Origin of the sequence: Leucobacter sp. PH1c (assembly GCF_000633415.1) — a bacterium.
Classification (GTDB): Bacteria; Actinomycetota; Actinomycetes; order Actinomycetales; family Microbacteriaceae; genus Leucobacter.
This window is the reverse complement of sequence record NZ_AYMV01000019.1, coordinates 1-53,264: the sequence shown is the minus strand read 5'-3', so window position 1 is coordinate 53,264 and position 53,264 is coordinate 1. Positions and strand designations below refer to the sequence as shown.

The 53,264-nt window shown below is 69.7% G+C and carries 68 protein-coding genes (1 of these 68 running past the window's edge); 8 read left to right on the top strand and 60 right to left on the bottom strand.

The window, feature by feature from the left end; translation table 11 throughout:
- Positions 1–65: the 5' portion of an ATP-dependent helicase gene (locus tag U874_RS0106670; RefSeq protein WP_025133762.1), read on the bottom strand. 2,530 nt of this gene lie to the left of the window's left edge; 65 of the gene's 2,595 nt are visible here — the first part of the coding sequence; it begins with the start codon at positions 63–65; the stop codon falls past the left edge of the window.
- A gap of 144 nt (positions 66–209) precedes the next feature.
- Here U874_RS0106670 and U874_RS0106665 point away from each other — a divergent pair, with 144 nt between their 5' ends.
- Positions 210–1,217: an asparaginase gene (locus U874_RS0106665; protein WP_029987835.1), complete on the top strand. Its 1,008-nt coding sequence runs from the start codon at positions 210–212 to the stop codon at positions 1,215–1,217.
- Here U874_RS0106665 and U874_RS0106660 read toward each other — a convergent pair.
- Positions 1,214–2,323: a glycerophosphodiester phosphodiesterase family protein gene (locus U874_RS0106660; protein ID WP_025133760.1), complete on the bottom strand. Its 1,110-nt coding sequence runs from the start codon at positions 2,321–2,323 to the stop codon at positions 1,214–1,216. The two genes, U874_RS0106665 and U874_RS0106660, sit on opposite strands and share 4 nt — an antisense overlap.
- A gap of 339 nt (positions 2,324–2,662) precedes the next feature.
- Between U874_RS0106660 and U874_RS0106655 the strand changes: the two genes are divergently transcribed.
- Positions 2,663–3,502: a Bax inhibitor-1/YccA family protein gene (locus U874_RS0106655; protein ID WP_025133759.1), complete on the top strand. Its 840-nt coding sequence runs from the start codon at positions 2,663–2,665 to the stop codon at positions 3,500–3,502.
- 682 nt (positions 3,503–4,184) lie between these two features.
- On the opposite strand, the gene guaA is transcribed toward U874_RS0106655, so the two are convergent.
- The 14 genes from guaA to groES form a co-directional block, all read right to left on the bottom strand.
- Positions 4,185–5,777: a glutamine-hydrolyzing GMP synthase gene (guaA, locus tag U874_RS0106650; protein ID WP_025133758.1), complete on the bottom strand. Its 1,593-nt coding sequence runs from the start codon at positions 5,775–5,777 to the stop codon at positions 4,185–4,187.
- 163 nt (positions 5,778–5,940) lie between these two features.
- Positions 5,941–6,429, bottom strand: a complete 489-nt coding sequence (locus U874_RS0106645) for a DUF3817 domain-containing protein (protein WP_025133757.1) — start codon at positions 6,427–6,429, stop codon at positions 5,941–5,943.
- A 10-nt stretch (positions 6,430–6,439) separates the two neighbouring features.
- On the bottom strand, positions 6,440–7,336 hold the full coding sequence (locus tag U874_RS0106640; protein WP_232755882.1) for an SURF1 family cytochrome oxidase biogenesis protein: 897 nt from the start codon (positions 7,334–7,336) through the stop codon (positions 6,440–6,442).
- A 68-nt stretch (positions 7,337–7,404) separates the two neighbouring features.
- Positions 7,405–8,526 (bottom strand): GuaB3 family IMP dehydrogenase-related protein, encoded by a 1,122-nt coding sequence (locus U874_RS0106635; protein ID WP_025133755.1) that lies wholly within the window; start codon positions 8,524–8,526, stop codon positions 7,405–7,407.
- Between the two features lie 108 nt (positions 8,527–8,634).
- Entirely contained in the window at positions 8,635–10,137 is a 1,503-nt protein-coding gene (gene guaB / locus U874_RS0106630) for an IMP dehydrogenase (protein WP_025133754.1), read from the bottom strand.
- Between the two features lie 164 nt (positions 10,138–10,301).
- The gene (locus tag U874_RS0106625) at positions 10,302–11,357 is read right to left on the bottom strand and encodes an ABC transporter ATP-binding protein (protein WP_025133753.1); all 1,056 of its coding nucleotides are present in this window, start codon (positions 11,355–11,357) and stop codon (positions 10,302–10,304) included.
- Positions 11,357–12,157, bottom strand: a complete 801-nt coding sequence (locus U874_RS0106620; protein WP_025133752.1) for an ABC transporter permease — start codon at positions 12,155–12,157, stop codon at positions 11,357–11,359. Before U874_RS0106620 ends, U874_RS0106625 begins: the two co-directional genes overlap by 1 nt.
- Positions 12,158–12,159: 2 nt before the next feature.
- Positions 12,160–13,029, bottom strand: a complete 870-nt coding sequence (locus tag U874_RS0106615) for an ABC transporter permease (RefSeq protein WP_025133751.1) — start codon at positions 13,027–13,029, stop codon at positions 12,160–12,162.
- Positions 13,026–14,105 (bottom strand): extracellular solute-binding protein, encoded by a 1,080-nt coding sequence (locus U874_RS0106610; RefSeq protein WP_025133750.1) that lies wholly within the window; start codon positions 14,103–14,105, stop codon positions 13,026–13,028. The genes U874_RS0106615 and U874_RS0106610 overlap by 4 nt, the downstream gene beginning before the upstream one ends.
- Before the next feature lie 37 nt (positions 14,106–14,142).
- The gene (locus U874_RS0106605) at positions 14,143–14,613 is read right to left on the bottom strand and encodes a DUF3830 family protein (RefSeq protein ID WP_025133749.1); all 471 of its coding nucleotides are present in this window, start codon (positions 14,611–14,613) and stop codon (positions 14,143–14,145) included.
- 47 nt (positions 14,614–14,660) lie between these two features.
- On the bottom strand, positions 14,661–15,479 hold the full coding sequence (locus U874_RS0106600; protein WP_025133748.1) for a gamma-glutamyl-gamma-aminobutyrate hydrolase family protein: 819 nt from the start codon (positions 15,477–15,479) through the stop codon (positions 14,661–14,663).
- Positions 15,480–15,590: 111 nt separating this feature from the next.
- A complete protein-coding gene (locus U874_RS0106595; RefSeq protein WP_025133747.1) occupies positions 15,591–16,580 on the bottom strand; it encodes an Lrp/AsnC family transcriptional regulator in 990 nt (329 codons plus the stop codon).
- Between the two features lie 166 nt (positions 16,581–16,746).
- A complete protein-coding gene (gene rarD / locus U874_RS0106590) occupies positions 16,747–17,700 on the bottom strand; it encodes an EamA family transporter RarD (RefSeq protein WP_025133746.1) in 954 nt (317 codons plus the stop codon).
- Between the two features lie 83 nt (positions 17,701–17,783).
- Complete coding sequence (gene groES / locus U874_RS0106585; RefSeq protein WP_025133745.1) at positions 17,784–18,080, bottom strand: co-chaperone GroES; 297 nt, start codon at positions 18,078–18,080, stop codon at positions 17,784–17,786.
- A 342-nt stretch (positions 18,081–18,422) separates the two neighbouring features.
- On the opposite strand from groES, the gene U874_RS0106580 reads away from it, so the two are divergent.
- The 3 genes from U874_RS0106580 to U874_RS0106570 all read left to right on the top strand — a co-directional run bounded on the left by U874_RS0106580 (position 18,423) and on the right by U874_RS0106570 (position 20,735).
- On the top strand, positions 18,423–18,956 hold the full coding sequence (locus tag U874_RS0106580) for a DUF4190 domain-containing protein (RefSeq protein ID WP_025133744.1): 534 nt from the start codon (positions 18,423–18,425) through the stop codon (positions 18,954–18,956).
- 9 nt (positions 18,957–18,965) lie between these two features.
- Positions 18,966–19,478, top strand: a complete 513-nt coding sequence (locus tag U874_RS15655) for a DUF4190 domain-containing protein (RefSeq protein WP_025133743.1) — start codon at positions 18,966–18,968, stop codon at positions 19,476–19,478.
- A gap of 84 nt (positions 19,479–19,562) precedes the next feature.
- Complete coding sequence (locus tag U874_RS0106570; RefSeq protein ID WP_051582828.1) at positions 19,563–20,735, top strand: class I SAM-dependent methyltransferase; 1,173 nt, start codon at positions 19,563–19,565, stop codon at positions 20,733–20,735.
- A gap of 233 nt (positions 20,736–20,968) precedes the next feature.
- Here the strand turns inward: U874_RS0106570 and U874_RS15515 are convergent, their stop codons facing one another.
- From U874_RS15515 to glmS, 8 genes are all read right to left on the bottom strand, one after another.
- Positions 20,969–21,520 (bottom strand): hypothetical protein, encoded by a 552-nt coding sequence (locus tag U874_RS15515; protein WP_025133741.1) that lies wholly within the window; start codon positions 21,518–21,520, stop codon positions 20,969–20,971.
- A gap of 123 nt (positions 21,521–21,643) precedes the next feature.
- On the bottom strand, positions 21,644–22,726 hold the full coding sequence (gene tsaD / locus U874_RS0106560; RefSeq protein ID WP_025133740.1) for a tRNA (adenosine(37)-N6)-threonylcarbamoyltransferase complex transferase subunit TsaD: 1,083 nt from the start codon (positions 22,724–22,726) through the stop codon (positions 21,644–21,646).
- The gene (gene rimI / locus U874_RS0106555) at positions 22,726–23,244 is read right to left on the bottom strand and encodes a ribosomal protein S18-alanine N-acetyltransferase (protein ID WP_025133739.1); all 519 of its coding nucleotides are present in this window, start codon (positions 23,242–23,244) and stop codon (positions 22,726–22,728) included. Before rimI ends, tsaD begins: the two co-directional genes overlap by 1 nt.
- Positions 23,241–23,888 (bottom strand): tRNA (adenosine(37)-N6)-threonylcarbamoyltransferase complex dimerization subunit type 1 TsaB, encoded by a 648-nt coding sequence (gene tsaB, locus U874_RS0106550; RefSeq protein WP_232755881.1) that lies wholly within the window; start codon positions 23,886–23,888, stop codon positions 23,241–23,243. Before tsaB ends, rimI begins: the two co-directional genes overlap by 4 nt.
- Positions 23,885–24,334 (bottom strand): tRNA (adenosine(37)-N6)-threonylcarbamoyltransferase complex ATPase subunit type 1 TsaE, encoded by a 450-nt coding sequence (gene tsaE, locus U874_RS0106545; RefSeq protein ID WP_051582826.1) that lies wholly within the window; start codon positions 24,332–24,334, stop codon positions 23,885–23,887. The genes tsaB and tsaE overlap by 4 nt, the downstream gene beginning before the upstream one ends.
- A gap of 53 nt (positions 24,335–24,387) precedes the next feature.
- Complete coding sequence (gene alr / locus U874_RS0106540; RefSeq protein ID WP_025133736.1) at positions 24,388–25,560, bottom strand: alanine racemase; 1,173 nt, start codon at positions 25,558–25,560, stop codon at positions 24,388–24,390.
- Positions 25,557–25,976, bottom strand: a complete 420-nt coding sequence (locus U874_RS0106535) for a holo-ACP synthase (protein WP_025133735.1) — start codon at positions 25,974–25,976, stop codon at positions 25,557–25,559. The genes alr and U874_RS0106535 overlap by 4 nt, the downstream gene beginning before the upstream one ends.
- Positions 25,973–27,823, bottom strand: coding sequence for a glutamine--fructose-6-phosphate transaminase (isomerizing) (glmS, locus tag U874_RS0106530; protein ID WP_025133734.1), 1,851 nt, complete (start codon positions 27,821–27,823; stop codon positions 25,973–25,975). Before glmS ends, U874_RS0106535 begins: the two co-directional genes overlap by 4 nt.
- A gap of 56 nt (positions 27,824–27,879) precedes the next feature.
- Here glmS and coaA point away from each other — a divergent pair, with 56 nt between their 5' ends.
- Complete coding sequence (gene coaA / locus U874_RS0106525; RefSeq protein WP_081809921.1) at positions 27,880–28,905, top strand: type I pantothenate kinase; 1,026 nt, start codon at positions 27,880–27,882, stop codon at positions 28,903–28,905.
- Here coaA and U874_RS14740 read toward each other — a convergent pair.
- From U874_RS14740 to truA, 5 genes are all read right to left on the bottom strand, one after another.
- Positions 28,892–29,362: a DUF3995 domain-containing protein gene (locus tag U874_RS14740; RefSeq protein ID WP_025133732.1), complete on the bottom strand. Its 471-nt coding sequence runs from the start codon at positions 29,360–29,362 to the stop codon at positions 28,892–28,894. The genes coaA and U874_RS14740 overlap by 14 nt on opposite strands.
- A 64-nt stretch (positions 29,363–29,426) precedes the next feature.
- Entirely contained in the window at positions 29,427–30,776 is a 1,350-nt protein-coding gene (gene glmM / locus U874_RS0106515) for a phosphoglucosamine mutase (RefSeq protein ID WP_025133731.1), read from the bottom strand.
- Between the two features lie 17 nt (positions 30,777–30,793).
- Positions 30,794–31,273, bottom strand: coding sequence for a 30S ribosomal protein S9 (rpsI, locus tag U874_RS0106510; protein WP_029987816.1), 480 nt, complete (start codon positions 31,271–31,273; stop codon positions 30,794–30,796).
- A 38-nt stretch (positions 31,274–31,311) separates the two neighbouring features.
- Positions 31,312–31,758 (bottom strand): 50S ribosomal protein L13, encoded by a 447-nt coding sequence (gene rplM / locus U874_RS0106505; protein WP_025133729.1) that lies wholly within the window; start codon positions 31,756–31,758, stop codon positions 31,312–31,314.
- Between the two features lie 139 nt (positions 31,759–31,897).
- The gene (gene truA, locus U874_RS0106500) at positions 31,898–32,791 is read right to left on the bottom strand and encodes a tRNA pseudouridine(38-40) synthase TruA (RefSeq protein ID WP_025133728.1); all 894 of its coding nucleotides are present in this window, start codon (positions 32,789–32,791) and stop codon (positions 31,898–31,900) included.
- A 117-nt stretch (positions 32,792–32,908) separates the two neighbouring features.
- Here truA and U874_RS0106495 point away from each other — a divergent pair, with 117 nt between their 5' ends.
- Entirely contained in the window at positions 32,909–34,894 is a 1,986-nt protein-coding gene (locus U874_RS0106495; protein WP_029987815.1) for an acyltransferase family protein, read from the top strand.
- 171 nt (positions 34,895–35,065) lie between these two features.
- On the opposite strand, the gene rplQ is transcribed toward U874_RS0106495, so the two are convergent.
- From rplQ to rpsM, 4 genes are all read right to left on the bottom strand, one after another.
- Positions 35,066–35,557 carry a 50S ribosomal protein L17 gene (rplQ, locus tag U874_RS0106490; RefSeq protein ID WP_025133726.1) on the bottom strand — a complete coding sequence of 164 codons (492 nt, stop codon included), beginning with the start codon at positions 35,555–35,557 and terminating at the stop codon, positions 35,066–35,068.
- A gap of 49 nt (positions 35,558–35,606) precedes the next feature.
- A complete protein-coding gene (locus U874_RS0106485; protein ID WP_025133725.1) occupies positions 35,607–36,593 on the bottom strand; it encodes a DNA-directed RNA polymerase subunit alpha in 987 nt (328 codons plus the stop codon).
- 153 nt (positions 36,594–36,746) lie between these two features.
- Complete coding sequence (gene rpsK, locus U874_RS0106480; RefSeq protein WP_025133724.1) at positions 36,747–37,145, bottom strand: 30S ribosomal protein S11; 399 nt, start codon at positions 37,143–37,145, stop codon at positions 36,747–36,749.
- Positions 37,146–37,192: 47 nt separating this feature from the next.
- Positions 37,193–37,561, bottom strand: coding sequence for a 30S ribosomal protein S13 (gene rpsM, locus U874_RS0106475; RefSeq protein ID WP_017885302.1), 369 nt, complete (start codon positions 37,559–37,561; stop codon positions 37,193–37,195).
- A 28-nt stretch (positions 37,562–37,589) separates the two neighbouring features.
- Here rpsM and U874_RS15875 point away from each other — a divergent pair, with 28 nt between their 5' ends.
- Complete coding sequence (locus U874_RS15875; protein WP_255342048.1) at positions 37,590–37,721, top strand: hypothetical protein; 132 nt, start codon at positions 37,590–37,592, stop codon at positions 37,719–37,721.
- Here U874_RS15875 and rpmJ read toward each other — a convergent pair.
- The 27 genes from rpmJ to U874_RS0106335 form a co-directional block, all read right to left on the bottom strand.
- A complete protein-coding gene (gene rpmJ, locus U874_RS0106465; RefSeq protein ID WP_017885303.1) occupies positions 37,718–37,834 on the bottom strand; it encodes a 50S ribosomal protein L36 in 117 nt (38 codons plus the stop codon). The two genes, U874_RS15875 and rpmJ, sit on opposite strands and share 4 nt — an antisense overlap.
- Positions 37,835–37,902: 68 nt before the next feature.
- Positions 37,903–38,124 (bottom strand): translation initiation factor IF-1, encoded by a 222-nt coding sequence (gene infA, locus U874_RS0106460; RefSeq protein WP_025133723.1) that lies wholly within the window; start codon positions 38,122–38,124, stop codon positions 37,903–37,905.
- Between the two features lie 223 nt (positions 38,125–38,347).
- Positions 38,348–39,190, bottom strand: coding sequence for a type I methionyl aminopeptidase (gene map, locus U874_RS0106455; RefSeq protein ID WP_029987814.1), 843 nt, complete (start codon positions 39,188–39,190; stop codon positions 38,348–38,350).
- Between the two features lie 3 nt (positions 39,191–39,193).
- Complete coding sequence (locus U874_RS0106450) at positions 39,194–39,790, bottom strand: adenylate kinase (protein WP_025133721.1); 597 nt, start codon at positions 39,788–39,790, stop codon at positions 39,194–39,196.
- Complete coding sequence (secY, locus tag U874_RS0106445) at positions 39,787–41,112, bottom strand: preprotein translocase subunit SecY (protein ID WP_025133720.1); 1,326 nt, start codon at positions 41,110–41,112, stop codon at positions 39,787–39,789. Before secY ends, U874_RS0106450 begins: the two co-directional genes overlap by 4 nt.
- A gap of 217 nt (positions 41,113–41,329) precedes the next feature.
- Complete coding sequence (gene rplO / locus U874_RS0106440; protein ID WP_029987813.1) at positions 41,330–41,791, bottom strand: 50S ribosomal protein L15; 462 nt, start codon at positions 41,789–41,791, stop codon at positions 41,330–41,332.
- Positions 41,788–41,976 carry a 50S ribosomal protein L30 gene (gene rpmD / locus U874_RS0106435; protein WP_025133718.1) on the bottom strand — a complete coding sequence of 63 codons (189 nt, stop codon included), beginning with the start codon at positions 41,974–41,976 and terminating at the stop codon, positions 41,788–41,790. Before rpmD ends, rplO begins: the two co-directional genes overlap by 4 nt.
- A complete protein-coding gene (rpsE, locus tag U874_RS0106430) occupies positions 41,976–42,686 on the bottom strand; it encodes a 30S ribosomal protein S5 (RefSeq protein ID WP_025133717.1) in 711 nt (236 codons plus the stop codon). The genes rpmD and rpsE overlap by 1 nt, the downstream gene beginning before the upstream one ends.
- Entirely contained in the window at positions 42,683–43,057 is a 375-nt protein-coding gene (gene rplR, locus U874_RS0106425; RefSeq protein WP_025133716.1) for a 50S ribosomal protein L18, read from the bottom strand. Before rplR ends, rpsE begins: the two co-directional genes overlap by 4 nt.
- A gap of 2 nt (positions 43,058–43,059) precedes the next feature.
- The gene (gene rplF / locus U874_RS0106420; RefSeq protein WP_025133715.1) at positions 43,060–43,596 is read right to left on the bottom strand and encodes a 50S ribosomal protein L6; all 537 of its coding nucleotides are present in this window, start codon (positions 43,594–43,596) and stop codon (positions 43,060–43,062) included.
- A 6-nt stretch (positions 43,597–43,602) separates the two neighbouring features.
- Complete coding sequence (gene rpsH / locus U874_RS0106415) at positions 43,603–44,001, bottom strand: 30S ribosomal protein S8 (RefSeq protein WP_025133714.1); 399 nt, start codon at positions 43,999–44,001, stop codon at positions 43,603–43,605.
- Positions 44,002–44,114: 113 nt separating this feature from the next.
- Positions 44,115–44,678: a 50S ribosomal protein L5 gene (gene rplE / locus U874_RS0106410; protein WP_025133713.1), complete on the bottom strand. Its 564-nt coding sequence runs from the start codon at positions 44,676–44,678 to the stop codon at positions 44,115–44,117.
- Complete coding sequence (gene rplX / locus U874_RS0106405; protein ID WP_025133712.1) at positions 44,678–45,040, bottom strand: 50S ribosomal protein L24; 363 nt, start codon at positions 45,038–45,040, stop codon at positions 44,678–44,680. The genes rplE and rplX overlap by 1 nt, the downstream gene beginning before the upstream one ends.
- Before the next feature lie 4 nt (positions 45,041–45,044).
- Complete coding sequence (gene rplN / locus U874_RS0106400; protein WP_025133711.1) at positions 45,045–45,413, bottom strand: 50S ribosomal protein L14; 369 nt, start codon at positions 45,411–45,413, stop codon at positions 45,045–45,047.
- Between the two features lie 32 nt (positions 45,414–45,445).
- Entirely contained in the window at positions 45,446–45,718 is a 273-nt protein-coding gene (gene rpsQ / locus U874_RS0106395; RefSeq protein ID WP_025133710.1) for a 30S ribosomal protein S17, read from the bottom strand.
- Positions 45,719–45,720: 2 nt separating this feature from the next.
- A complete protein-coding gene (gene rpmC / locus U874_RS0106390; RefSeq protein WP_025133709.1) occupies positions 45,721–46,032 on the bottom strand; it encodes a 50S ribosomal protein L29 in 312 nt (103 codons plus the stop codon).
- Positions 46,032–46,451 carry a 50S ribosomal protein L16 gene (gene rplP / locus U874_RS0106385; protein WP_025133708.1) on the bottom strand — a complete coding sequence of 140 codons (420 nt, stop codon included), beginning with the start codon at positions 46,449–46,451 and terminating at the stop codon, positions 46,032–46,034. Before rplP ends, rpmC begins: the two co-directional genes overlap by 1 nt.
- A 2-nt stretch (positions 46,452–46,453) precedes the next feature.
- The gene (rpsC, locus tag U874_RS0106380) at positions 46,454–47,212 is read right to left on the bottom strand and encodes a 30S ribosomal protein S3 (RefSeq protein WP_024356779.1); all 759 of its coding nucleotides are present in this window, start codon (positions 47,210–47,212) and stop codon (positions 46,454–46,456) included.
- A complete protein-coding gene (rplV, locus tag U874_RS0106375; protein ID WP_029987809.1) occupies positions 47,213–47,596 on the bottom strand; it encodes a 50S ribosomal protein L22 in 384 nt (127 codons plus the stop codon). It lies immediately after the preceding gene.
- A gap of 26 nt (positions 47,597–47,622) precedes the next feature.
- Positions 47,623–47,904, bottom strand: coding sequence for a 30S ribosomal protein S19 (rpsS, locus tag U874_RS0106370; RefSeq protein WP_025133706.1), 282 nt, complete (start codon positions 47,902–47,904; stop codon positions 47,623–47,625).
- Between the two features lie 22 nt (positions 47,905–47,926).
- Entirely contained in the window at positions 47,927–48,763 is an 837-nt protein-coding gene (gene rplB / locus U874_RS0106365; protein WP_025133705.1) for a 50S ribosomal protein L2, read from the bottom strand.
- Positions 48,764–48,785: 22 nt separating this feature from the next.
- Positions 48,786–49,085 (bottom strand): 50S ribosomal protein L23, encoded by a 300-nt coding sequence (gene rplW / locus U874_RS0106360; RefSeq protein WP_025133704.1) that lies wholly within the window; start codon positions 49,083–49,085, stop codon positions 48,786–48,788.
- Positions 49,082–49,735 carry a 50S ribosomal protein L4 gene (gene rplD, locus U874_RS0106355; RefSeq protein WP_025133703.1) on the bottom strand — a complete coding sequence of 218 codons (654 nt, stop codon included), beginning with the start codon at positions 49,733–49,735 and terminating at the stop codon, positions 49,082–49,084. The genes rplW and rplD overlap by 4 nt, the downstream gene beginning before the upstream one ends.
- Before the next feature lie 3 nt (positions 49,736–49,738).
- Positions 49,739–50,392 carry a 50S ribosomal protein L3 gene (rplC, locus tag U874_RS0106350; protein ID WP_025133702.1) on the bottom strand — a complete coding sequence of 218 codons (654 nt, stop codon included), beginning with the start codon at positions 50,390–50,392 and terminating at the stop codon, positions 49,739–49,741.
- Between the two features lie 14 nt (positions 50,393–50,406).
- Positions 50,407–50,715, bottom strand: coding sequence for a 30S ribosomal protein S10 (rpsJ, locus tag U874_RS0106345; RefSeq protein ID WP_025133701.1), 309 nt, complete (start codon positions 50,713–50,715; stop codon positions 50,407–50,409).
- 789 nt (positions 50,716–51,504) lie between these two features.
- On the bottom strand, positions 51,505–52,659 hold the full coding sequence (locus tag U874_RS0106340) for a UDP-phosphate alpha-N-acetyl-D-fucosaminephosphotransferase (RefSeq protein WP_025133700.1): 1,155 nt from the start codon (positions 52,657–52,659) through the stop codon (positions 51,505–51,507).
- Positions 52,656–53,264: polysaccharide biosynthesis protein (locus tag U874_RS0106335; RefSeq protein WP_025133699.1), on the bottom strand; the 609-nt coding region annotated here is incomplete at its 5' end. The genes U874_RS0106335 and U874_RS0106340, both read right to left, overlap by 4 nt.

Here is a 53,264-nt window from a genome sequence, read left to right as displayed (position 1 = left end):
GCCGAGCCCGCGGTGAACGCGCCGCCCGCGGGGGCGCCGGGATCCAGAAGTTCGAAGTCGCTCATCGTGGCACCAGTCTAGGCGGCACCACTGACACGCGGGATGCGCAGGGGCGGCTCGACGCGCTCCGGCGCCGCCCGCCACGCGGACGGACCGGGACCCCGGCGCGATCCGGCCCGGACTGCCGCCCGATCGGACAGAATGGAGGGATGTCAGCTCTCCCCTCCGGTGCCCCGTCCGTGCTCGTCTTCGCGACGGGCGGCACGATCGGCATGCGCGAGACCGACCACGGCCTCGCGCCCGATCCCGATTTCCCCGAGGTGCTTGAGCAGCTCGTCGCGGGGATCTGCGGCCCGCTCGGAATCACCGCGCGCATCAACCACCTCCTCCCACCGATCGACAGCGCGAACGCCGACGCGGAGACCGCCCCGAAGATCGCGCGCGCGATCCGCGCCAGGGTCCGCACCCACCGGCCCCGCGGCGTCGTGATCACCCACGGCACCGACACGCTCGCCTTCACCGCCGCCCGCCTGGCCTTCGAGCTCGGCGACCTCGGGGTACCCGTCGTCGTGACCGGCAGCCAGCTCGCGCACGGCGCGACGGGAAGCGACGCGCGGGGCAACCTCTCCCTCGCGATCCGCGCCGCGGTGAAGGCCGCGCCAGGCTCCCCCGTCGCCGTCGCGTTCGGCGGCGCGCTCCTCCCCGCCGTGCGCACCACGAAGCACGACAGCCGCGCGCTCGCGGCATTCCGCGCCGAGGCGCCGCTCGCGCCGGCCGCGCACGGGCTCCCGCGCCTCGCCGCGGAGGATCATGCCGGCCTCGCCCGCGTGCTCACGCTCCGCTTCGTGCCGGGCATGACCGTCAGCGACGTCCGCGCGGCCGTGGGCGGCCGCCCCGACGCCGTCGTGCTCGAGTGCTACGGCAGCGGCAACGGCCCCATGGCCCGCCCCGGCATGACCGCGGCGCTGCGGGAGGTCTGCGCCGAGATCCCGATCGTCGCGATCTCGCAGTGCGCCACCGGCGGTGTCGACTTCTCCCGCTACGCCGTGGGTCAGGAGCTCGCAGCGTCCGGGGTGATCGACGGCACCGACCTGACGCTCGAGGCCGCGATCGCGAAGCTCGGCTACCTCCTCGACGGTGGGGTGCGCGGCGCCGAGCTGCGGGTGCTCATGGAACGAAACCTCGTCGGCGAGTGCGCGGGGACCGTCGCGCGCTAGCCCACGGACCCCGCTTCCGGATCGGACCCCGGCTCCGGATCGGACCCCGGCTCCGGATCGGACCCCGGCTCCGGGGCAATCCCCGTGCCCGATCCGTCGCGCAGTGCGACCCCGAGATCCGGGTGGTCCAGGAAGACCCCGTCGACGCCGGAATCGAAGATCAGCCCGAACTCGCTGCGCCAATCCCCCCACTCCGCGGGGCGGAGCGACGTCTGGTGCTTCACGTTCAGGAAGCGGTTCTCAGGCCGCAGCGTCCACGTGAACACCCGCAGGCCGCGCGCGTGCGCCCGGCTCACGAGGTCCGTGGGCCCCGTCGCGCGGCCAAGCCCGTTGATCCGGATCAGATTGCCCTTGGCCACGCTGATCCCGTCGACGCGCTCCGCGAGGAAGTCGAGCCCGGCGTCGCCCCGGTACCAGGCGTAGCTGCGCTCCGGGCGGCCGGGCAGCGGCTCGTCGGGCGGGGTGCCGAAGCGCTCGGTGAGGAAGACGAGCGAGGCGCGCACGCGATCCCGCGCGAGCTGCTCGAGCACGCCCAGCTCGAAGGACTCGATCACGAGCCGTTCGGGGCGCGCGTCCCACCCCGTCGCCGCGAGCTCCGCCAGGAGCAGCGCGCCGAGGTCGTGCCCCTCCCCCGCGAGGAACTTCGCGTGCTTCACTTCGACGACCACGCCGAGCGGCCGACCGCGCGCAGCGCTCTCCTCATCGATGATGCGGAGCACGTCGCGGAGGCGCAGGATCGGCTCCTCGCCGTCGAAGGCGCGGCTGTCCGGCCGCAGCTTCCCGAGCCGCTCACGGCAGCGCAGCGTGGCGAGCTCGGCCCACGTGAAGTCCTCCGCGAACCAGCCGGTGTGCTTCGCCCCGTCGACCACCTTCGTGGTGCGGCGGTCGGCGAACTCGGGGTGATCCGCGACATCGGTCGTGCCCGAGATCTCGTTCTCGTGGCGCACGACGAGCACGCCGTCCCGCGAGACCACGACGTCGGGCTCGACGGCGTCGGCGCCGAGCCCGAAGGCGAGCCGGTAGGCCGAGGCGCTGTGCTCGGGGCGGTAGCCGGGAGCCCCGCGATGGCCAATGATGAGCGGCCCGCCGGGCGCACGCGATGACATGCCTCCAGCGTAGGGCACCCTGCGGTCCCGCGGCGGGCGAGTTCCGGGCGCGCGGCGCGGGCCGCGGGCCGCGGGCCGCGGATCCCGAGCATCCGATCCCGAGCACCGGATCCAGAACCGGGCGCGCGCCGCAGGCCGCGGATCCCGAGCACCGGACCCCGAACCGGGCGCGCGCCGCAGGCCGCGGATCCCGCACGGCTCCTGGCCCGCCGGCGCCGGATCCGACCCGCGCCCGTACCATGTACGCCGTCCACGAACAGGGGCGAAGTCCCAGCCGCGACGCGCCCGCGCTCAGTAGGATTGAGCTACTCGCATACGCCTGGAAAGGAATCCCGACGCATGAGCAACCCGGCTCTCAGCAACAACCCGGCACTGAACGGCAAGACCCTCAGCGCTGATGAGCTGCGCCGCATCTACGATCAGCCCGCTGCGCAGACGCAGCGCCCGGGCATCGACACCCCCGCCGAGGCGGGCATCGGCGGCGAGCAGCCGCCCGTCATCACCCCGTCCGACAAGCCGATGACCTACGAGAACACCATCTCCAAGACGGTGCTCCTCTTCCTCATTGTGCTCGCCTTCGGCGCGGTCGGCTGGTTCATGCCGATCCTCGTGCTGCCCGGCGCGATCGCCGGCCTCGTGCTCGGCCTCGTGAACTCCTTCAAGAAGGAGCCGAGCGTTCCGCTCATCGTGGCCTACGCGGTGGCGCAGGGCCTGTTCCTCGGCGGTATCTCGGGCGTCTTCGAAGCGCAGTGGCCGGGGATCGTCTCGCAGGCCGTGATCGGCACGCTCGCCGTGTTCGGCGTGACCCTGCTGCTCTTCCGCAGCGGCAAGGTGCGCACCAGCCCGAAGATGACGAAGATCGTGCTGATCGCTATGGTCGGCTACCTCGCCTTCTCGGTGGTCAACATGATCCTCATGTGGACCGGCGTGAACAGCGACCCGTGGGGCCTCCGCGGCGTGCAGGTGTTCGGTATGCCCCTTGGCTTCGTGATCGGCCTGCTCGCGATCTTCCTCGCAGCGTACTCGCTCGTCATGGACTTCGAGCTGATCCAGAACGGCGTGCGCAACCGCGTGCCCGAGAAGTGGGCGTGGTCGGCGGCCTTCGGCCTGATGGTCACGCTGATCTGGCTCTACGTCGAGATCCTGCGCCTGCTCGCGATCCTGCGCGGCAACGACTAGTCGTCTCGGTGCGCCCGCCTCGGCGGCGCCTCTTGACTCCCCCAGCGGGGGCCCAGCTTCGGCTGGGCCCCCGCTGGGCGTTTCTGGGGTTGGTTCGGGGTGCGGGTGGTTCGGGGTGCGGGTTTTGGCGCCGGTCCCGCTGGCCCCGCCGGCCCCGCTTGCCCCGGTTCCGGTCCCGCGAGCCCCGCTTGCCCGGTCAAGATCCGGACCAGTTTGATCCAGTTAGACGGGGCCATACTCCACCAAACTCGAACCAAGTTCGAGTTTGCACCGGAACACCCGCCCAGCACAGCCCGTACCGCTCAGCCAGGCACAGCCCGTACCGCTCAGCCAGGCACAGCCCGACCCCAGAACCGCAAGATCCGGACCAGTTTGATCCACTTAGACGGGGCTATACTCCACCAAACTCGAACCAAGTTCGAGATTGCACCGGAACACCCGCCCAGCACAGCCCGTACCGCTCAGCCAGGCACAGCCCGACCCCAGAACCGCAAGATCCGGACCAGTTTGATCCGCTAAAGCAGCGCTATACCGGATCAATCTCAAACTTTGTGCGAGAAAACCCCGGATCACCCACGCACCCCACCCGCACACACCACCCCACACACCACAGCGCCGGGCCGCACCCGAAGGTGCGGCCCGGCGCTGTGCGGTCAGCCGAAGGGCGCGGGCGCCCGGAGGCCTACTCCCACTCGATGGTCCCCGGCGGCTTCGACGTGACGTCGAGCACCACGCGGTTCACCTCGGGCACCTGGTTCGTGATCTTGTTCGAGATGCGCGCGAGCACGTCGTACGGGACGCGAGTCCAGTCGGCGGTCATCGCGTCCTCCGAGGAGACGGGGCGCAGCACGATGGGGTGGCCGTAGGTGCGGCCGTCGCCCTGCACGCCCACCGAGCGCACGTCGGCGAGCAGCACCACGGGGCACTGCCAGATCTCCTGGTCGAGGCCCGCCGCCGTGAGCTCGGCGCGAGCGATCGCGTCGGCCTCGCGGAGCGTGTCGAGGCGCTCGCGGGTGACCTCGCCCACGATGCGGATGCCCAGGCCGGGGCCGGGGAACGGCTGGCGGCCGACGATCTCCTCGGGGATGCCGAGCTCGCGGCCGATCGCGCGGACCTCGTCCTTGAACAGGGCGCGGAGCGGCTCGATGAGCTCGAAGTCGAGATCCTCGGGGAGGCCGCCCACGTTGTGGTGCGACTTGATGTTCGCGGTGCCCGCGCCGCCGCCCGACTCGACGACGTCGGGGTACAGCGTGCCCTGCACGAGGAACTTGATCGGCTCGCCCTCGGCCTTGGCCTCGGCGACCAGGTCGAGCTGCACCTTCTCGAACGCGCGGATGAACTCGCGGCCGATGATCTTGCGCTTCTCCTCGGGATCGGTGACCCCGGCGAGGTGGCCGAGGAAGATGTCCTCGGCGTCGACGGTGATGAGGCGCACACCGGTCGAGGCGACGTAGTCGCGCTCGACCTGCTCGCGCTCGCCCTTGCGGAGCAGCCCGTGGTCGACGAAGACCGCGGTGAGCTGGTCGCCGATGGCCTTGTGCACGAGCGCCGTGGAGACGGCGGAGTCGACGCCGCCGGAGAGGGCCGAGATCACGCGGGCGTTGCCGACCTGGGCGCGGATGCGCTCGATCTGCTCGGCGATCACGTTGCCGGCGTTCCAGTCGGCGGGGATGCCCGCGACGTGGTGCAGGAAGTTCTCGAGGATGCGCTGGCCGTGGTCGGAGTGCTTCACCTCGGGGTGCCACTGCACGCCGTACATCTTGCGCTCGGCCGAGCCGAAGGCGGCGACGGGCGTCACGGCGGTCTGGGCGAGCACGTCGAAGCCGGCGGGGGCGGCCTGCACGGCGTCGCCGTGGCTCATCCACACGTTCTGCGTCTCGGGCTGGCCGCCGAGGATCGCGCCGCCGTCGCCGACGACGGTCGCCTCGGTGGCGCCGTACTCGCGGTCGCCGGTGTTGCCGACCGTGCCGCCGAGGGCCCGCGCCATGACCTGGAAGCCGTAGCAGATGCCGAGCACGGGGATCCCGAGATCGAAGATCGCGTCGTCGAAGGCGGGTGCGCCCTCCTCGTAGACAGAGGAGGGGCCGCCGGAGAGCACGATACCGAGGGGCTGCTTGGCCGCCACCTCAGCCGCGGTCACGGTGTGGGGAACGAGCTCGGAGTAGACCCCGGCCTCGCGCACGCGGCGGGCGATCAGCTGCGCGTACTGCGCACCGAAATCGACCACGAGGACGGGGCGGTGCCCGGTGTCCGTCTGTTCTTCCTGATTCGCCATATTCGGGTGCTTGGGCCTTTCAGCTGTGGGGAGGGAGATAAGGGAAGATTCTACCGCCTGAGCGGGGAGTGCGGGGCCAGCCGGGGATCGGGGCCCGGCGCGCTCGGCTCCGCGGCGGTGAGCGCGCCGGTGAGCGCGCCGGTGAGCGCGGCGGAGCGCGCGGTTAGGCCGAGGCCGATCCTGCCGTGCTGTCGGCCGCGGCGCCCGCCGATGCGGGAGCGCCGTCGACGCTCGCGAGGAAGCCGTTCACCTGGCGCACGATGCGCGCCTCGAGGAAGAACGACATGAACGGGATGACGCCGCCCAGCGCGATGAGCAGGAACTTCCCGAAGTGCCAGCGCATCGGGCTCCACAGCATGAAGTCGGAGACGAGGTAGACCACGTAGAACCAGCCGTGCGCGATCAGGATCGCCTTGAACAGGTCGAAACCCTGCGGCACGAAGTCGCTGTCGACGCCCTCGGGGGCGAGCGGCACGAACTCGGCGAACGCGTCCGGCGTGAAGAGGAAGAGCTGCACCTGGAAGGCGTACTTCATCACCATGACCGCGACGAGCAGCAGCAGCATGACGCCCGTGATCACCGAGGTGACCTTGTAGAAGCTCAGCGCCTTACGGATCCGCGGGTAGTCGGCGGGCTTGGGCTGCAGTTGCATGGTGTCCATTCTATTCGTGGCGGGATTCGGCGAGGTCTCGCTCGGGATCGGGCCCGGCGTCGGTCTCCGCCCCGGCTTCAGCGCGGAGCGCCTTGAGCTCGTGCTCCTTCTCCCAGGCGTCGCGGGTGAGGCGGAACCAGAAGAACACGGCGAAGCCGGCGAACACGACCCACTCGATCGCGTAGAACACGTTGAGCCAGTTCACCTGCTCGGGCGGCAGGGGCGGCACCGAGTCGACGGCGTCGAGGTCGGCCGCAGCGAGGAGCGCGGGCACCGGACCGTCGGGGTGGAGCACGAGGTAGCCGGAGTACACGGGAGCGTCGACGTCGGCCCAGACGTTCGCGAAGTGCGCCGGGATCATGGTCGTCATCGCCTGCGGGTCGTCACCCGGCTTCGGCACCTGCGGGCCCTCGGGGGGCATGTAGCGCCCCTCGGCCTCGAACGCCGCGGAGAAGCCCGCCGCGGATTCGAGCGCGGGGATCGCGGCCTCCGCAGCCTCGGCGCTCGGCGCCCAGCCGATCGCGACGGCGAGATGGGCGCGCTCCGGCTCCTCGGTGACGAGGTGACCGACCACCCATGCCCCCTCGGCGCCGTCGTTGTGGCGGGGTGCGACGACGCGCGAGTCACCGGGGACGAACGCGCCGGCGACCTCGACGACGACGCCGGCGGCCTCCTCCGTGACGCCCTTCGCGAGGTCGCTCACTTCCGAGAGCGCGCGCGGCGTCTCGGTGTCGACGAGCGCGGGATCATCACTGCGCACCGCCATGCTCATCTGCCACTGGCCGAGCCAGGCGAAGCCGCCGGCCACGGCGAGCGCGAGCAGGAGCGCCAGGATCCAGAGCGGCCGGCGCATCACCTGCCCGAGGGTGGGCTCCCCCAGGTACTCGGGCTTCGACGGGGTCGGCACGGGGATCCTCTCGTTTCTCGTTGCGTGGTGGAGTGGCCGCGCGCGGGATCACCGCGCGCGGTCCGGGCTTAGCGCTCGGCGTAGACGAGCCCGACCCGCTGGAACTCCTTCAGCTCCGAGTAGCCGGTCGTCGCCATCGCGCGGCGCAGCGCGCCAACGAGGTTGGAGCTGCCGTCGGCGACGTTCGCCGGGCCGTTCAGGATCTCGGTGAGCGGGGCGACCTGCTCGACCGCGACGCGGCGACCGCGCGGCAGGTCCTCGTGGTGCGCCTCCTGGCCCCAGTGCCAGCCGCGGCCGGGGGCGTCGGTCGCCTTCGCGAGCGCACCGCCGAGCATGACGGCGTCGGCGCCGCAGGCCACGGCCTTGATCATGTCGCCCGAGGTGCCGAGGCCGCCGTCGGCGATCACGTGCACGTAGCGTCCGCCCGACTCGTCGAGGTAGTCCATGCGCGCACCCGCGACATCCGCGATCGCGGAGGCCATGGGGGCGCGGATCCCGAGGGTCACGCGGGTCGTCGAGGATGCGCCGCCGCCGAAGCCGACGAGCACGCCCGCCGCGCCGGTGCGCATGAGGTGGAGCGCCGTCTGGTACGTCGCGGCGCCGCCGACGATCACGGGGACGTCGAGCTCGTAGATGAACTGCTTGAGGTTGAGCGGCTCGCGGCCCTCGCGCGCGACGTGCTCGGCGGAGACCGTGTTGCCGCGGATCACGAAGAGGTCGACGCCGGCCTTCACGACCGTGTCGGTGAACTCGGCGGTGCGGTGCGGCGAGAGCGCGCCGGCCACCGTGACGCCGGCCTCGCGGATCTGGCCGAGGCGGTCGCGGATCAGCTCGGGGAGGATGGGCGCGGAGTAGAGCTCGCGCATGCGGTGCACGGCCTCCGCGCTGTCCGTGATGGTCGCGAGCTCGGCGAGGAGCGGCTCGGGGTTCTCGTGCCGGGTCCAGAGGCCCTCGAGGTTCAGCACGCCGAGGCCGCCGAGCTTGCCGAGCGCGATCGCCGACTCGGGGGACATGACCGAGTCCATCGGGGCGCCGAGCACCGGGATGTCGAACTGGAAGGCGTCGATCGACCATGCGGTCGAGACGAGCTCGGGGTCGCGGGTGCGTCGCGTGGGCACCACCCCGATCTCATCGAAGGTGTACACGCGACGTGCGCGCTTGCCGCGGCCGATCTCGATCTCGTTGCTCACCCGCCCAGTCTATCGAACCCTGGCTGGGGGTGTCCCCGCACGGGAAACGCCGCGGGGCGCCGCCGACCGAAGTCCGCGGCGCCCCGGGGCGACCCGATGGTGGGAGTCCTAGCGCTTGTAGTTCGGCGCCTCGACGACCATCTGCACATCGTGCGGGTGCGACTCCTTGAGGCCCGCCGCGGTGATGCGCACGAAGTTGCCGCGCTCCTTGAGCTCGGGGACCGAGCGCGCGCCGACGTAGAACATCGACTGGCGGAGGCCGCCGATCATCTGGTGCGCGACCGCGCCGACGGGGCCGCGGTACGGGACCTGCCCCTCGATGCCCTCGGGGATGAGCTTCTCGTCGCTCGGCACGTCGGCCTGGAAGTAGCGATCCTTCGAGTAGGAGGTGCGCTCGCCGCGCGTCTGGAGCGCGCCGAGCGAGCCCATGCCGCGGTAGTTCTTGAACTGCTTGCCGCCCACGAACACGAGATCGCCGGGGCTCTCATCGGTGCCGGCGAGGAGCGAGCCCATCATGACGGACGATGCGCCGGCGACGAGCGCCTTCGCGATGTCGCCCGAGTACTGGAGGCCGCCGTCGGCGATCACCGGGACGCCTGCGGGCGTCGCGGCCTTCGCCGCCTCGTACACGGCCGTGACCTGGGGCACGCCGACACCGGCGATGACACGGGTGGTGCAGATCGAGCCGGGGCCGACGCCCACCTTCACGGCGTCCGCGCCCGCGTCGACGATCGCCTTCGCGCCCGCGTAGGTCGCCACGTTGCCGCCGATCACGTCGACGCCGGCGAAGGCCGGGTCGCCCTTGATCTTCGCGATGATGTCGAGCACGCCGCGGCTGTCGCCGTTCGCGGTGTCGACGACGAGCACGTCAACGCCCGCGTCGACAAGCTGGCCCGCGCGCTTCCAGGCATCGCCGAAGAAGCCGACCGCGGCTCCGACGCGGAGGCGACCTGCGTCGTCCTTCGTCGCGAGCGGGTACTGCTCCTCCTTGTCGAAGTCCTTCACGGTGATGAGGCCCGTGAGGCGCCCCTCGCCGTCGACGAGCGGGAGCTTCTCGATCTTGTGGGTGCGGAAGATCGCTGCAGCGTCCTCGCGGGAGATCCCGACGGGGCCGGTGATGAGCGGCATCCGGGTCATCGCGTCGGAGACGCGCACGGTGGCGCGATCCTTCGGGTCGATGAAGCGCATGTCGCGGTTCGTGATGATCCCGAGCAGCACGCCGCTCGAGTCGACGACGGGGAGCCCCGAGACGCGGTATTCGCCGCACAGGGCGTCGACCTCGGCCACGGTCGCGTCGACGGTCGTGGTCACGGGGTTCGTGATCATGCCGGCTTCGCTCCGCTTGACGCGGTCGACCATCTCGGCCTGGTCCTGGATCGACAGGTTGCGGTGGAGGATCCCGAGCCCGCCGTTGCGCGCCATCGCCACCGCCATGCGGGTCTCGGTGACGGTGTCCATCGCTGCGGAGATCAGGGGGATCTGCAGCTTGATCCGGCGCGTGAGCTGGGTCGAGGTGTCCGCCTCGCTGGGGATGACATCGGTGTGCGCAGGAAGCAGCAGCACGTCATCGTAGGTCAGGCCGGTGAAAGCGAAGGGATCGCGCTGTTCCATGGAACCTCTTTACTGGTATTGATGCGGACGTCCTCAGCAGGCCCGTTGGGTGGTGGGTCGCTTGTTCCATCGTAAACGACCCGGGCCCGGGCGATATTCCCGGGCCCGGGTCGCGGGCCGAGCGGCGGGCTCGACGATCGATCGCCGGGCGCCCGCCGGGCGGTTCAGACCTTTGCGGGGTCGAGCACGAAGGAGTCGGCCACGCGCCAGCTGAGGCGCGCGGGGCCGGCCGGCACGACGGCGCCGCGCTTGTCCGCGATGAGGCGGAGCCGCTGCTCGCCGTAGTCGACGACGTACTGCACTTCGGAACCACGGAACACGGGGGCCACGACGTCGACGGGGAGCACGGCGTCGTCGTCGGCGCCCGCGGCGAGCCGCAGGTCCTCCTGGCGGAGCCCCACGACGGCCTCGGATCCCGGGGCGAGCGCGTGCGCGGGAACGGGGATCTCGTGCCCGCCGGCGAGCTTGACGGTTCCCGCGTCAGTCACCGTGCCGCGGAGCAGGTTCGCGGCGCCGAGGAAGTCGGCAGCGAAGACCGTGCTCGGCGCGCCGTAGATCTCCTCCGGGCGGCCCTGCTGCTGCACGCGCCCGACGTTCATCAGCACGACGAGATCCGAGAGGCTCATGGCCTCATCCTGATCGTGCGTCACGAAGACGGTCGTGAGCCCGAGCTCGCGGTGCAGTTCGAGCAGCTCGATCTGCATGTCCTCGCGGAGGCGCGCGTCAAGGTTCGAGAGCGGCTCGTCGAGGAGCAGCACTCGCGGCTGCGACACGATCGCGCGGGCCAGGGCGACGCGCTGCTGCTGACCGCCCGAGAGCTGGCGGGGCTTGCGCGCAGCGAGGTGGCTCATCTGCACGCGCTCGAGCGCGTGGGCGGCGCGCTCCAGCTGCTCGGCCTTCGACCCCTCCCCCGCCATGCGCAGCGGGAAGCGCACGTTCTCGAGCACCGACATGTGCGGGAAGAGCGCGTACGACTGGAACATCATGCCGAGGCGGCGCTTCTCGGGCGGCAGCGCCGTGACGTTCTCCGCGCCGATGTGGATCGAGCCGCGCGTCACGGTCTCGAGCCCCGCGATGCAGCGCAACAGCGTGGACTTGCCGCACCCGGAGGGCCCGAGGAGCGACATGAACGTGCCGGAGGCGACGTCCAGTGAGATTTCCGACAGGGCGACGGAGGAGCCGAACTCCTTCCGCAGCCCGGAGATGACGAGATCAGCCATTAGGCCATTACCTTTCCAAGTCCGAGGGTGCGCTCGAAACCGATGAGCACGAGGACGGTGACGAGCACCATCAGGGTGGAGACCGCGGCGACGGAGGGGTCCGGGCTGAACTCGAGCCGGCCGTAGATCGCGAGCGGGAGGGTCTCGACGGAGGGGCTGCGCAGGAACAGCGCGACCACGGCGTCGTCGAAGGAGATGTTGAACGCGAAGAACGCCCCGGCGAAGATGCCGGACTTGCACATCGGCAGCAGCACGAGCAGGTAGCGCTGCCACCAGTTCGCGCCCATCGTGCGCGCGGCCTCCTCGGTGAAGCGGTCCTGCTGGAGCAGCACGCCCGACACGGTGCGCACGACGTACGGGATCGCGAGCACGATGTGGCCGATGATGATGCCGCCGAGCGAGGCGCCGCCCGCGTAGACCGAGAGGAACGCGAGGAGCGCGATGCCGAGGATGATGCTCGGCACAATGATCGGCGCCATCAGGAAGCTCAGGATCGCCTGCGAGCCGGGGATCTGGAATCGGGTCAGCGCGATCGATGCCGCGGTGCCGACGACGACGGCGACCGCCGTGACGAGCAGGCCGATCCAGAGGCTCGTGAGGAAGGGCTGGAGATACGTGTCGGTCGTGAGCACCATCTCGTACCACTGCAGACTGAAGCCCTTGGGCGGGAAGCTCAGGAAGCGCTCCGAGTTCACGGAGGAGATCGCCACGACGATGATCGGCAGGAGCATGTACGCGCCGATGGCGATGGCGAGGAGGACCGCGACCGCGCGGATCCAGCCGGGGACGGCTTTGACCATGGTTATTTCCTCGATCCGATGCGGGAGGTCGCAAAGATGAGCATCACGACCGCAAGGAAGAGCAGGGTCGACTGGGCCGCCGCGAAGGGCCAGTCGAGGTTCACCGTCGCGTCGTTGTAGATCGTGCCGGCGAGCACCGGCAGACGCGAGCCGCCGACGAGGCGGGGGGTGATGAACGAGCTCACGGAGAGCGCGAACACGAGCGTTGCGCCCGCGACGAGCCCCGGGAGGGAGAGCGGGAAGACGACCGTGCGGAGGGTGCGGAGGAATCCGGCGCCCATCGTGCGTGCGGCTTCCTCGAGCTTCGGATCGATCGACTGCATCACACCGTAGAGCGTGAGCACCGCGAACGGCAGGAGCACCTGCACCATCGAGATCACGATTCCCGCCTCGGTGCCGAGCAGGCCCTGCCCGTACGCGACGGGGTCGATGCTCTTCGCGAACTGTCCGAGCCAGCTGTTCGGCGCGAGCAGCACGACCCAGCCGAAGGTGCGCACCACGACGCTCGTCATGAGCGGGAGGATGATCACGGCCATGAGGATGCTCGAGACGCGACCGGAGACACGAGTCATGAGGTAGGACAGCGGGAGCGCGAGCACGAGGGTGATCGCGGTCTGGATGAGCGAGAGCCGGAGGGAGCGTCCCATCGCCGACAGGTAGTAGTCGCTCTGGAAGACCTCGGCGTAGTTCCCGAGGGAGAATCCCGCGACGCCCTGCACGCTCGTCACGGAGGAGAGGAGCATCTGCAGCACCGGCAGGAAGAAGCCGATGAGCATGAGCACGATCGCGGGAGCGAGCAGGAGCAGCGGCTCCAGCCACGGACGCTGGCGTCCGCGGCTGGAGCGCGATGCGAGATGGAGCGGCTGGGTCATGAGGCGACGAGCGCGTTCCAGGCCTTGACCCACTCGGCGCGCTTGGCGTCGATCTCGGTCGGGTCGAAGCGCACGAGGCCGGTGAGGTCCTCACCCGCGATGACCTCCTCGGAGAACTCCGAGGGGATCTCGACCGTCATGTTGGTCGGCGAGTAGCGGAGCGCCTCGGCCCAGGCGAGCTGCACCTCGGGGCGCAGCTGGTAGTTCACGAACGCGGTCGCGAGCTCCTCGTTGCCGGTGCCGGCGACGACGTTGGCCGTGATGTAGGAGGCGGGGCTGTTCTCGGGCACCGTGAAGCCCACGTTGAGGCCGGCCTTCGTGAGCGTGTACGCGTAGTCCTGCGCGTACGGCGCGAGCCAGATGTCGCGCTGCGTGAACGCCTGCTGGATCTCGGGGCTCGTCGCGGTGACGACGGCGTCGTTGTTCTCGAGCAGGCCGCCCACGGCGTCGAGGCCGGGCTGCACGTCGTCGGTGCTGCCGCCGAGCTTCGCGTTGAGCGCGAGGAACGTCAGCAGGCCGTACGAGTTCGAGAAGTCCGTGAGCGCGACGTGGCCCGCGAACTCGGGGTCCAGCACGGCGTCCCAGGAGCTGGGCGCCGTCGTGACCTGATCCTTCAGGTAGATGAGGCCCATCGGGGCGATCTGGATGACCGGGCCCTCGCCCGCACCGCGCGCAACGCCGTCGAGCGCGGTGGGGACGAGATCCTCGGCCCCCTCGATGTCCGACTCGGCGATCGGCGCGAGCAGCCCGTCAGCCGCCGCGACGACCTCCTGACCGCCGGAGAAGGTCACGACGTCCAGCTGCGGCTTGCCCTTCTGCGCCGTGAGCTGCGCGAGCGCGTCCGCGCTGTACGCCGTCACGACCGAGACCTTGGCACCGGTCTCCTCCTCGAACGGCGTGATCACCGCTTCCTGGAGCGTGGCCTCGTAGTCACCTCCGAAGGAGTTGACGACGATGGTCTGGCCAGCGAAGGGCTGATCCTTCGAACCGCTCTCGGGGGCCGACCCCGAGGAGCAGCCCGTGAGGGCCAGGGCGACGGCACCGGCCATCGCGATAAGCGACACTGCTTTTTTCATGACTGACTTCTTTCGAACGGAGGGGTGGGGTGGTGCGTTAGTTCACGCGAGCGATCGTGATGGTCTTGGCGCCGTCGATGCGGGTGTTCGCGCACGCGGCGGCGAACTCGTCGAGACCCTCGGTGATCGAGGCGAAGATGTTGCAGGGCGTCCAGCCCAGCGGGCCGAAGATGCGGCCGCCGTCGCCGTAGAACACGCCGATCTCCCAGAGATCCTCGGACATGTTCTTCATCTGGTTGGGCGCCTGATAGTACCAGAGCAGGTCGCCCGCGGCGGGGAAGCAGGTCTGGTTCTCGACGGGGATCGACTCGGGATCGAAGTTCTGCGCCGACTCGGGCAGACCGGTCATGATCTCGGGGCCAGCGAACGCGGCGTGCACGGCGAGCACCTCGACGGGCTGCTCGAGCGCGTCCCAGATGGTCTGGGCAGTGACCGGGGCGTTGTCGAGGTTCAGCTCGGCGATGGCCTTCGCGCCGCTGGGGAAGGTGAGGGAGATCTGCTTCGTCATTCTGTTCTTTCTCGTGGGTGGTGGGAGGGAAGTCTCGGGACCGGGGCTCAGCGGCGCGCGTCGGCGCCGCGGCCCGCGAACGCCGCGGCCGAGGCGACGAAACCGGAGAAGAGGCGCGCCTCGTCGGCGACCTCGTCGGGGGCGGTCAGCTTCTCGGGGTGCCACTGCACGCCGAGGAACGGCCACGCGGGATCCTGCGCTTCCGCCGCCTCGGCGACGCCGTCCGCGGCGTGCGCGGTGACGGCGAGCCCCGGGGCCACGGCGTCGATCGCCTGGTGGTGGATCGTGTTCACGCTGCGCCGCGCGGCGCCGTAGACCGCGGCGAGGGCGCTGCCCTCGGCGAAGCTGACCTCGTGCCGGTCGCCGAGGAAGGCCTCGGGGGTGTCCTGCGCCGGGTGCGCCGCGCTGCGCGGCAGATCCTCGATGAGCGTGCCGCCGAGGACCACGTTCGTGAGCTGCAGGCCCCGGCAGATGCCGAGGACGGGAAGCCCGCGCTCGCGCGCCCCGAGCAGCAGCGCGCGCTCGAAGGCGTCGCGCTCCGGGTCGGTGTCGCCCGCCTCGGCGTCGCTCGGGCCGAGGCCGCGGAGCGCCCGGGTGAGGTCCTGTCCGCCCGAGAGCAGCAGACCGTCGACCCGGTCGAGGAGCGCGGCGACGTGCGCGTCGGCCACGGGGGCGAGGAGCAGCGGGACGCCGCCGCCCTCGGCCACGCGCGCCGCGTACTCGACGCCGAGCGTGAAGAGATCGGTGCGCTCGCCGAGGTAGGTGGGGAGCGTGCGGCGCCACACGGTGATGCCGATGATCGGGGCGCGCTCTGCGGTGAGGGCGGCCGGATCCCGGAACAGCGGGGCGTGCGAAGAAGTGGGCATTGTTGACCAATCGTTGACTGAGAGCATCCCATCACGACTGGCCGAGAATTGCAAATTATGAAATTACGATGTCGAACTTTTCGCTTTGTCGGAAATTGATTGGCGGACTATTTAATTTGTCAGGCTCAGCGGTCCGCGCCGCACGGGCGCAAGTACGAGCGAGAGATCGCCGATCCCGGCCCCCTCCACCTCGCTGAGCACGTCCGAGAGGAACTCGAGCAGCTCCCCCTCGCCGCGCGCTAGCACATCGACCATGATCTGGTGCTCCCCCGACACCGCCGAGCAGAACCGCACCTCCCCCGCCGCGGCGAGGCGACGCCCCAGCTCGTCGACCCGGCCGGGCGGCACCCGGAGCCAGACCATCGCCTCGACGCGCAGCCCGAAGACCCCGGGGCGCACCTCCGCGCGCACGCGCAGCGTGCCCGTCGCGATGAGCTGCTCGACGCGCCGGCGCACCACGCCCGTCTTCGCGCCGAGCCGCTCGGCGAGCCGCGTCGCCGGCATCCGCCCGTCCTCCGCGAGGAGCGCGATGAGCCGCTCGTCCTGCTCCGTCAGATCGGCCACCGGCTCGGCGTCCTCCTGCAGCGCCGCGAGCGTCTCCGCCTCCGCCTGCGCGCGCACCTCCGGCGGGATCGTGTTCGTCATCATCCAGTCGTAGCCCGAGCGGTACGGCCGGAGCACCGTCATCGCCTCAGACTCGAGCACGCCGGGGATCGCGGGGAGCTCGTCGAGGAGCACATCGGCGACACGCTCGGGCTCGGCGAGGATGAGGAGCGCAACGACCTGCCGCCCGCCCTCGAGCACCGAGACCGAGGACGCGTCGGCACGGCGGGCGATCGCGGCGGCGACGGCGCGGGCCTCCCCCGCCGCCGTGCGCAGGCGCACGACGACCGAGCGCGCCTGGTATACCGTCGTGGCGTCGAGGTAGGTCGACACCTTGATGACGCCGAGGTCGATGAGCCGCTGGCCGCGGCGGGCGACCGTGCGCTCCGGCAGTTCGAGCAGCCGCGCGACCGAGCCCCACGACGCGCGGCCCGAGATCTGCAGCACCGCGGCGATCTGACGGTCGGTCTCGTCCCAGGAATCTGGCAGCGGCGTCATCGGGCTCCTCAGCGCGTCGGCGGGGCCGGCTCCGCCCCGTTCGCCACCCACGTTAGCGGACGCGCGCAGCCCGGCCGCCGCTCTGCACCCTCGGTCGGGCGCGCCGCGGGGCCGGGCCCGGCTCGCACGCGGGGACCGGGCAGGCTCGCCCGCGGGTCCGGGCAGGCTAGCCCCCGGGGCCGGGCTCGCTCGCCGCGTCCCCGTCCGGTCCGCTGTGCCGGGAGCGCCGCGCGCCGCGCAGCGTTTCGACCGACAGCACGAGGAGCGCGGCCCAGACCACCGCGAAGCCGATCCACCGCGCCACGGGGATGTGCTCGCCGAGCACGAGCCACCCCAGGGCGAACATGATGCTGGGCGCGAGGTACTGCGTGAAGCCGAGCGCCGTGAGCGAGATGCGCCGGGCACTCGCCGCGAAGAGGAGGAGCGGGATGGCGGTCGCGATCCCCGCGCAGGCGAGCAGCGCGAGTTCCGCGGGCTCGGCGGTGAATGCGTCGAGCCCGCGCGTCGCACCGAGCACGCCGAGGATGCCGAGTGCGACCGGCGTGAGCACGAGCGTCTCGACGAACAGCCCGGGCAGCGCCGAGACCCGGCCGCCCACATCTTTCTTCACGAAACCGTAGTAGCCGAACGACAGGGCCAGCACGAGCGCCACCCAGGGGAACGTGCCGTAGCCGAACGCGATGATGCCGAACGCGACCACGGTCGCGCCGAGCGCGAGCCACTGCACGAGGCCCAGCCGCTCCCCCAGCAGGAGCACAGCGAGCAGGATCGTCACGACCGGGTTGATGAAGTACCCGAGCGAGGCGTCGAGCACGTGACCCGAGGTCGAGGCGACCACGTAGGTCTGCCAGTTGATGTAGATCACGACGCCGGCGAGCGCGAGGCGCCCGAGCAGCCTGCGGTCGCGGAGCACACGAGCCACCTCGTCCCACTGGCGCATCGCGGTGATGAGGATCGCGCAGAACACGAGCGTGAGCACGATCCGCCACGCGACGATCTCGAAGGGGTTGATGCCCGCGAGCAGCACGAAGTACAGCGGCAGGATCCCCCACAGCGTGTAGGCGGCGAGCGCGGCGAGCAGACCGCGGCGGGATTCACTGCGGGAGGGGACTACGGGCACGGGGTTCCTGTCGGCGTCGAGGCAAAAAAGAACTCCGGGGCCGACGCGCACAGCGTCGGCCCCGGAGCGCAGAGCGGGATCGCTTAGCGCGTGACGACCGCGAGGATGTCGCGTGCCGAGAGCACGAGGTAGTCGTCGCCCGAGACCTTGACCTCGGTGCCGCCGAACTTCGAGTAGATGACGACATCGCCCACGGCGACGTCGAGGGGGATGCGGGTGCCGTTGTCGGACACGCGGCCGGGGCCGACTGCGACGACCTCGCCCTCCTGGGGCTTCTCCTTGGCGCTGTCGGGGATCACGAGACCGGAGGCGGTGGTCTGCTCAGCCTCGACCTGCTTGATAACGATGCGATCCTCGAGCGGCTTGATGGCAACCGACACAGTTGACCTCTTTCCAGTGTGCGAAACGTTCTCGCGCCCGCCCAATGCGAGCGCGTCCTGCTATCAGAGTCTAGGCCGCTCGTTGGCACTCGTGCAAGGGGAGTGCCAATAGAGCGGATCGCTCGAAGCGAACGCGCGGCCGTGTGCGGCGCGTCTCTGCCCCGCCGCCCGCCCGGCCCTCGGCGTGCAGCCGTCCGATCCGCGCCGTCCGGCCGCGTGATCCGCGGATTCACGGCCCGAATCCATGTGCGCCCGGGGACTGCGGCGGTAGACTGGGTCCAGAGCACGGCGGGGGTCTGGACCCGGATCCCGCGCCTTGAACCGCGTCGCGAGGAGCACAGCATGTCCACCCCCAGCACCCCTGAGTCCGGCACCCCCGCAGCGCAGCCCACGGCCGCTCAGCCCACCGCAGCGCAGCCGACCGTCCCGCTCACCCACGTGGCGCAGCCCGCAGCTCCCGGCCACTCGGCCGCGCCCGGCCAGCCCGCCGCTCCTGCGCAGCCGGCCGCGCCGTACGGCCAGCAGTCGCCGGCGTACGGCCAGCAGGCCCCCGCGTACGCGCAGCAGCAGAGCTACCGGGCCGCCGCTCCCGTCCCCGCGGCGCCGCGCGGCACCACGCTCGCGCAGACGAACACGTACGCCGTGCTCGCGATCCTCCTCGCGTTCATCGCCCCGATCGCCGGCGTGGTGTTCGGCCACCTGGGCCTAAGCCAGATCAAGCGCACGGGTGACGCGGGCCGCGGCCTCGCCGTGACCGGCCTCGTGATCGGCTACGCCGCGATCGCGTTCCTCATCGTCTTCTTCGTGATGTACATCGGCTTCATCGCGCTCGCGATCGGCGCAATGAGCGACAGCTACTACGGGTACGGCTACTAAGAGGTCCCCATGAGCCAGCACGATCCCTCCGGCATTCCCGGGCAGGTGCCCCCGCCGGCGGCGCCGCAGCAGCCGGCACCCCAGTACTCGGCGCCGCAGTACGCGGCACCACAGTACGCCGCGCCCCAGTACGCCGCTCCGCAGTACTCGGCGCCCCAGTACTCGGAGCAGCAGCCCGGCACCGAGGCGCCGCAGCAGCCGGCCTACCCGGGCGCCGCGCAGCCCTACGCCGCGGCCGGTCAGCCGTATGCCGTGCCCACGTACGTCCCCGTGGCGACCACGGCCCCGCCGACGAACACCCTGTCGATCCTCGCGCTCGTCTCCGCGTTCGTCGCGCCGTTCGTGGTCCCGGTCGTGCTCGGTCACCTCGGCCTCTCGCAGATCCGCCGCACCGGCGAGGGCGGCCGCGGGCTCGCGGTCACCGCGCTCGTGCTCGGCTACATCCAGGTCGCGTTCTGGGCGATCCTGATCGCGTTCATCGTGTGGATCGGGGTCGTCGCAGCCGCCGGATCGAGCATGTAGCCGGTGCCTTCCGACAGTTCCTCTCCCCCGCCCGCAGCGCCCCGCACTCCCCCGGGCTGGGACGTCCTCTTCACGACGCCCGGCATCGACGCGCTCGGCCGCGCCGTCGGCGCGCTGTCGAGCGGCGTTGATGCCGCGCGCCTGAACGCGCAACTCCGCAAGGAGGGGCTGGCCGCCGATCACACCGCGGCCGTGCTGACGCAGGCGCAGCTCCGGATCAAGGCGCAGGCGAAGCTCGGCGAGATGGCCCGCTCGCTCCTGTTCACCCCTGCGGGGCTCGAGCAGGCCACGCGGCGCATCGTCGCACTGCGCCACGCGGCGCGCTTCCGGGACGCGGGCTGCACACGCGTCGCCGACCTCGGCTGCGGCATCGGCACCGAGTCGATGGCGCTGCTGAGCGCGGGCATCACGCCGCTCGCCGTGGAGCTCGATCCGTTCACCGCGCGCATCGCCGAGCACAATCTCGGCGTCGCCGCGGCGCACCATCGCCTGGCCCCGCCGCACGTGCGGGTGGGGGATGCCGAGCAGCTCGGCCCCGCCGACGCCGACGGGGTCTTCCTCGATCCCGCGCGCCGCACCGCGGGCCACTCGGACACCCGCCGCGTGGCCTCCCCCGACGACTACTCGCCGTCGCTCAACTTCGCGTTCGACCTCGCCGAGCGCCTGCCCACCGGGATCAAGCTGGGCCCCGGGCTCGACCGCGAGCTGATCCCCGACGGCGCGGAGGCGCAGTGGGTGTCCGTCGATGGGCAGCTCGTCGAGACGGGTCTGTGGTTCGGGCCGCTCGCCCGGCCGAAGGCGCTGCGCTCCGCCCTCGTGATCCGCGGGGAGCGCGTGTCCGAGCTCGCCGCCCCCGCCGATTCCCTCGACGTCGACGTTCGCCCACTCGGCGCTTACCTGTACGAACCGGACGGCGCCGTGATCCGGGCCCGGCTGATCGGGCTCCTCGCCCGCCAGCTCGGCGCCGGCATGCTGAGCCCCGGGATCGCCTACCTCACGTCTGACCGACTGGCCCCGACCCCGTTCGCGCAGGCGTTCCGCATCATCGCGGAACTGCCCGTCCGGGAGAAGGAGCTGCGCCGGGCGCTCGCCGAGCGCGGGATCGGCACGCTCGAGATCAAGAAGCGCGGCGCCGACGTCGATCCCGCGGCGCTCCGCACCCGCCTGAAGCTCCGCGGGCCGAACCGGGGAACGCTGTTCCTCACGCGCGCCGCGGGCGCGCACGTGGCACTTCTCGCCGAGCGCACGGAGACCTAGGGGCGCGCCGCGAGACGGTGCCCGCGGGTGAGCGCTCACTCCCGCGCAGAACTCTCGGAGAAATCAGAAATCTCGGAGCCTTTCACGGGAAAGGCTCCGAGATTTCTGATTTCTCCGAGGAAGCGTGCACGCGCGCGCCCGAGGAAGCGTGAGCGCACACTTCCGAGGAAGCGTGCACGCGCACCCCCGAGGAAGCGCGCGCACTCCCCCGAGGAGGTCGCTGCGGGCGAGCGCTAGTTCTGGCTCTGCTCCTCGAGCTGCTGCAGCTGCTGCTCCAGCTCCTGCTGGAACTGCGGGTCATCCGCGAGCTGCGCGAAGCCGGCGAGCAGGATGATCCACACGACGACGCCGACCACGATCGCGAGCGCGCCCGTGATGATGCCCGTGACCGCCATGGGCTTCGACTGGCGCTTCACGAGTGCGACGATGCTCAGCACGATGCCGACGACGCCGAGCAGCGGGCCGAAGCCGGGGAGGAAGAACAGCACGACCGAGAGCACGAGGCCCACGATGCCGAGCACGAGACCCGCGATCGCGAGGCCCTTCGACGGCGCGGGGGCGCCGTAGCCGCCCTGGGGCGCGCCCTGCGGGTAGCCCTGGGGAGCCTGCGGCGCCTGCGGCGCCTGCGTGTACGGGGGCACCGGAGCGGCAGCGGGCTGGGCCGGCGGCACGGGTGCGGCGGCGGGCGGCACCGGAGCTGCGGCGGGCGCCTCGGGCGCCTGCGGCGGGGCCTGGGGCGGCACGGGCGGCTGCTGGGGGTCGTTGCCGGGCAGGTTCTCAGACATGATGCTCCTTCAGTCGGTTGGCCGGGCGGCGGGCCGCCGGAATCCGTGTTCTCAGCCTAGACTCAGGATTCGCAAAAACAACGCCCCCGCACGAAAAACCGGCAGATTCTGCACAAATTGCGCCTACTGCACCTGAATCTGCTGCACCGGGAGCGTCGAGTCCGCCCCGAAATCGAGCGAGGAGGGCGCGTGACCCGCGGCGACGAGCTGCGCGCCGAGCGAGGCGATCATCGCGCCGTTGTCGGTGCAGAGCGAGAGCGGCGGCACGCGGAGCTCGATCCCGGCCCGCGCCGTGCGCTCAGCGGCGAGCTCACGGATCCGTGCGTTCGCCACCACGCCGCCGCCGAGGAGCAGGCGCGGCACGCCCAGGTCGTCGCATGCGGCGACGGCCTTCGTGAGCAGCACATCGGCGACGGCCTCGCGGAAGCTCGCCGCAACGTCCGCGACGGGGAGCGGCTCCCCCGTGGCCGCGTGCTTCTCCACCCAGCGCGCCACCGAGGTCTTGAGCCCGGAGAACGAGAAGTCGTAGCGGTGCTTCGCGAGGTCCTTCGGGTGGGTGAGCCCGCGGGGGAAACGGATCGCGGCGGGATCGCCCTCCGCCGCGACGCGGTCGATCTGCGGCCCGCCGGGGTAGGGCAGGCCGAGCAGCCGGGCTACCTTGTCGAAGGCCTCCCCCGCCGCGTCGTCGATCGTCTCGCCGAGCAGTTCGACATCGCCCACCAGATCGCGCACGAGGAGCAGCGAGGTGTGGCCGCCAGAGACGAGGAGCGCCACCGTGGGCAGCTCGAACTCCCCCACGGCGCCGACGACCGGGCGGAGCCCGTCGCCCTGCAGCAGGTCGGCGCCGACGTGGCCGACGAGGTGGTTCACCGCGTAGAGCGGCTTTCCGAGCGAGACCGCGAGGGCCTTCGCCGCGGCGACGCCGACCATGAGCGCTCCTGCGAGGCCCGGGCCGCTCGTCACGGCGATCGCGTCGAGCTCGTCGAGGCGCACGTCCGCCGTCGCGAGCGCCCGCTCGATTGTGGGCGTCATCGCTTCGAGGTGCGCGCGCGCCGCCACCTCGGGAACGACGCCGCCGAAGCGCGCGTGCTCGTCCATGGAGGAGGCGATCTCGTTCGCGAGCAGCGTGCGGCCGCGGACGATGCCCACGCCCGTCTCGTCGCAGCTCGTCTCGATGCCGAGGACGAGGGGTTCGCGGGAGCTCATCAGGTGTCCTTTAGTTCGTGCCGCATGACGATCGCGTCGACGCCGTCCGGCTGGTAGTAGCGGGGCCGCACGCCGATCTCGGCGAAGCCCAGGGAGTCGTAGAGGCCGCGGGCCACCGGATTGTCGGCGCGCACCTCGAGGAACACCTCGCGCGCACCGGCCTGGGCGGCCGTGGCGAGCAGCTGCCGCATGAGGCGCCGCCCCTGGCCGCGCCCCCGAAGTTCGGGGACGACGGCGATCGTCTGGATGTCCGCTTCGGTGCCGACCGTGAGCACGCCGGCGTAGCCGAGGACGGCCCCCGTCTCGGGATCCGCGAGCACGACGTAGCTGCGCAGCTCGCCCGTCAGTTCCTCGCGGAGCATCGAGCGGCTCCACGCGTCGCTCGCGAAGAGGCGCGTCTCAAGCGCGTGGAGCGCGTCGAGGTCGGCCGCGCTCGCGGCGCGGAGCTCGGGCTCGGCAGCTCCCGCAGGCAGCTCGGGATCGGCAGCTCCCGCCGGCAGCTCGGGATCGGCACTCACGTGCTCACCCGCTTCGGGGCGCCGGGCTGCGCGACGTCGGGCGCCCGCAGGTAGCGCGCGCGCTCGTCGGTGAAGGGCAGACCGGCCGCGAGGCGACGCGCGGCGACGCGGATGAGACCGGCGCCCGGGATCCGCTCGGGCCACACGTCGTTCGGCGCGGGCACGGCGTCGGCGCGGGCGACGAGGCCGGGGCCAGCGCTCCGCACGGGCACGCCCGCCCAGTCGAGCCCGGAGTACTCGGTGACGAACAGTTCGCGCCGCTTGGCGTCCTGAACGACGCGCACGCCCGCCGTCGCGCCGCGCTCGAGCTCGGTGAGCGCGACCGCCTCGTGCCCCTCGACGGGGAGCAGTGCGGCCCCGCGCCCGAGCGCGAACGCCTGGGCGGCGGCGATCCCCACGCGCAGGCCGGTGAACGGCCCGGGCCCGACGCCGGCGACGACGCCCGTGACGCGCTCGGGGGCCACCCCGCTCGTCTCGAACACCTCGCGCAGCAGCGCGCCGATCGCCTCGGCGTGGCCGCGTGGGTTCTCGCTCTCGGCGCTCCACACCCGGCCGTCCGCTCCGAGCGCGACGGTCGTGCCGATCGCGGTGTCGATGGCGAGCAGCACGTGCGCGCCCAGCTCGGGAACCTCGGTCGTGATCACAGCGTCTCCTCGGCCCAGCGCGGGCCCGTCCAGGTGATGGTCACAGTGCGCGCCTCGATGGGGGCCTCGGACCAGTCGGTCTCGGTGTCGTCGTCCTCGCCGACGGGGCGTTCGATGACGGCCTCCACCCAGGACTCGCGCGTGTCCACGAGGCCGGCGCCCCACTCGGCCACGACGACGGAGCCGTCGAAGTCGAGATCCAGATCGTCGAGCTCGTCGGCGTCCGCGAGCCGGTAGGCGTCGACGTGCACGAGCGGGGCACCCCCGACGAGCGAGGGGTGGGTGCGGGCGAGCACGAAAGTCGGGCTCTGCACGGGGCCGCGCACGCCGAGGCCCTCGCCGATCCCGCGCGTGAGCGTGGTCTTCCCCGCACCGAGCGGGCCGGTGAGGATCAGCAGGTCGCCGGCGCGCAGCAGCGCGCCGAGCCGGACCCCGAGCTCGTGCATCGACTCCGGGTCGGCGACGTGGTGCACCGTGACCTGCGCGGCCGGGCGCGCGCTCACGCGGCACCGCCCGGGCTGTCGAGATCCGGGCTGTCGAGATCCGGGCCGTCGACGGCCTCGCGGATGACGCGGGGGCCGATGCTCGCGATGATCTCGTAGTTGATCGTGCGCATGAGGCCGGACCAGATCTCCACGGGCGGGTAGCCGCGCTCGGGATCACCGAAGAGCACCACGGGGTCGCCGAGGCTCAGGCGGCCCGCGAGCGGCCCGACGTCGATGATGAACTGGTCCATGCCGATGCGGCCGACGATGGGGCGCGGCTCGCCCGCGACGGTGACCCACGCCCCCGAGCCGTTCAGCGCGCGGGGCATCCCGTCGGCGTAGCCCATCGGGACGAGCGCCAGCGTCGTCGCCGCCTCGCAGATGTGGTTGAAGCCGTACGAGACGCCGGTTCCCGCGGGGACGCCGCGCAGCGCGACGATCTCCGAGCGGAGCGTCATGGCCGGCACGAGGCCGAGCTGGGCGGAGGTCTTGTCGGCGAAGGGGCTGAGCCCGTAGGCGGCCACGCCCACGCGGACCGCGTTGTAGTGGAGGTGCGGCGAGGAGAGCGTCGCCGCGCTCGCGGCGAGGTGCATGAGCTCGGGCTCGACGCCGGCCGCGCGCAGCAGCGCGATCGCCTCGTCGAAGCGCGCGGCCTGCGCGCGGTCCTCGGCATCGCCCGCGTTCGCGAGGTGGCTGAATACGCCGCGGACGCGGAGGAGCCCCGCGGCCTCGAGCTCGGCCGCCCGGGCGAAGAGCCCGGCCCACTCGTCGGGAGCCGCGCCGTTCCGGCTCAGGCCGGTGTCGAGCTTCAGCTGCGCCGTGGCCCGAACGCCGCGCTCAGCGGCGGCCGCGGCGAGCCGCTCGAGCTGCTCCCCCGTGCTGACGCCGATCTCAATCCCCGCGTCGATCGCGGCCCCGAAGTCCGCGCGCACGCCGTGCAGCCAGCAGAGGATGGGGCCGTCGACGCCCGCCTCGCGGAGCGCGAGCGCTTCTTCGAGGTCCGCGGTTCCGATGAGGGCCGCTCCTCCGGCGAGCGCGGCGTTCGCCGCGATCGCGGCGCCGTGGCCATAGCCGCCCGCCTTCACGACGACGATGACGGCGCCGCCCGTGAGCTCCCGGATCCGTCCCACGTTGTGTCGGATCGCCGGGAGCGAGATCTCCGCGACGCGCATCGATCCGGATCTCATCTCTCCCTCATTCCCTCGGTGTGAGCCGGCGGGGCGGTGGCGCCCGGTGCCGGCGACGTGCTGCCCGCGCGCTCGACGATCACGAACGCGGTCGCGATGCCCGCGTCGTGGGTGAGCGAGAGGTGGCTGCGGTCCGCGCCCCGCGCGGCGAGCGCCGCGGTGAGGCCGGGGGTGGCCGCGAAGCCCGGGGCCCGGTCTTCGCCGCGCTGCACCTCGAGGTCCTGCCAGCTCACGCCGTCGGATCCCCCGAGCGCCTTGATCAGTGCTTCCTTGGCCGCGAAGCGCGCGGCGAGCGACGGGGTCGACAGCGCGCGCTCCGCCTCGGTGAAGAGGCGGGCGCGCAGCGCCGGGGTGCGCTCGAGCTGTCGCTCGAAGCGCGCGATGTCGACGGTGTCGACCCCGATGCCGATGATCACTCGACCGTGACCGACTTCGCCAGGTTGCGGGGCTGATCCACGTCGAGCCCCTTCGCGGTCGAGAGCTCGAGCGCGAACCACTGGAGCGGAACGACCTGCAGGATCGGGTCGAAGAGCGCGTCGGAGAGCGGGATCCGCACCACGTCGTCCGCGAAGGGCAGCACGGCGGTGTCACCGGTCTCCACGATCGCGATGACGCGGGCGCCGCGCGCGCGGATCTCCTGGATGTTGGAGACGACCTTCGCGTGCATGAGCGGGGAGGTGCGCGGGCTCGGCACGAGCACGAACACGGGCTGCCCGTGGTCGATGAGCGCGATCGGTCCGTGCTTCAGCTCGCCCGCGGCGAAGCCCTCGGCGTGGATGTACGCGATCTCCTTGAGCTTCAGCGCGCCCTCGAGCGCCGCGGGGTAGCCCACGTGGCGGCCGAGGAACAGCACCGAGCGGGTGTCGGCCATCCAGTGCGCGAGCTGCGCGATCTGCTCGTGCGTCGCGACGGCCTCGGCCATCTTCTCCGGGAGCGTCTCGAACTGCGCGACGGCGGAGGCCTCGGCCTCGGCCGAGAGCGTGCCGCGCACCTTCCCGAGGTGCAGGCCGATCAGGTAGAGCGCCGTGATCTGCGCGACGAACGCCTTCGTCGAGGCGACCGCCACCTCGGGGCCGGCGTGCGTGTACACGGCGGCGTCCGATTCCCGCGGGATCGTGGCCGACTGCGTGTTGCACACGGACACCGTGGTCACGCCGCGCTCGATCGCATACTTGACCGCCATGAGCGTGTCCATGGTCTCGCCCGACTGGCTCACCGAGATGACCATCGTGCGGTCGCTGAGCACGGGGTCCCGGTAGCGGAACTCGTGGCTGAGCTGCACCTCGACGGGCACGCGCGCCCACTGCTCGATCGCGTACGCGCCGATCATGCCGGCGTACGAGGCCGTGCCGCAGGCGATGATGATGATCCGGTCGACGTTCTGCAGACGCTCTGCGCCGAGCTCGGTGAGCTCGGGAACCTCGACGTGGCCGTCGACGATGCGGCCGCGGATCGTGTTCGCGATCGCCTCGGGCTGCTCGTTGATCTCCTTCGCCATGAAGGAGGACCAGCCGCCCTTGTCCGCGGCCTCGGCGTCCCACTGGACCTCGTACTCCTCGAACTCCACCTCGGTTCCGGCGAAGTCGGTGATGCGCACGCCCTCGGGGGTGATCACGGCGATGTTGTCCTCGTCGACCGCGACGGCGCGGCGGGTAGAGGAGACGAAGGCCGCGACGTCCGAGCCGAGGAAGTTCTCACCGTCGCCAAGCCCCACCACGAGCGGCGAGTGGTGGCGGGCCGCCACGATCTTGCCGGGCTCGTCGCGGTGCGTCGCGAGCAGGGTGAAGGTACCGTGCAGGCGGCCGACCACGGTGCGGAACGCCGCCTCCAGGTCGCCCTGCGCGGCGACCTCGCGGCCGAGGAGGCCCGCCACCACTTCAGTGTCGGTCTCGCTCAGCAGCTCGATGCCGTCGGCGAGGAGCTCCTCGCGGAGCTCGGCGAAGTTCTCGACGATGCCGTTGTGGATCACCGCGAGCTTGCCGCCGTCCCCGAGGTGGGGGTGGGCGTTCTCATCCGTCGGGCCGCCGTGCGTCGCCCAGCGGGTGTGTCCGATGCCCGTGTTCGAGGCCGACACGGGGCTGTCCGCGAGCAGTTCCTCGAGCCGCGCGAGCTTGCCCGAGCGCTTCCGGACGGTCAGATCCCCATCGTCGTCGACGACAGCGATCCCCGCCGAGTCGTAGCCGCGGTACTCCAGGCGCCGCAGTCCGTTGATAAGCACGTCGACCGTATCATTTGGGCCGACATATCCGACGATTCCACACATGCGCACCAGTTTAATGGCACGATGGGTGGATAATGGCCGAGTTCCACGCACCCCAGATGCCTCCCACGCGCCCGATCCCCGTCATCGCCGACGCGGGAGGCGGTCAGAGCCACCCGCAGGAGCCGAGTACGGAGACGCAGGCGCTGGTGCGGCCGGAGTTCACCTCCCCCTTCATCGAGATCGGCCGCGACGAGTGGGCCCGCCTCGCCGGGGAGACCCCGATGCCGCTCACCGAGGCGGAAGTCGAGGCGTTCCGCGGCCTCGGTGAGCCGCTCGACATGGCCGAGGTCTCCGAGGTGTACCGCCCGCTCAGCCGCCTCATCAACCAGTACGCGATCGCGGCGCGCGAAATGCATCAGCGCACCCGCGGCTTTCTGCAGCGCAACGGCGAGCGGCCCAGCCCCTTCGTGATCGGGATCGCCGGCTCGGTCGCCGTCGGCAAGTCGACCGTGGCGCGCATCCTCCGTGATCTCCTCGCGCGCTGGCCGGAGACCCCGAACGTAGAGCTCGTCACGACCGACGGCTTCCTGTACCCGAACGCGGAGCTCGAGCGGCGCGGGATCGCCCACCGCAAGGGCTTCCCCGAGTCGTACGACCGACGGGCCCTGCTGCGTTTCGTCTCGCAGGTGAAGGCGGGCGTCGCCGAGGTGCGCGTGCCGCACTACAGCCACCTGCTCTACGACATCGTGCCCGACGAGCACACGATCGTGCGGCAGCCCGACATCCTCATCGTCGAGGGCCTGAACGTGCTGCAGCCCGCGTCGATGGAGCACCCGCTCGCCGTGAGCGACCTGTTCGACTTCTCCGTGTACGTCGACGCGCGCACCTCCGACATCCACCAGTGGTACCGGAATCGCTTCCTGCGCCTCCGCGAAGCGGCCTTCTCGAACCCCGATTCGCACTTCCGCCGCTTCGCGGGCATCGACGACGAGGTCGCCTCGGCGCTCGCCGACGAGTACTGGAACAACATCAACGAGCCGAACCTCATCGAGAACATTCGGCCGACGCGCGCCCGGGCCACCCTCATGCTCCGGAAAGAGGCGAACCACCGGGTGCAGAAGGTGCTGCTCAGGAAGCTGTAGCCCGCGGCTCCGCGTTCCGGTCGCCGCGCCGCGAGGCCCGCGCGCCGAAGAGTGCGGCGGCGCCGAGCGTCGCGCAGAGCGGCCGGTACCAGCGGCAGTCGAGTTCCCGGAACCGCTCCCCCGCGGCGGGCAGCCCGAGCGCCGCGAGCGCGACGTCCCCGCCGAGCGCGGCGCGGCCGAGGAGCGCCGCCCCGATGAGGCGACGGCCGCGCACGACCGCGCGGGACTCGCCGAACGCGCCCGCCGCAGTCACCGCGGCGATCGCGGCGACTCCCGCCACGACGGCGGTCGCGCGCCGATCCGGCATTGCGTTCCGGTTGCCAACCACGGCCTCCGCGAGCTCCGCTCGGGAGCCTGCGGGCCAGGTCGATCCGGCCGCCCACGCCGTGTGCACGGCCGCGACGGCCCCGATCCCGATCCCGGCGACCGCGCGGGCGACACCCTGAAAAGCACTCATGCCCCCACCGTACTCCTCGCGGAGACGGTGGGGGCATGAGCTGCGGGAGCGAGGCCCGGGCGGCCTAGACGGCGAGCCGCTCCTTGACGATCGCTGCGAGGTCGTCGGCGAGCTTCTGCGCCTGGTCCTCGTGCGCGGCCTCGACCATCACGCGGACCACGGGCTCGGTACCCGAGGGGCGCAGCAGCACGCGGCCCTGGCCGCCGAGCACGAGCTCGGCCTGGTGCACGGCCTGCTGCAGCACGGAGTCGCCCGCAACGCCCGCGCGGTCGACGCCGCGCACGTTGACGAGCACCTGCGGGTACACGGTCATGCAGCTCGCCAGCTCGGCGAGGGTCTTGCCCGTGCGCTTCAGCTCTGCGGCGATGTGGAGCCCTGTGAGGATCCCGTCGCCCGTCGTCGCGTGCTCGCTCATGATCACGTGGCCGGACTGCTCGCCGCCGAGGGAGTAGCCGTGCGCATTGATCGCCTCGAGCACGTAGCGGTCGCCCACGCCGGTCTCGACGACGTCGATCCCGTTGTCGGCCATCGCGAGCTTGAGCCCGAGGTTCGACATCACGGTGGCCACGAGCGTGTTCTGCTCGAGCTTGCCGCGCGCCGACATCGAGAGCGCGAGGATCGCCATGATGCGATCCCCATCGACGACGTTGCCGTCGGCGTCCACCGCGAGGCAGCGATCCGCGTCGCCGTCGTGGGCGATGCCCAGGTCGGCGCCGTGCTCGCGCACCGCGGCGATGAGCGGCTCGAGGTGGGTCGAGCCGACGCCGTCGTTGATGTTGAAGCCGTCGGGATCGTTGCCGATCACGGTGACCTGCGCGCCCGCGTCCGAGAACACGTCGGGCGAGATGCCCGCGGCAGCGCCGTGCGCGCAGTCGAGCACGACGTGCAGGCCCTCGAGGCTCTGCCCCTCGAGCGTGCCGAGCAGGTGGACGAGGTAGCGGTCCTCGGCGTCCGCGAAGCGGCGGATCCGGCCCACCTCGCGGCCCGTGACCGCGATGCTCGGGCGGTCAAGCGCCGCCTCGATCTCGTCCTCGATGTCGTCGGCGAGCTTGCGCCCGCCCTCGGCGAAGAACTTGATGCCGTTGTCGGCGGCCGGGTTGTGCGAGGCCGAGACCATCACACCGAAGTCGGCGCCGGTATCCGCAACGAGATACGCGGCGGCCGGGGTCGGGATGACGCCCGCGTCGAGCACGTCAACGCCGGCGGAGGCGAGCCCCGCCGCGACGGCGGCGGAGATGAACTCTCCCGAGACCCGGGGATCGCGGGCAATGACCGCGATAGCACGACGGCTCTCGCCCCGGGCAGAACGCCCGAGAACGAGAGCCGCAGCGTCCGCGAGGTTCAGGGCCAGCTCGGCGGTCACATCGACCCCGGCCAGACCCCGAACCCCGTCGGTGCCAAAAAGGCGTCCCATCGGAAAAGAATCCCGACTTAGCGCTTCGAGTACTGGGGCGCCTTGCGGGCCTTCTTGAGACCAGCCTTCTTGCGCTCCTTGATCCGCGCGTCGCGGCTGAGGAAGCCGGCCTTCTTCAGCGTCGGACGGTTGTGCTCGGCGTCGATCTCGTTGAGCGCACGAGCGATCGCGAGGCGCAGCGCACCGGCCTGGCCCGAGGGGCCGCCGCCGACGATGCGGGCGATCACGTCGTACGAGCCACCGAGCTCGAGGACGGTGAAGGGATCCGTGATGAGCTGCTGGTGCAGCTTGTTCGGGAAGTACTCGGCGAGCTCACGACCGTTGACGGTCATGGTGCCCGAGCCGGGGATGAGGCGCACGCGGGCGATGGCCTGCTTGCGGCGGCCGACGGCTGCGCCGGGGACGGTGAGCGCGGGGCGGGGGGTCGCGGCGGTAGCCTGCGAAGCCGGCGTCTCGGTGGTGTAGCTCTCGGGGGCCACGGTCTGCTCTTCAGTCACTGTGAAGTCTCTCTTCTGAATTCTCGTTGGCGCCGCGGTTACTGCGCGACCTGGCCGAAGGTGTACGGGGTGGGCTGCTGCGCAGCGTGGGGGTGCTCGGCACCCTTGTAGACCTTCAGCTTGCGGAACTGGTCAGCGCCGAGGGAGTTCTTCGGGAGCATGCCGCGGATCGCCTTCTCGACAGCGCGCTCGGGGTTCTTCTCGAGGAGCTCGGTGTAGCTCATCGAGCGGAGGCCGCCCGGGTAGCCCGAGTGGCGGTACGCCTTCTTCTTCGCGGCCTTGTTCGCGGTCAGGACGACCTTGTCGGCGTTGATGACGATGACGTAGTCGCCCATGTCCATGTGGGGAGCGAACGTGGTCTTGTGCTTGCCGCGGAGCAGGGCTGCCGCGTGCGAGGCCAGGCGGCCGAGCACCACATCGGTGGCGTCGATGACGAGCCAGTCGTGCTTCTGCTCAGCGGCCTTCGGCGAATACGTGCGAGTCACTATCGTGCTGCTTTCTGTCGAATTGGAGGTGTTTCGTGAATCCCGCTCCGTTGCCCGGTCCCCGTGGGGTGCTCGAGCGATGGAGGGCTCAACAAATCGGGTGCTTGCGCACCAAGGATCAACTTTAGCACACCGGCGGTCAGTCCTCCGCGGCGAGCGGATCCCGGCGTGCGCGAGTCTGCTCGGCGCGGGCCGCCAGCGCGTCATCGGCGGGGTACGCGATCTCCTCCAGCGAGAGCCCGTGCGCGGGCATCACCGTGAAGCGGCTGCTCCGTTCCCGGGCGTCGCGGAGGGCGATGAGCTCCCCCTCCGTGATGCGGCCGCTGCCCACGGCAACGACGGCGCCGACGAGGGCGCGCACCATCGAGTGGCAGAACGCGTCGGCCTCGATCCGCGCCGCCAGCGCGCCATCCTCCGTGCGGCGCCACTCGAAGCACAGCAGATCGCGCACCGCGGTGGCCCCCTCCCGGGCTTTGCAGAAGGTCGTGAAGTCGTTCAGCCCGAGCAGCTCGTCGGCCGCGTGCTGCATCCGGTCGAGTTCGAGCGGAGACGCCACGTCCGCCGTGAAGCGCGCCGTGAGCGGATCGCGCCGGGCATCGGCGCCGCGGAGGCGGTACTCGTACCGGCGGCGCAGTGCGCCGAATCGCGCATCGAACGCGGCGGGGGCCACCCGAACGCTGTGCACGGCGATGTCCGGGGCGCTGCGCTTCAGCACGCCGTTGAGCTTCCGCGCGCGCAGCCGGGCCGCCTCGGGGCCGTCCGCTGCCGCATCGCCGCGTCCGCCCCACTTCTCGAGCTGCGCCGCCGTGACGTCGAGGTGGGCCACCTGCCCGCGGGCGTGCACGCCCGCGTCCGTGCGCCCGCCCACGGTGAGCCGCGGCTCCCCCGCGCGCAGCAGCACCGCGAGCGCTGCCTCGAGCTCGCCCTGCACCGTGCGCAGCCCCGGCTGCGCGGCCCACCCCGAGAAATCCGTGCCGTCGTAGGCAAGGTCGAGGCGGAGGCGGGTGCTCGGCTGAGCGGCGTCGGTTTTCACGCCATCGATCCTGCCAGATCCCGCTCCCCGCGAGCGCCTCCCCGCCGCGCCGCGTACACTGGACGGCATCCCGCGCGCCGCGACCGACGCCCCGCGCGCACGAAGGCTTTCCCCACGATGACACCAGTGCTCACTCGCTCCCCCGCTCAGCCCGGCCGGTTCGGCGGACTTGACGGACTCCGCGCGATCGCGGTGGGGCTCGTGCTCGTGTACCACCTCTTCCCCAGCGCGCTGCCCGGCGGCTTCCTCGGCGTCGACATCTTCTTCGCGATCAGCGGCTTCCTCATCACCTCGCTGCTCCTGCGTGAGGCGCAGCTGCGCGGCACGATCCGGCTCGGCTCGTTCTGGCGCCGAAGGGCGCGACGGCTCCTGCCTGCGCTCGGCTTGGTGCTCCTCGTCTGCTCGGCGCTCGCGCTGCTCGTCGGTGGGGATCTCCTCGTCGGCCTCGGCCGCCAGATCGCGGGCACAGCCTTCTTCGTGAGCAACTGGGTGTTCATCGCGAACGGCGCCGACTACTTCGCCCGCGACACCCCCGAGCTGTTCCGCAACACCTGGTCGCTGTCGATCGAGGAGCAGTTCTATATCCTGCTCCCGCTCCTCGTGCTGCTCCTCCTCCGCTTCCGCGGGCGCAGCAGCCGCGCCGTCTTCCTCGGTCTGCTCGGCGCCGTGTCGGCTGTCCTCATGGCCGTGCTCTCGCAACAGGGCGTCGAGCCCACGCGCATCTATTTCGGTTCGGACACGCACACCTTCGGCCTGTTCTGGGGCGCCGCCCTCGCCGCGCTCGTGCACCCGCAGCGCGGCTCCGCTCCCCCGGCAGCGCCCGGGGCGCTCCGGCAGGTGCTGCTCGGCGCCGTCGCGCTCGCGGGGCTCGGCACGATCGCGGCGCTCGCCGTGACGCTGCCGGAGGGCAGTCGGCAGAGCTTCGAGGGCGGCTTCCAGCTCGCGATCGTCGCGGCGCTCGCACTCGTGTGGGCCGTCACCCGGCCGGGCGCCTGGATCGGCCGCGCGCTTGACGTCGCGCCGATGCGCTGGATCGGCGAGCGCTCCTACGGCATCTACCTCTGGCACTGGCCGCTGCTCCTCATCGTGACGGGGGCGCTCGGCTCGGCCGCGCCCGCTGCGCTGGTCGCCGCAGTGACCCTCGCGGGCACGCTCGTCGCGTCGGCGCTCTCGTACCGCTTCGTCGAGCAGCCGGTGCGGCGCTTCGGGCTGCGCCGCTCCCTGCGGCTCGCGCTGCGCCCGATCGGGGCCACGCCCCGGCGCAAGGCCGTCACGATCGCGCTCGGCGCCGTTCTCGCGCTCACGGTGCCCGCCACGGGCATCGCGATCGCGACGGCTCCCGAGCAGAGCACCGCCGCCGCGGCGATCGCGCGCGGTCAGGCCGCCCTCGACGCTGAGCGCACGGGTGACACGGGTGACGCGGGTGACACGGGCGACGCGGGTGACGCCGATGCGGGAGCAGGCGCGACGCAGGCGCCGGACCCGACGAAGGAGCCCGGCGCGAATCCGGAGGACCGCGAGACGCCCGAATCCAGCGGGAAGTCCGGGGATCGCGAGAAGCCCGCCCGGCTGCCCGCGGGCCCACTCCTGCCCCGGGGCAGCGACATCAGCGCCGTCGGCGACTCAGTGATGCTCGCGAGCCTTCCGGAGCTCGAGACGGCGTTCCCCGGAATCGAGGTCGATGCGGCCGTGTCTCGCGGCATGGGCGTCGGCATCGGCATCGCCGAGGAGTGGGCCGCGAGCGGCCGGCTGCGCCCCGTGCTCGTCGTCGGGCTCGGCACGAACGGCCCCGTCTCCGCGGAGGAGCTCGACGAGCTCTACGGCGCCGCGGGCGACCGCCCCATCGTGCTCGTGAACGCGCACGCCGATCGGGACTGGATTCCCGGCGTCAACGCGGAGCTCGACCGCTTCGCCGGCGCCCACCGCGGCGTCGTGGTGGCCGACTGGACAGGCGCCGTCACGGGCGTGCCGGACGCGCTCGCGGGCGACGACATCCACCCGAATCCGAGCGGCGGCGAGATCTACGCCGCCTCGGTGCAGCGCGCCCTGGAGCGCCTCCAGGACCCCGCGGAGGCGCGCGGCTTCGCGCTCCCCCGCCGGTAGGCTCCGCAGCTCACGGAGGTCCTCACAGAGCGCCCCACGCGCGCGAGCGGCATCCGGGGCACCCCACGTACCCCCGCCCCGCACACCGCGCGTGAGTGGCACCTCCGCACACAGCACAGCGCCCCGCCGATCCTGGGATCGGCGGGGCGCTGTCGCTCGGTGAGGCGAGTGTTACTCGGCCTTCTCCTCGGCTGCCTCGGGGGCCTCTGCGGCCTCCTCGACGACCTCGGCGGTCTCCTCGGCCGGAGCCTCGACGACCTTCTCCGCCTTCGGCTCGGCCTTGGCGGCCTTCACCTTGGGCTGCACCGGCTCGAGCACGAGCTCGATGATCGCCATGGGAGCGTTGTCACCCTTGCGGTAGCCGGTCTTGATGATGCGGGTGTAGCCACCCTCGCGGTTCTCGACGAGCGGCGCGATCTCGGTGAAGAGCTCGTGCACGACCGACTTGTCGAGGATCTGGCGCATGACGCGACGACGCGCGTGCAGGTCACCGCGCTTCGCGAAGGTCACGAGACGCTCGGCCACGGGCTGAAGGCGCTTGGCCTTCGTCTCCGTGGTCTGGATGCGCTTGTGCTCGAAGAGCTGCGCAGCCATCTGGTTGAGCATCAGACGCTCGTGAGCGGGGCCGCCTCCGAGGCGGGGGCCCTTGTTGGGCTTCGGCATTGTTTACTCCAGTAAGTTTACGATCGGGTCGATGTCGACGGATCGTGAATTAGTTGTTGTCGTCTTCGTAGCTGTAGAACTGCGCACCGTCGAAGCCGGGCACGGCATCCTTCAGCGACAGTCCCATCTCGGTGAGCTTGTCGCGCACCTCGAAGACGGACTTCTGGCCGAAGTTACGGATGTTCATCAGCTGCGCCTCGGAGAGCGCAACGAGCTCGCTCACCGTGTTGATGCCCTCGCGCTTGAGGCAGTTGTAGCTGCGCACCGACAGGTCGAGGTCCTCGATCGGGATCGAGAGCTCGCCCTCCGTGACCACCTCGACCGGCGCGGGGCCGATCTCGACGCCCTCGGCGGCGGTGTTGAGCTCGCGCGCAAGCCCGAAGAGCTCGACCAGGGTCGAGCCGGCCGACGCGATCGCGTCGCGGGGGCTGATGGCGGGCTTCGTCTCAACGTCGACGACGAGACGATCGAAGTCGGTGCGCTCACCGGCACGCGTGGCCTCCACGCGGTAGGTGACCTTGAGCACCGGCGAGTAGATCGAATCCACGGGGATCCGGCCAACCTCGGCGTCTTCGTTGCGGTTCTGAGCGGCCGAGACGTAGCCGCGGCCACGCTCGATCGTCAGCTCGAGCTCGAACTGCGCCGAATCGCTGAGCGTCGCGATGACGAGCTCAGGGTTGTGCACCTCGACACCGGCGGGTGCGGAGATGTCGGCAGCGGTCACCTCGCCCGCGCCGGTCTTGCGCAGGTAGGCGGTGATGGGCTCATCGTGCTCGCTGGAGACGACAAGATCCTTGATGTTGAGGATGATCTCGGTGACGTCCTCGGTCACGCCCGCAATGGTCGTGAACTCGTGGGCAACGCCCTCGAAGCGGACGCTCGTGACTGCCGCGCCGGGGATCGACGACAGCAGCGTGCGACGCAGCGAGTTGCCGAGCGTGTAGCCGAAGCCGGGCTCGAGCGGTTCGATGGCGAAGCGCGAACGGTACTCGGAGATCGACTCCTCGGTCAGAGTGGGTCGCTGTGCAATGAGCAAGGTGTGTGGTCCTTTCGCTGGAGTCCGCTATATGACTCATGCGGTATCGGGAATGAGGGGTGTCCTCTGTGCACCCGAGACTCGGAGTGCGAGCCTCGGCGCCTCCCCGGCGCAGACGATCGCTCGTCTGCGCCGGGGACTAGCGCAAGCTCCTTAGACGCGACGGCGCTTCGGGGGGCGGCAGCCGTTGTGCGTCTGCGGGGTGACGTCGTTGATCGACCCCACCTCGAGGCCGGCGGCCTGCAGCGAGCGGATCGCGGTCTCGCGACCGGAGCCCGGGCCCTTGACGAAGACGTCAACCTTCTTCATGCCGTGCTCCTGCGCCTTGCGCGCGGCCGACTCGGCAGCGAGCTGTGCGGCGAAGGGCGTCGACTTGCGCGAGCCCTTGAAGCCCACGCCGCCGGAGGAAGCCCAGCTGATCACGGCACCGGTGGTGTCGGTGATCGAAACAATCGTGTTGTTGAACGTCGACTTGATGTGGGCCTGGCCCACGACCACGTTCTTCTTGTCCTTGCGACGCGGCTTGCGAGCCGCCGTCTTTGGTGCAGCCATTGAGTGTTCTCCTGAAAAGCTCTATGTGATGGTCGAGAGGACCGGCGTTACTTCTTCTTGCCGGCGACGGTGCGCTTCGGGCCCTTGCGGGTACGAGCGTTCGTCTTGGTGCGCTGACCATGCACGGGCAGGCCCTTGCGGTGGCGGAGGCCCTGGTAGCTCCCGATCTCGACCTTGCGGCGGATATCGGCGGCGACCTCACGGCGGAGGTCACCCTCAACCTTGAAGTTGCCCTCAATGTAGTCGCGGAGCGCGACGAGCTGGTCGTCGGTGAGGTCCTTGACGCGGATGTTGCCATCGATGCCGGTGTCGGCGAGCGTCTTCAGCGCGCTGGTGCGGCCGACGCCGTAGATGTAGGTGAGTGCAATCTCAACGCGCTTGTCGCGTGGGATATCGACTCCTGCGAGACGTGCCATGTGTGGCTCTCCTTGCGGTAGTGGAGGTATGTCGCGCATCGGGGGTTCGGGCCTCCACCCCGAGGTGTCCCCCGAGCACGGTGTGCTCGGGCTCTTCGATGCGCTGGATCAGATATTGAGTTGTGTGCTCTGCGAGAACGCCGAGCGACGGGGCGATTAGCCCTGGCGCTGCTTGTGGCGGGGGTTGCTCTTGCAGATCACCATGACGCGGCCGTGGCGGCGGATGACCTTGCAGTGATCGCAGATCGGCTTGACGCTGGGCTTAACCTTCATGATGTTTCCTTCGCGGAGTTCGCTGTCCTCGTACAGCCGGGGTGCCGGCTGCCGTTACTTTCCAGCCCCTACTTGTAGCGGTAGACGATGCGGCCGCGGGTCAGATCGTAGGGCGTCAGCTCCACAATCACGCGGTCCCCGGGGAGAATGCGGATGTAGTGCTGGCGCATCTTGCCCGAGATGTGGGCGAGAACCTTGTGTCCGTTGGTCAGCTCGACGCGGAACATCGCGTTCGGCAGAGCCTCGACAACCTGTCCCTCGATCTCGATGACGCCGTCTTTTTTCGCCATAGCCTCACTATCGCTTGCGTAGGATGTACTGGTCTTGCGAATGCCTCGCTCCCGCTTTCGCGAACACGAAAACAGGCGCAAAGCACCAAATGTCAAGAGTACTCGCCGTTCGGGCGTTTGTAAAGCCGCGGAAACACTTCCGCCCCGTCGGGCGCGCGGGGCGCTGAACGGGGCGGAACTCTGACGGGGCGGCGGGCGACGATCGAGTCGCGCGCGAGCCGGGTCAGGGAATCGGAACGGGCGTGATGCCGAGGGGCGCGAGTCCGCTCGCGCCGCCGTCCGGCGCGGTCAGCACCCAGATGCCATCGGCGTGGACCGCGACCGAGTGCTCCCACTGGGCGCTCATCGATCCGTCCGCCATCGTGACGGTCCAGTCGTCGTCCTCGATGTCGGTGTCGATCCCGCCCGCGGAGATGATGGGCTCGATCGCCACGACGAGGCCGGGCTTCACCTCGGGGCCGCGGGGGCGCACCGGCACGTTGAAGACCGGCGGGTCCTCGTGCATGCTGCGGCCGATACCGTGGCCGATGTAGTCCTCGAGGACGCCGAAGTCGCTGTTCGCGCGCACGTAGGAGGAGACGGCCTCGCCGACCTCGTTCAGGTGCTTCGCGGTCGCGAGTCGTGCGATGCCGCGCCACATGGCCTGCTCGGTCACGTCGCTCAGCTTCTCGTTCGCGGCGGTGAGCTCGGGCCTTGCGTGATCCGGCAGCGTGACCGTGATCGCCGTGTCCGAGTGCCAGCCGCCGATGACGGCGCCGACGTCGAGCGAGGCAATGTCTCCGGGTGCGAGCGGCCGGTCCCCCGGGATCGCGTGGACGACCTGCTCGTTCACGTTCGCGCAGATCGTGTGGCGGTAGCCGGGCTCGAGCATGAAGTTCGGCGCTCCCCCGAGCGAGCGGATCGCGTCCTCGGCGATCGCGTCGAGCTCGAGCGTGGTGATGCCGGGGCGGACCGCCTCGCGCATCGCCGCGATGGCGGCGGCGGCGGCGAGACCCGGCTCGACCATCAGCCGGAGCTGCGCCGGCGACTTGTAGATCGAGCGGCGCAGCAGTCCTCGTCGAGCCACGGCCTAGCGACCCGCCTTCGCGGCGAGCTGAGCGTCGAGTCCCGAGGCGATCCGCTCAGCGACCTCTTCGACGGAGCCGAGGCCGTCGACCGAGACGAGGATGCCGCGCTCGGAGAAGAGCTCGACGAGCGGAGCGGTCTGCTCTGCGTAGACATCCTGGCGGTGGCGAATGACGTCCTCGGTGTCGTCGGCGCGACCCTCGAGCTCGGCGCGCTTCAGGAGGCGTGCGACGACGGCGTCCGTGTCGACCTCGAGCAGCACGACCGCGTCGAGCGCGTCGCCCTCGAGCATGCCGTCGAGCGCGTGCACCTGCTCGACGTTGCGGGGGTACCCGTCGAGGAGGAAGCCGCCGGCCGCGTCGGCCTGCGCGAGGCGATCAGCGACGATCTCGTTCGTCAGCGAGTCGGGGACGAGCTCGCCGCGCTCGATGATGGCCTGCACCTGCTGGCCGAGCGGGGTGCCGCCCTTGATGTTCGCGCGGAAGATGTCGCCGGTCGAGATGGCCGGAACGCCGAAGCGCTCGGCGATCTGCGTGGCCTGCGTGCCCTTGCCGGCCCCGGGCGGGCCGATGATGAGCAGTCGAGTTGTGGTGTCCGTCACTTGAGGAGCCCTTCGTAGTGGCGCTGCTGCAGCTGTGCGTCAATCTGCTTCACCGTCTCGAGGCCGACGCCCACGATGATGAGGATCGAGGAGCCGCCGAACGGGAAGTTCTGGTTCGCGCCGAAGAACGACAGCGCAATCAGCGGGATGAGCGCGATGAGACCGAGGTAGAGCGAGCCAGCGCTCGTGATCCGGGTCAGCACGTAGTTGAGGTACTCGGCCGTCGGGCGGCCGGCGCGGATCCCCGGCACGAAGCCGCCGTACTGCTTCATGTTGTCGGCGACCTCCTCCGGGTTGAAGGTGATCTGCACGTAGAAGAAGGTGAAGCCGATCGTCAGCAGGAAGAAGACGAGCATGTACAGCGGCTGATCGCCGAGCACGAGGTTGTTCTGGACCCAGACGACCCAGGGCTTCGGATCCTCGCCGATCTGCGGCTGGTTGAACTGCGTGAGCAGCGCCGGGAGGTAGAGGATCGCCGAGGCGAAGATGACCGGGATCACGCCCGCCATGTTCACCTTGATCGGAATGTAGGTGCTCGAGCCGCCGTAGGTGCGGCGGCCGACCACGCGCTTCGCGTACTGCACCGGGATCCGGCGCTGCGACTGCTCGACGAACACGACCGCGGCGACCACGAGCAGGCCGACGAGGAGCACCAGGAAGAAGACCTCCCAGCCCTTCGACTCCTTGATGATCCACATGCCGCTGGGGAACGTTGCCGAGATCGAGGTGAAGATGAGGAGCGACATGCCGTTGCCGATGCCGCGCTCGGTGATGAGCTCGCCGAACCACATGATGAGGCCGGTACCGGCAGTCATCGTGATGATCATGATGAGGATCGCCCACCACTCCTGCGAGACCAGGTTCTGGCAGGCCTGGTTCGCCGAGGCGCCGAAGAGCTGCCCCGAGCGCGCGACTGTGATCAGGGTGGTCGACTGGAGGATCGCGAGCGCGATCGTGAGGTACCGCGTGTACTGCGTGAGCTTCGCCTGGCCCGCCTGGCCCTCCTTGTGGAGCGCCTCGAAGTGCGGGATGACCACGCGGAGCAGCTGCGTGATGATCGACGCCGTGATGTACGGCATGATCCCGAGCGCGAAGATCGAGAGCTGCAGCAGCGCCCCGCCGCTGAACAGGTTGATCATGTCGTAGAGGCCCGACGTGCCCTGGGCCTGGTTCGCTACCAGACAGGCCTGCACGTTGTTGAAGTCAACGAACGGTGCGGGGATGAAGGATCCGAGGCGGAAGAGCGACACGATCGCGAGCGTAAAGACGATCTTTCGCCGCAGATCGGGAGTCCGAAAGATCCGTCCGATAGCGCTGAACAAAAGCTGCCTCCTGGGGGCGTCGTACGGGGCCGTCGCCTGACGACGAGAACCAATTGCTCCAGCCTACACGCTGTGCGGGGCCACTCACCAATATCCGGGCCAATCTCGGACGCTCCGGATACAGAAAACGAGGGCGGGTGGACCGGCATTTCTGCCGATCGCACCCGCCCCCGATGTTCGAGCTCAGCTCGAGGAAGTCAGGTTCCCTCCGGGATCCTTACTTGACCTCTCCGCCGGCCGCGACGATCTTCTGCTCAGCGGAGCTGGAGACCTTGTCGACCGAGACGGTGAGCTTGACCTGGAGGTCGCCGTCGCCCAGCACCTTGACGGGCTGGTTCTTGCGGACGGCGCCCTTGGCCACGAGATCCTCGACCGTCACGTCGCCACCCTGGGGGTAGAGCTCTGCGAGCTTCGCGACGTTGACGACCTGGTACTCGGTGCGGAACGGGTTCTTGAACCCGCGCAGCTTCGGGGTGCGCATGTGCAGCGGCATCTGCCCACCCTCGAAGCCGGCCTTGACCTGGTAGCGCGCCTTGGTGCCCTTGGTGCCGCGGCCTGCGGTCTTACCCTTCGAGCCCTCACCGCGACCCACGCGGGTCTTGGCCTTCTTCGAACCGGGTGCGGGGCGGAGGTGGTGCGCCTTCAGCACCTGCTCGCGCTCCTCGTTGTTCTCGCTCATGCGTCGATCTCCTCAACCTCTACCAGGTGAGCAACCGCGCGAACGTAACCGCGGTTCGCCTGCGTGTCCTCGCGAACGACCGTCTGACCGATCTTCTTGAGGCCGAGGCTCCGCAGCGTCTCACGCTGGTTCTGCTTCTCGCTGATAACGGACTTCGTCTGCGTAATCTTCAGGCTCTTCGCCATTACGCACCTGCCTTTGCCTTCGCGGCAGCGTCGGCCGCAGCCTTCGCCTCGGCGCGCACGATGCGAGCCGGGGCGACGCGGTCGAAGTCGAGGCCACGGCGAGCTGCGACGGAGCGGGGCTCCTCGAGCAGCTGCAGCGCCTCGACGGTCGCGTGCACGATGTTCAGGGTGTTCGACGAGCCGAGCGACTTGCTCAGCACGTCGTGGATGCCGGCGCACTCAAGCACGGCGCGGACGGGGCCACCGGCGATAACACCGGTACCTGCCGCTGCGGGGCGGAGGAGCACCACACCGGCTGCTGCCTCACCCTGCACGGGGTGCGGGATGGTGCTGCCGACGCGGGGCACGCGGAAGAAGTTCTTCTTGGCCTCCTCGACACCCTTGGAGATGGCGAGGGGCACCTCCTTCGCCTTGCCGTAGCCGACGCCAACGGTGCCGTTGCCATCGCCCACCACGACGAGCGCGGTGAAGCTGAAGCGACGGCCGCCCTTGACGACCTTGGAGACGCGGTTGATGGTGACGACGCGCTCGAGGAACTGGCTCTCGTTGCGGTCGCGGCCGCCGCGCTCGCCACGGGTGCCGCGGTCGCGGCTCCCCCGACGCTGCTCGCGGGGCTCGTTGCGGTGATCCGCGCCCTGGGCCTCGGTGGCCGAGGACTCAGCGGTCTGGGTCTCTGCGGACACTTCCTGCTCCTTCGTTTCCTTGCTCACAGGGTCAGCCCCCCTTCGCGTGCGCCGTCGGCGATCGCTGCGACGCGGCCGGCGTACTTGCTGCCGCCACGGTCGAAGACAACTGCCTCAACGCCAGCGCTCTTCGCGCGCTCGGCGACGAGCTCGCCGACCTTGCGGGCCTTGGCCGTCTTGTCGCCGTCGAGGGCGCGGAGATCGGCTTCCATGGTCGACGCCGACGCGAGGGTGATGCCCTTCGAGTCGTCGACCACCTGGACGAAGACGTGACGCGACGAGCGGGTCACGACGAGACGGGGACGGAGCTCCGTGCCGACGATCTTCTTGCGCAGGCGGGTGTGGCGGCGCACGCGCGCAGCCGAACGACCCTTTGCACGGGTGATGTTAGCGGCCATGGTTACTTACCAGCCTTTCCAGCCTTGCGGCGAACGTTCTCGCCCGCGTAGCGGATGCCCTTGCCCTTGTAGGGCTCCGGCTTCTTCAGCTTGCGGATGTTCGCAGCGGCCTCGCCGACCGCCTGCTTGGAGATCCCGCTCACGGTGATCTTGGTGTTGCCCTCAACAGCGAGCGTGATGCCCTCAGGAGCGTCCACGAGCACCGGGTGCGAGAAGCCGAGCGCCAGCTCGAGGCCGGTGCCCTTCTGCTGCACGCGGTAGCCGGTGCCGACGACCTCGAGCTGCTTGGAGTAGCCCTCGGTCACACCAATGATGTTGTTGTTGATGAGCGTGCGGGTCAGGCCGTGCAGCGCTCGGGAGTCGCGCTCGTCGTCGGGACGAGTGACCACAACCTGGCCCTCCTCGACAGCAACGCGGATCGGCTCGGCGACGACGAGCGCGAGCTCGCCCTTCGAACCCTTGACCGTGACCTTCTGGCCATCGATCTTGACGTCTACACCACCGGGAACGGTGATGGGAAGCTTACCAATACGTGACATGACGGCTTACCACACGTAAGCGAGGACTTCCCCGCCAACGCCCTTCTGGTCAGCCTCGCGGTCGGTCAGCAGACCGGAGGACGTGGACAGGATCGCGATGCCGAGGCCGCCGAGCACGCTCGGGATCTCGGTCGAGCGTGCGTAGACCCGGAGGCCGGGCTTGGACACGCGCTTGATGCCCTCGATCGAGCGCTCGCGGTTCGGGCCGTACTTCAGGGACATGGTGAGGGTCGTGCCGACGCGTGCGTCCTCGACCTTCCAGTCCTTGATGTAGCCCTCGCGCTTGAGGATCTCCGCGATCCGCACCTTCAGCTTGGAGCCGGGGAGCGAAACGTCGTCATGATGCGCAGAGTTGGCGTTGCGCAGCCGGGTCAGCATATCTGCGACCGGATCAGTCATCGTCATGAGTGACTCTTCTTTCTCGCCTGGTATCACGCACCGTTACACGGAGCGTGACCTGGGTGACATGCGGATGGGGTGCCCGGGGAATCCCCGGGCACCCGCACCGCTTGGACTATTTAGTTGTCGGTCTTGAACGGGAAGCCGAGTGCGCGAAGCAGCGCACGGCCCTCGTCGTCAGACTTGGCGGTGGTCACGACAGTGATGTCGAAGCCACGCACGCGGTCAATCTTATCCTGATCGATCTCGTGGAACACACTCTGCTCGGTGAGACCGAAGGTGTAGTTGCCGTTCCCATCGAACTGCTTGGGCGACAGACCGCGGAAATCGCGGATACGCGGCAGTGCGAGGTTGACGAGACGGTCGAGGAACTCCCACGCGCGGTCACCGCGGAGGGTGACGTGCGCGCCGATGGCCTGGCCCTCGCGCAGCTTGAACTGCGCGATGGACTTGCGGGCCTTCGTGACCATGGGCTTCTGGCCGGTGATCTTGACGAGGTCGGCGATAGCGCCCTCGATCACCTTGCTGTCGCGAGCAGCCTCGCCAACACCCGTGTTCACGACGACCTTGACGACGCCGGGAACCTGCATGATGTTCGCGTAGTTGAACTCCTCGCGGAGCTGCTCGACGATCTCGCCGCGGTACTTAACCTTCAGACGGGGCTGAATCTTCGTCTCCGACATTAGATGTCCTTCCCAGACGACTTGGCGTAGCGCACGCGGACGGTCTTCGTCACGCCGTCCTTCTCGACCTGCTCGACACGGAAGCCCACGCGGGTCGGCTTCTTGGTCTCGGGGTCGACGATCGCAACGTTGGAGATGTGGATCGGGGCCTCAACGGTCTCGATGCCACCCTCGCGGGTGCCGCGCTCGGACTGGCCGACGCGGACGTGCTTCGTAACGAAGTTCACGCCCTCGACGATGATGCGGTCGGTCTCGGTGAAGACCTCGACGACCTTACCCTGCTTGCCCTTGTAGCCGCCGCGCTCCTGCGACGGGCCCGAGATGACCTCGACGAGGTCACCCTTCTTGATCTTCTGGCCCATAGGACTAGATCACCTCCGGTGCGAGCGAGACGATCTTCATGAAGCGCTTGTCGCGCAGCTCACGACCGACCGGCCCGAAGATACGGGTGCCGCGGGGCTCCCCGTCTGCCTTGAGAATGACGGCAGCGTTCTCGTCGAAGCTGATGTACGAGCCATCAACACGACGAGTCGACTTGCGCGTGCGAACGATGACGGCCTTGACGACCTCACCCTTCTTCACGTTGCCGCCGGGGATTGCGTCCTTGACGGTCGCGACGATCGTGTCACCGAGACCGGCGTAGCGACGCCGCGAGCCCCCGAGGACGCGAATCGTGAGCAACTCCTTGGCGCCGGTGTTATCGGCAACCTTGAGTCGGGATTCCTGCTGAATCACTTGTTACTCCTTCACTCAGTAAGCCGGAGGGCTTACTTCGCCTTCTCGAGGATCTCGACCAGACGCCAGCGCTTCGAAGCGCTCAGCGGGCGGGTCTCGTGGATGAGCACGAGATCGCCGATGCCGGCGGTGTTCTGCTCGTCGTGGGCCTTCACCTTCGACGAACGGCGCATGACCTTGCCGTAGAGCGGGTGCTTCACGCGGTCCTCGACCTCGACGACGATGGTCTTGTCCATCTTGTCGCTGACGACGTAGCCACGGCGAGCCTTACGGTAGCCGCGCTGTTCCTTCTCGACCTCAGCCATTCTTAGGCCTCCTTCGTCTCAGCGGCGGCGTCCGCCTGCTCGGTCTTCTTGCTGCTCTTCTTCGCCTTGGCGGGAGCAGTGTCGGCGGCCGGGGTCACCCGAATGCCGAGCTCACGCTCGCGGAGCACCGTGTAGATGCGCGCGATATCGCGCTTCACCTGGCGCACACGACCGTGGCTTTCCAGCTGGCCGGTTGCCGACTGGAATCGCAGGTTGAAGAGCTCACCCTTTGCCTTCTTGAGCTCCTCGGCCAGACGCTCGTTCTCGAACGAGTCGAGCTCCGTGATGGCCAGTTCCTTGGTACCGATCGCCATTACGCGTCGCCCTCCTCGCGCTTGATAATACGGGCCTTGAGCGGCAGCTTGTGGATGGCGCGGGTCAGCGCCTCACGTGCGAGCTGCTCATCGACGCCGGCGACCTCGAAGAGGACGCGGCCCGGCTTGACGTTGGCCACCCACCACTCGGGCGAACCCTTACCGGAACCCATGCGGGTTTCCGCAGGCTTCTTGGTGAGGGGACGGTCGGGGTAGATGTTGATCCACACCTTGCCACCGCGCTTGATGTGACGCGTCATGGCGATACGAGCGGACTCGATCTGACGGTTGGTCACGTAGGCGGGGGTCAGTGCCTGGATACCGAACTCACCGAAGGCGATCGTGTTGCCGCCCTTGGACTGGCCGCTGCGGCTGGGGTGGTGCTGCTTGCGGTACTTGACTCGACGAGGAATCAGCATGCTTACTTCTCCGCTCCTGCTGCAGCGGGTGCAGCCTCGGCCTGCGCGCCACGGGGCGCACGGCGGCGGTCGCCACGGTCGCGAGACGGCTTCTGGGCCGCCTGCTCGCGAGCGAGTTCCTTGTTGGTGAGGTCACCCTTGTAGATCCAGACCTTCACGCCGATACGGCCGAAGGTGGTCTTCGCCTCGTAGAAGCCGTAGTCGATGTTCGCGCGGAGCGTGTGCAGCGGCACGCGACCCTCGCGGTAGAACTCCGAACGGCTCATCTCGGCGCCGCCGAGGCGGCCGGAGACCTGGATACGGATGCCCTTGGCACCGGCGCGCTGAGCGCCCTGCAGGCCCTTGCGCATCGCGCGGCGGAATGCCACGCGCGCAGCGAGCTGCTCGGCGATGCCCTGAGCGACGAGCTGAGCGTCAGCCTCGGGGTTCTTGACCTCGAGGATGTTCAGCTGGATCTGCTTGCCCGTGAGCTTCTCGAGGTCGGCGCGGATACGCTCAGCCTCGGCGCCGCGGCGACCGATGACGATGCCGGGGCGCGCCGAGTGGATGTCCACGCGGACGCGATCGCGGGTGCGCTCGATCTCGACACGGCTGACGCCGGCGCGGTCGAGCTGCTTGGTCAGGTGCTGGCGGATCTTGATGTCCTCGGCCAGGTAGTCAGCGTAGCGCTGACCCTTCTTGGTCGAGTCCGAGAACCAGCGCGAGACGTGGTCAGTGGTGATCCCGAGGCGGAAGCCGTAGGGATGAATCTTCTGGCCCATTTACTTGGCTCCCTTCTTCGCGGCCTGGAGCTCATCAGCCGTCTGCAGAACGACGGTGATGTGGCTGGTCCGCTTGTTGATCCGGAACGCACGGCCCTGCGCGCGGGGGCGGAAACGCTTGAGCGTCGTGCCCTCGTCGACGTAGGCGCGAGCGATGACCAGCTCGTCCTCGTTGAGACGCAGGTTCTCCGCGTCGGCCTTCACCCGGGCGTTCGCGATCGCCGAAGCGACCAGCTTGAACACGGGCTCGGCTGCGGCCTGGGGCGCGAACTTCAGGATGGCAAGCGCCTCCTGAGCGTTCTTCCCGCGAACCAGGTCAACAACGCGACGGGCCTTCTGGGGGGTGATGCGGATCTGACGCACGCGTGCGGTCGATTCCACCATTTCTCTCTCCTCCTTCACGTCACCGCTTAGCGGCGACGGCCCTTCTTGTCGTCCTTCACGTGACCGCGGAAGGTCCGAGTGGGCGCGAACTCGCCCAGCTTGTGACCGACCATGGTCTCCGTCACGAACACGGGGATGTGCTTCCGACCGTCGTGCACCGCGATGGTGTGACCCAGCATTGCGGGGATGATCATCGAGCGGCGCGACCAGGTCTTGATCACGTTCTTGGTGCCAGCTTCGTTCTGGACAACCACCTTGTTCAGCAGGTGGTTATCGACGAAGGGGCCCTTCTTGAGACTACGAGGCATCTTCTATTCTCCTACCCGCCGACTAACGCTTCTTGCCAGCATTGCGGCGACGCACGATGAGCTTGTCGCTTTCCTTGTTCGGACGGCGCGTACGGCCTTCCTTCTGGCCCCAGGGGCTAACCGGGTGACGGCCACCCGAGGTGCGGCCTTCGCCACCACCGTGCGGGTGATCGACCGGGTTCATGACGACACCGCGGACGGTCGGGCGAACGCCCTTCCACCGCATACGGCCGGCCTTACCCCAGTTGATGTTCGACTGCTCGGCGTTGCCCACCTCGCCGACGGTCGCGCGGCAGCGCGCGTCGACGTTGCGGATCTCACCCGAGGGGAGACGCAGCTGAGCGTAGGGGCCGTCCTTCGCAACGAGGCGAACCGAGGCACCAGCCGAGCGCGCCATCTTGGCACCCCCGCCGGGCTTCAACTCGATCGCGTGGATGACGGTACCCGTCGGGATGTTCTTCAGCGGCAGGTTGTTGCCGGGCTTGATATCGGCGGCCGGACCCGACTCGACGATGTCGCCCTGCTTCAGCTTGTTCGGCGCGATGATGTAGCGCTTCGTGCCGTCCTCGAAGTGCAGGAGCGCGATGCGCGCCGTGCGGTTGGGGTCGTACTCGATGTGCGCGACCTTGGCGTTCACGCCGTCCTTGTCATTGCGACGGAAGTCGATGACGCGGTACTGGCGCTTGTGGCCACCACCGATGTGACGGGTGGTGATCCGGCCCTGGTTGTTGCGGCCGCCGGTCTTGGGGAGCGGACGAAGCAGCGACTTCTCGGGCGTGGAGCGGGTGATCTCAGCGAAATCAGCAACGCTCGAACCGCGACGACCCGGGGTCGTCGGCTTGTACTTGCGAATAGCCATAGTGTGTTCCTTTTCGCCCCTTCTACAGCGCAGCCGTGAAGATGTCGATGGAGCCCGACTTCAGCGTGACGATAGCGCGCTTGGTGTCCTTGCGCTTACCGGCGCCGAAGCGGGTGCGGCGGGTCTTGCCCTTGCGGTTCAGCGTGCGGACCTTCTCGACCTTCACGCCGAAGACCTGCTCGATCGCGAGCTTGATCTCGGTCTTGTTCGCCGTCGGCTGCACCTCGAAGGTGTACTGGCCGTTCGTGTCGATGAGGCCGTAGCTCTTCTCCGAAACGATCGGGCGAATGATGACGTCGTGTGCAGACTTGTTCAGGCTCACTTCGTGTCCTCCTGAGCGGCACGGCCGGCGACGAACTGGTCGAAGGCAGCCTTGGTGAAGACGAGGTCATCGCTGACGACGACGTCGTAAGCGTTGAGCTGGTCCTGGAACAGCACGTGAACGAACGGCAGGTTGCGCACGCTCAGCGTGGTGAGCTCGTCCGCGCGGTCAACGACCACGAGCACGCGCTTGCCCGGCGCGACCTGAGCGAGGAACTCGCGGGCCGTCTTGGTGCTGGGCTTGTCACCGATGCCGAAGCCATCGACAACGTGCAGGCGGTTCGCGCGAGCGCGATCCGAGAGCACGCCGCGGAGTGCAGCAGCAATCATCTTCTTGGGGGTGCGCTGCGAGTAATCGCGGGGCACGGGCCCGTGGACGATGCCACCGCCGCGGTGCTGGGGCATGCGGACCGAACCCTGACGGGCGCGGCCGGTACCCTTCTGCTTGAACGGCTTGACACCCGAACCGGAGCGCTCGCCGCGGTTCTTGGTCTTGTGCGTACCCTGACGCGCAGCTGCGAGCTGAGCGGTGACCACCTGGTGGATCAGCGGGACGTTGGTCTCGGCGGCGAAGATAGCCTCGGGCAGGTCAACCGACCCGGCCTTCTTGCCCTTCGCGTCGAGCACCTCGAGCTTGGTAGCGGTAGCCATGAACTACGCCCCCTTCACTGCGTTGCGAACGAAAACGAGACGACCGCGCGCACCGGGAACCGCACCCTTGACCAGGATGAGACCCTTCTCGGCGTCGATCGCCTGAACGGTGAGGTTCTGCACGGTCACACGATCGCCACCCATACGGCCAGCCATCTTCTGACCACGGAACACGCGACCGGGGGTCGCGGCGCCGCCGATCGAGCCGGGCTTACGGTGGTTGCGGTGCGCACCGTGCGATGCCGAGACACCCTTGAAGTTGTGACGCTTCATGGTGCCGGCGAAGCCCTTGCCCTTCGAGGTGCCAACGACGTCGATCTTCTGACCGGCCTCGAAGGTGCCATCGACGGTGAGCTCCTGGCCCAGCGTGTACTCAGCGGCGTCGGCCGTGCGGACCTCGGTCACGTGACGGCGCGGCGTGACGCCGGCCTTCTCGAAGTGACCAGCGGTCGGCTTGTTGACCTTGCGGGGATCGATTGCGCCCGCGGCGATCTGCACGGCGTTGTAGCCGTCGACCTCGGGGGTGCGGATCTGCGTGATGACGTTGGGAGCAACCTCGATCACGGTGACCGGAACGACCTTGCCGTCCTCGTCCCAGACCTGCGTCATCCCGAGCTTGGTGCCCAGGAGACCCTTCACATTGCGTTCTACTGCCATGATTCGATCCCCCCTTAGAGCTTGATCTCGATGTTGACGTCGGCCGGAAGATCGAGACGCATGAGCGAATCGACGGCCTTGGGGGTGGGATCGACGATGTCGATCAGACGCTTGTGCGTGCGCTTCTCGAAGTGCTCGCGGCTGTCCTTGTACTTGTGGGGCGAACGGATCACTGCGATCACGTTCTTCTCCGTGGGGAGCGGCACGGGGCCGATCACGGTGGCACCCGCGCGGGTAACCGTGTCGACAATCTTGCGTGCGGAGTTGTCGATGACCTCGTGGTCATACGACTTCAGTCGAATGCGGATCTTCTGTCCCGCCATGACATCTCTACTTTCTACTTGCGTCGTACTACGCACCCCGGAGGGTGTGTGGCATTGGACGTCTTGCGTACCAGCGCCCTGGCAGCGGCACCTCGCGAGAGGCGCATGTGCTGGGTCTCTGTTCACCTGTCAAAACCACCTGCTTGCGCAAGCGGCCCCGCACACACAAAGACGGCCGGACGAAGTCTGGCCGCCGATCGGCGTGCGGGTCGTGTTCGCTACCCGCGGCCTAACCCCGGCGGACCGGGAGTTATGCACTGCCTGGCAGTGATCCGCACCGAAGCGCGGAGTACTGAACCTGTCTATTCTGACACAGCGAATACCGGTCGTGCAACCCGGGCGTGTCGCGCTGCGTGTCGCGCGGGTGCGGGGTGCGTGCGGGGGTTCGGGCCCGCCGCAATTTGTTCGATTCTGATCCGGTATCCGGGGGCTATTCCGGAGCAAACTCGATCGAATCTGGGTGGGGTGTGGTGGGGCGCGGGTGGTTCGGGGTGCGGAGGGGTGAGTTCCGGATCAAACTCGCACTTTGTTGGAGTTTGGTCCGGTATGCAGCGGCGATACCGGATCAAACTCGGCCCGATCTTGCCGGGCGAGTGGGTCCGTGCGGTCTGGGCCGCCGCCGCGCGGATCCACGGAGTCGATCCGGATCACACTCGCACTTTGTTTGAGTTCCGTGCAGTATCCAGTGGCGATACCGGGGCAAACTCGAACAATTTTCCCCCGGGCCCCGGAGCCCCCGAGCACCGAACCCCACTCCCCCAGGCCCGCCGCCCGAACCGTGTCGGCCGACTACGCCGAGCGCGCGGGCAGCAGTCTCGGCAGCGCCAGGTAGAGCACCAGGACGGCGAAGCCGCCCGCCAAGAGCATGAGCGTGCCCCAGAGCGGGGTGAAGCACGACGCGAGGCCGAGCAGCGACGCCGCGAGCGTGCACGCGGCCGTCATCGCGGAGGCCTGCACGTGCGAGTAGCCGCGCTGCTGGATCCGCTGGTAGGTGTGCTCCTTGTGCGGCTCATCCCAGCGCTTGCCGGCGCGCACCCGCTTCACGAGCGTGACGCCCACGTCACCGAAGTAGATCACCATCGGGCCGATCGTGGCGAGCAGGGGCGCGCCCGAGACGAGCGCCGCGAAGCTCGTGAGCGCCGTCGCGCCGCCGAGCAGGTAACTGCCCACGTCGCCGAGGAAGGCGCCGGGCTTCGTCAGGTTCCAGGGCAGGAACCCCGCGAAACCGGCGGCGAGCACGAGGCCGGCCGCGACGAGCCAGGGCATGTCCTGCACCCAGCCGACCGCCGCGAAGGTGAGGCCGGCGATGACGCCGTGGAAGCCGCTGATCCCGTTCAGGCCGTCCATGAAGTTGGCCACGTTGATGTAGCTCGAGATGAAGAGCACGGCGTAGACCACGAGCAGGACGGCGCCCCACACGGGAAGCGTGGAGCTCGCGGTGGTCGCATCGCTCAGGGGCGCGAGATTCGCGAGAGGGGCCGTGAGGGGGCGTGCCGCTCCCCCGTCGAGGCCGGGGCCGTGGCCCAGGCCGTCGCCGCCGCCGAACTGGCCCGCAGCGAAGAGCACGCCGAGCGCCGAGCCCGCGGCGATGAGCAGCAGCGCCGCGCTCCGCACCGGGACGCTCAGGCCGCGGAGATCCTCCGTCAACCCGAGCAGGCCCGCGCACAGCGAGCCAATGACGATCACGAGGAGCGCGTCCCACACCGCGTGCCCGGTCCACCCGCGCGTGGCGAAGAGGAGCACTGCGGCGGCTCCGCCGACGAGCATCGCGATGAGCACGGCGAGACCGAGGCCGCGCAGCACGGGGCGCTCGTGCGAGGAGCGCTCGTTCGGCACATCCATGATCCCGAGCCGCACGAGCAGCGGCTTCACGAGCAGCGGGAGGACGAGGCTGAGCGCGAGCGTGATGGCGCCCGCGAGGAGGGCGACGGAAAGCGGGGTCACTGGACGCGCTCCTCCGCAGCCTCGGTGAGGTCGAGACGCGCGATCCAGCCCTCGTGGTCGAGGACATCGGGCGAGATCGTGTCGACGTGCGCGTGCGAGATCTTCGGGTGGAACGGGCGCTCATTGCCCTCACCCGCGCCCACGAGCTCCTCGTGGAGCTTTTCCCCGTGCCGGAGCCCGGTGTAGACGATCTCGATGTCCTTGCCGGACTGGGCGATCATGCGGCGTGCGACGTCCATGATCTTCACGGGCTCCCCCATGTCGAGGATCAGCACCTCGCCGGGGCGGCCGATCGCGCCCGCCTGGACGACGAGCTGGCAGGCTTCGGGGATCGTCATGAAGAACCGGGTGACCTCGGGGTGCGTGACCGTGAGCGGGCCGCCCGCAGCGATCAGGGCGCGGAAGGTGGGGAGCAGCGAGCCGCGGCTGCCGAGCACGTTGCCGAAGCGCACGGAGAGGTAGCGCGCTCCCGTCTCCTCGGCCATCCAGGCGGTGAGCTTCTCGGCGACCCGCTTCGAGTGGCCGAGCACGCTCGTGGGGTTCGCCGCCTTGTCGGTGGAGATGTTCACGAAGGTGCCGACGCCGGCGGCGCGCGCCGCGCGGAG

What these genes read in the sequence shown, in the direction of transcription:
- rpmJ (WP_017885303.1), bottom strand. Translation starts at nt 37,834, where the DNA reads ATGAAGGTTAAGCCCAGCGTCAAGCCGATCTGCGATCACTGCAAGGTC.
- U874_RS15655 (WP_025133743.1), top strand. Translation starts at nt 18,966, where the DNA reads ATGAGCCAGCACGATCCCTCCGGCATTCCCGGGCAGGTGCCCCCGCCG.
- U874_RS0106625 (WP_025133753.1), bottom strand. Translation starts at nt 11,357, where the DNA reads ATGGCTGATCTCGTCATCTCCGGGCTGCGGAAGGAGTTCGGCTCCTCC.
- rplE (WP_025133713.1), bottom strand. Translation starts at nt 44,678, where the DNA reads ATGTCGGAGACGAAGATTCAGCCCCGTCTGAAGGTTAAGTACCGCGGC.
- U874_RS0106615 (WP_025133751.1), bottom strand. Translation starts at nt 13,029, where the DNA reads ATGACCCAGCCGCTCCATCTCGCATCGCGCTCCAGCCGCGGACGCCAG.
- rpsC (WP_024356779.1), bottom strand. Translation starts at nt 47,212, where the DNA reads ATGGGCCAGAAGATTCATCCCTACGGCTTCCGCCTCGGGATCACCACT.
- rplX (WP_025133712.1), bottom strand. Translation starts at nt 45,040, where the DNA reads ATGGGCCAGAAGATCAAGAAGGGTGACCTCGTCGAGGTCATCTCGGGC.
- infA (WP_025133723.1), bottom strand. Translation starts at nt 38,124, where the DNA reads ATGGCGAAAAAAGACGGCGTCATCGAGATCGAGGGACAGGTTGTCGAG.
- guaA (WP_025133758.1), bottom strand. Translation starts at nt 5,777, where the DNA reads ATGGCGAATCAGGAAGAACAGACGGACACCGGGCACCGCCCCGTCCTC.
- rplP (WP_025133708.1), bottom strand. Translation starts at nt 46,451, where the DNA reads ATGCTGATTCCTCGTCGAGTCAAGTACCGCAAGCAGCACCACCCCAGC.
- rplF (WP_025133715.1), bottom strand. Translation starts at nt 43,596, where the DNA reads ATGTCACGTATTGGTAAGCTTCCCATCACCGTTCCCGGTGGTGTAGAC.
- tsaD (WP_025133740.1), bottom strand. Translation starts at nt 22,726, where the DNA reads ATGAGCTCCCGCGAACCCCTCGTCCTCGGCATCGAGACGAGCTGCGAC.
- U874_RS0106595 (WP_025133747.1), bottom strand. Translation starts at nt 16,580, where the DNA reads ATGACGCCGCTGCCAGATTCCTGGGACGAGACCGACCGTCAGATCGCC.
- rpmD (WP_025133718.1), bottom strand. Translation starts at nt 41,976, where the DNA reads ATGGCGAAGAGCCTGAAGATTACGCAGACGAAGTCCGTTATCAGCGAG.
- rplB (WP_025133705.1), bottom strand. Translation starts at nt 48,763, where the DNA reads ATGGCTATTCGCAAGTACAAGCCGACGACCCCGGGTCGTCGCGGTTCG.
- rpsK (WP_025133724.1), bottom strand. Translation starts at nt 37,145, where the DNA reads ATGGCTGCACCAAAGACGGCGGCTCGCAAGCCGCGTCGCAAGGACAAG.
- U874_RS0106660 (WP_025133760.1), bottom strand. Translation starts at nt 2,323, where the DNA reads ATGTCATCGCGTGCGCCCGGCGGGCCGCTCATCATTGGCCATCGCGGG.
- rplD (WP_025133703.1), bottom strand. Translation starts at nt 49,735, where the DNA reads ATGGCTACCGCTACCAAGCTCGAGGTGCTCGACGCGAAGGGCAAGAAG.
- U874_RS0106620 (WP_025133752.1), bottom strand. Translation starts at nt 12,157, where the DNA reads ATGGTCAAAGCCGTCCCCGGCTGGATCCGCGCGGTCGCGGTCCTCCTC.
- rplQ (WP_025133726.1), bottom strand. Translation starts at nt 35,557, where the DNA reads ATGCCGAAGCCCAACAAGGGCCCCCGCCTCGGAGGCGGCCCCGCTCAC.
- rpsJ (WP_025133701.1), bottom strand. Translation starts at nt 50,715, where the DNA reads ATGGCGGGACAGAAGATCCGCATTCGACTGAAGTCGTATGACCACGAG.
- U874_RS0106605 (WP_025133749.1), bottom strand. Translation starts at nt 14,613, where the DNA reads ATGACGAAGCAGATCTCCCTCACCTTCCCCAGCGGCGCGAAGGCCATC.
- glmS (WP_025133734.1), bottom strand. Translation starts at nt 27,823, where the DNA reads ATGTGTGGAATCGTCGGATATGTCGGCCCAAATGATACGGTCGACGTG.
- rplR (WP_025133716.1), bottom strand. Translation starts at nt 43,057, where the DNA reads ATGGCCGCTAACATCACCCGTGCAAAGGGTCGTTCGGCTGCGCGCGTG.
- U874_RS15515 (WP_025133741.1), bottom strand. Translation starts at nt 21,520, where the DNA reads ATGTCTGAGAACCTGCCCGGCAACGACCCCCAGCAGCCGCCCGTGCCG.
- coaA (WP_081809921.1), top strand. Translation starts at nt 27,880, where the DNA reads ATGCCTCCCACGCGCCCGATCCCCGTCATCGCCGACGCGGGAGGCGGT.
- U874_RS14740 (WP_025133732.1), bottom strand. Translation starts at nt 29,362, where the DNA reads ATGAGTGCTTTTCAGGGTGTCGCCCGCGCGGTCGCCGGGATCGGGATC.
- rpsH (WP_025133714.1), bottom strand. Translation starts at nt 44,001, where the DNA reads ATGACGATGACTGATCCGGTCGCAGATATGCTGACCCGGCTGCGCAAC.
- U874_RS0106645 (WP_025133757.1), bottom strand. Translation starts at nt 6,429, where the DNA reads ATGCAACTGCAGCCCAAGCCCGCCGACTACCCGCGGATCCGTAAGGCG.
- rplC (WP_025133702.1), bottom strand. Translation starts at nt 50,392, where the DNA reads ATGGCAGTAGAACGCAATGTGAAGGGTCTCCTGGGCACCAAGCTCGGG.
- tsaE (WP_051582826.1), bottom strand. Translation starts at nt 24,334, where the DNA reads ATGCACGAGCTCGGGGTCCGGCTCGGCGCGCTGCTGCGCGCCGGCGAC.
- U874_RS0106580 (WP_025133744.1), top strand. Translation starts at nt 18,423, where the DNA reads ATGTCCACCCCCAGCACCCCTGAGTCCGGCACCCCCGCAGCGCAGCCC.
- rpmC (WP_025133709.1), bottom strand. Translation starts at nt 46,032, where the DNA reads ATGGCGATCGGTACCAAGGAACTGGCCATCACGGAGCTCGACTCGTTC.
- rplO (WP_029987813.1), bottom strand. Translation starts at nt 41,791, where the DNA reads ATGAGCGAGAACAACGAGGAGCGCGAGCAGGTGCTGAAGGCGCACCAC.
- rpsS (WP_025133706.1), bottom strand. Translation starts at nt 47,904, where the DNA reads ATGCCTCGTAGTCTCAAGAAGGGCCCCTTCGTCGATAACCACCTGCTG.
- guaB (WP_025133754.1), bottom strand. Translation starts at nt 10,137, where the DNA reads ATGGAACAGCGCGATCCCTTCGCTTTCACCGGCCTGACCTACGATGAC.
- rpsQ (WP_025133710.1), bottom strand. Translation starts at nt 45,718, where the DNA reads ATGGCTGAGGTCGAGAAGGAACAGCGCGGCTACCGTAAGGCTCGCCGT.
- rpsM (WP_017885302.1), bottom strand. Translation starts at nt 37,561, where the DNA reads ATGGCACGTCTCGCAGGAGTCGATATCCCACGCGACAAGCGCGTTGAG.
- glmM (WP_025133731.1), bottom strand. Translation starts at nt 30,776, where the DNA reads ATGGGACGCCTTTTTGGCACCGACGGGGTTCGGGGTCTGGCCGGGGTC.
- U874_RS0106495 (WP_029987815.1), top strand. Translation starts at nt 32,909, where the DNA reads ATGACACCAGTGCTCACTCGCTCCCCCGCTCAGCCCGGCCGGTTCGGC.
- alr (WP_025133736.1), bottom strand. Translation starts at nt 25,560, where the DNA reads ATGAGATCCGGATCGATGCGCGTCGCGGAGATCTCGCTCCCGGCGATC.
- rplV (WP_029987809.1), bottom strand. Translation starts at nt 47,596, where the DNA reads ATGGTGGAATCGACCGCACGCGTGCGTCAGATCCGCATCACCCCCCAG.
- U874_RS0106665 (WP_029987835.1), top strand. Translation starts at nt 210, where the DNA reads ATGTCAGCTCTCCCCTCCGGTGCCCCGTCCGTGCTCGTCTTCGCGACG.
- U874_RS0106610 (WP_025133750.1), bottom strand. Translation starts at nt 14,105, where the DNA reads ATGAAAAAAGCAGTGTCGCTTATCGCGATGGCCGGTGCCGTCGCCCTG.
- U874_RS0106600 (WP_025133748.1), bottom strand. Translation starts at nt 15,479, where the DNA reads ATGCCCACTTCTTCGCACGCCCCGCTGTTCCGGGATCCGGCCGCCCTC.
- U874_RS15875 (WP_255342048.1), top strand. Translation starts at nt 37,590, where the DNA reads ATGTCGCGCATCGGGGGTTCGGGCCTCCACCCCGAGGTGTCCCCCGAG.
- U874_RS0106655 (WP_025133759.1), top strand. Translation starts at nt 2,663, where the DNA reads ATGAGCAACCCGGCTCTCAGCAACAACCCGGCACTGAACGGCAAGACC.